Here is a 48775-nt window from a genome sequence, read left to right as displayed (position 1 = left end):
CTCGCCCTCGATCCGATAGCGCGAAAGCAACTTGTGGCCACAGGTCCGGCCGATACCGAAGCGCCGGCACAAAAGGCTCACATTCGCCCCAGGCGCTAGCGCCAGGCGCACGAACTCTTCCTTCTGTCTCATAGCGCTTCTGTCCTCGAATGGCATCCCGAACCCCCTCGCGCAAAAAGCGCAAAACTGTTCGCGATGTCCTCGCACACCTGTTCGCGATGTCACCGGTCCAAACAAGGGGGAGAAGGGAAGAGAGCGCTACACCGGCCTGTAAACCCGCTCGGCCGTATTCCAGAAAATATCGGCCTCGGTGGCCGCGCCGTGCTTCGCCGCCGCCGCGCGGTGCGCCTTGATCAGCTCGGCGTGGCTGGTCCAGAGCTTCTCGATCGGGAAGTTCGAGCCGAACATCAGATGGTCCGGGCCCAGAATATCGATCGCGTTGTCGACGATGTAGGCGATCAGCGCCGGATCGTTGCGGTGGACGAAGGTGCCGAGGCCCGACAGCTTGGCGTAGAAGTTTGGCGCCGCCGACAGCGTGCGCAGGCCGGCCTTCCAGGCTTCGGTGGTTTCCGGTTCCATGCCGGTCAGCATGCCGGCATGGGTGAGGATGAAGTTGGTTTGCGGATTTTCACCGACCAGCGTCAGCCCGTCCTTCATCTGGGCGGGGAAGAGCTGCAGGTCGAAGGACAGGCCATAATCCTTCAGCCGCGCCACATTGGCGCGCACCTTGGGATCGATGGCCTGGTCGGCAGAGGCGGCAAAGCGGAAGGCCGGCGTCTCGTGCCAGTGCAGTTGCATGCGCACGCCGCGCAGCAGTCTGTATTTCATCAGCCGGTCGATCTGTGGCCTGACATCGTCGACCGTCATGTCGGCATAGCCAACGATGGCATGCGGCCAGCCGGTCTCGTCAGCCGTCTTCTGCAGGAAGGCGACTTCCTTCTCGAAATCCTCCTTCGCCCAGTTGGTCTGGACATAGACGGCCTTCTCGACGCCTGATCCGTTCTGGTCTTCGAGGAATTCTCCGATCGGGTAGTCGCGGCGGATCGGCTCGTAAGGGCCGAAGATGCGCGGTACCATCGGCCCGACCAACCAGGGCTGATCCTGCTGGCGCCAGATGTGGAAATGTGCGTCGATGGCTTTCTGCATCACGAAGCTCTTTTCCAGATTGTCGATGCCGCCGGGGCGGGGCGGGCGAGCGACAGGATGAAATCGGTGAGGCCGGCGAGCGAGGAGCCGTCGACCAGATCGTCCAGGTCAGGCAGGATGGCGCGAAGCGCTGCGGTGGCCGGGCGGAAACGCTGGTCGCCGGCCAAGGGTGTCGCCAGCGACAGCCGGAAGGCGCGGGCACTCAGCCTTCGCATCGCCGTCTCCAGCTCGCCATGGTCGCCGCGCTCCAGCGCATCGGACAGGATGACGACCGCGGCACCGCGCGCGAAGGACGAAAAGCGCGGCACGGAGAGGAAAGCGAGCAGTGTCGGTCCCATGCGGGTGCCACCGTCCCAGTCGTCGACCTGGGCGGCGGCGCGTGCCAGCGCCTGATCGCGGTCGCGAATGCGCAGGGCCGCGGTGATGCGGGTCAGCCGGGTGCCGAAGGTGAAGATCTCGGCGCGGTCCGCGCCTTGCACGGCGGCATGCGCCAGCTTGAGATAGTCCGCCGTGTGCAGCTTCATCGAGCCGGAGACATCGATCAGCAGCAGCAGCTTGCGCGGTACCGTTTGGCGGCGGCGCAGCAGCGGCGAGGGCACGTCGCCGTCGGCGCTGACGATTTCGCGCAGCGAGCGGCGCAGGTCGAGCTTGCCGCGCGAATGGGTGCGCACGGTGCGGAAGGAGCGGCGGGCGGGCAGGGCGGTAGACAGCTTGCGGCGGAAGGCGGTCAGCCTGTCGTCGTCGCGCTGGAAATCGCGGCTGCTCAACTGCTCCAGGGCCGAGGACAGTTCGCCGCCTTCCTGGCTGTGCTCGGCTTCAATCCGCTCGTCGTCGGCGCCGCCATCATCCTTGATGCGGGTTTCCTCGTCGGCGTCGCCTTCGACCACGGCTGAAGTGTTGCCGTAGAAATGGCTCTGGAAGTGCGCTTCGAATTCATCGCGGCGGTCGGGCGGCGGCGCCAAGGTGGCGAGCGCGGCCTCGCGGATGTCGGCCATCGAGCGCGGTCCGAGCAGCGTCACCGCCTGCATGAAGCCGGAGACTTGTTCGGGGGCGATGGCGAAGCCGTAGCGGCGCAGCAATCGGCCGAAGTCGAGGAAGGGTGCGGCAGCACGAGGCAGCGCGCTCACGCCAGCGCCTCCCCGACGATGCGGCCAAGCTCAGGCGCGATATAGGATAAATCCTCCTCATCCTTGATCAACACGCCGATGGCACGGCGGAAGGCTTCGGGCCAGGGACTGCCGCCTTTTTCGAGGATGGTGGCGGCATTGGCCCATTCGACCGCTTCGGCGATACCGGGCGGCTTGGCCAGCGGCCGGGCGCGGATGGTCTGCACGGCTGACGCCACGGCGCGCGCGGTGGCCTCGGCGACATCGCCGGCGCGCAGCATGATGATGGCGGCTTCGCGCTCGGCATCGGGATAGCCGATCCAGTGGTAAACGCAGCGCCGCCGCAGAGCTTCGGCGAGCTCGCGGGTGCGGTTCGAGGTCAGGATGACGATTGGCTGGGCGGTGGCGCGGATGGTGCCGCGCTCGGGAATGCTGATCTGGAAATCGGAGAGGAATTCCAGAAGCAGCGCTTCGAACTCATGGTCCGAACGGTCGATCTCGTCGACCAGCAGCACGCGCTGCTCCGGTGCGCGTAGCACCTGCAGCAGCGGCCGGGCGATGAGAAAACGGTCGTCATAGATGTCGATTTCGTGTTCGCCGGCATGGCGGATGGCGAGCAGCTGGCGCTGGTAGTTCCATTCGTAGAGCGCGTGTGCGGCATCGATGCCTTCATAGCATTGCAGCCGCACCAGATCGCGGCCGAGCAGTTCGGCGATCGCCTTGGCCGCTTCCGTCTTGCCGACGCCCGGCGCGCCTTCGAGCAGCAGCGGCTTGCCGAGCCGGATGGCCAGGAAGATGGCGGTGGCCAGGCTGTTATCAGCCAGATAGCGCGAGGCGGCGAGATGCTGCGCCACCGCCTCCGGCGAGGTCGCGACAGTCTCTGCATTCACTCCGGACATCTCGTCTCTCAATTCGCCGCTTGTGCCTTGAGCGCGCGCAGGATGCGCTCGGGCGTGATCGGCAGCGTGTCGATGCGCACGCCGACGGCGTCGAAGACGGCGTTGGCGACGGCCGGGATTTGCGGATTGGCGCACATTTCGCCTGGCCCCTTGGCGCCGTAAGGCCCATCCGCCGAGGGCCGCTCCAGCACGATGATCTCCGTCTCGGCGAGATCGCCCGGACCCGGCATCAGATATTGGTTGAAGTCGGTGCCGCCATGGTCGCGGTTGGGGTAGTAGGGCTCGGTCGTCTCGTAGAGCGCGTGGCTGATGCCCATCCAGGAACCGCCGACCAGCTGCTGCTCGACCATTTTAGGGTTCAGCGCACGGCCGATCTCGAAGACGTTCTTCACCGTCAGCACGGTGACCTCGCCGGTCTCATCGTCGACCTCGACCTCGGCCACCGTGCAGGCATGCGCGTAGCAGGTCGACGGCTTCATCGCGCCGGTCTCTTTTTCCGGGTAGGAGCGCGGGATCAGGAACATGCCGCGACCCGAAATCGAGCGGCCGCGCTTGAAATGCGCCGACAAAGCAACGTCGAAGATCGAGATCGACTTTTGCGGCGCGCCCTTGACCAGTATGTTGCCCTGGCCGTCGGTCTCGAGGTCGGATGCGTTGACCTCCAGCTCTTCCGCCGCCACTTCCAGCATCACCTGGCGGGCTTCCTTCGCCGCCTGGATGACAGCATTGCCGGCACGGTGCGTGCCGCGCGAAGCAAATGTGCCCATGCAGTGCGGACCTGTGTCGGTGTCGGCGGTGTCGACGACGACGCGTTCGGTCGGCACGCCGATCGTCTCGGCGCAGATCTGCGCCATGATCTGCTTCATGCCCTGGCCGAGATCGACCGAGGACAAAGTCACCATGAAATTGCCGGTTGGTGTCGAATGGACCAGCGCCTGGGTCGGGTCGCCGCCGAGGTTCATGCCCGTGGGGTAGTTGATGGCGGCAACGCCGCGTCCGCGCCTGATCGCCATCTCACGCTCCGTTCTTGTAGGAGGACATCGCCATGTACTTCTCCGCCACCGGCCAATTGGCGGCGCGCGAGGCTTCCTGCATGCATTCGATCAGCGCTGCCCCCTCGGTCGGTTGGCGATGCGCCTTCATGTCGCCGTCGCGATAGGCGTTGATGAAGCGGAATTCGAGCGGGTCCATGCCGATCAGCCGCGCCAGCTTGTCCATCTGCACCTCCAGCGCGAAGTCGCCGATGGTGACGCCGAAGCCACGCATGGCCGACGACGGTGTGCGGTTGGTGTAGACGCAGTAGGTGTCGATCCAGACATTGGGGATGGTATAGGGGCCGGGATAGTGCCCGGCACCCTTCTGCGCGCCATAGGGCGAATGGCGGGAGTAGGCGCCAGCATCGGTGTAGCCGGTGACCTTGCGCGCGATGATGCGGCCGTCCTTCATCACCCCGTCCTTGATGACGACCTTTTCGGCGGCGCGGGGCGACGAGATCTGCATCTCCTCCTCGCGGCTGTAGATGAAGGACACCGGGCGGCCGGTGAGCTTGGCGCCGAGGATGGCGATCGGCTCGACGATGACGTCGACCTTGCCGCCAAAGCCGCCGCCAACGGTGCCGCCGACGAAATGCAACTTGCTGCCCGGAATCTGCAAGATGATCGAGGCGTTGTCGAGGGTGAAGAACATCGCCTGCGTGTTGGTGTAGCAGGTGAAGCGGTCATTGCCCTCGGGCGCCACCACACAGCCCGTGGTCTCGGTCGGCGCATGCTCGATCGGCGAGGACTGATAGCTCTGCTCAAGGATGTGGTCAGCGCCGGCGAAGCCTGACTCGACATCACCAAAACGCACTTTGCGGCACTCGCCGCTGTCATAGAGATAATAGTTCTGGCCGTGATACTCGTTGACCAGCGGCGCGCCGGGTTTCAGCGCTTCCTCCATGTCGAAGACGGCCGGCAGCACCTCGTAGTCGACCTTGACCTTGGCGCCGGCTTCCTGCGCGGCGCGCTCGGTTTCGGCCAGCACCGCCACCACGGCCTCGCCCATCCAGCGCACCTTGCCGTCGGCCAGCACTGTCTCGTCCTCCGGCCCGATCTGGATCAGGATCAGGATGGTGTAGACGTTGTGCGGCACATCCTTGGCGGTCAGCACCTTGACGACGCCCGGATGCTTTTCGGCTTCGGACGTGTCGATCGAGCGGATGCGGGCGTGGTGGTGCGGGCTGCGCACCATCTTCAGGTGCAGCATGCCGGGAAAGTTGCGGTCGGCGAAAAAGGCGGTCTTGCCGGTGACATGGCCGGGTGAATCCGAGCGGGGCCGGGGCTGGCCGATCTCGTGCAGATCGTCCTTGCGGACATCGGCGAAGTAGTTTTTCCGCAGTTCCATGTTGCTTCCCCTCAGGCCGCGTTCTGCGAATTGGCACGGGCGGCAATGAGCACCGCCTGGATGATCGGCTCGTAGCCGGTGCAGCGGCAGATGTTGCCCGACAGCGCTTCCACCACCTCGTCGCGGCTGGGGTTGGGCGTGTGGTCGAGCAGCACCTTGGCAGCCATGATCATGCCCGGCGTGCAGAAGCCGCATTGCGTGGCGAAGGCATCAAGAAAGGCGCGCTGCAGCGGATGCAGGACGCCACTTTCCGACAGTCCCGACGTGGTGGTGATTGTTGTTCCGTTGCAGGTCTCGGCCAGCGTCAGGCAGGACAGCCGGAGCTCACCGTCGATGATGACGGAGCAGGCGCCGCAAGTGCCCTGATGGCAGCCGCCCTTCGGCGAGGTGTCGCCGACCTTGTCGCGCAAGGCGTTGAGCAGTGTCGTGCCGCTGTCGATGAATTCGGCTTTCTCGGAGCCGTTGAGCGTGAATTGAACCGGGACCTTCGCCATGTTTCCTCCTTGCGCGCCTGCCCGACGGATCGGACAGACGCGCGCCCCCCAACGGGTGAATTCAGGTCAGCAGCAGCCGGCCGAGATGGACCGGCAGGACTTCAGCGCGATACCAGGCGCTGGCGATCGGATCGGTAATGGGCGCGATGCCTTCGGTGGCGGCGGCCAGCGCTGCCGCGATGCCGTTCTGGTCCAGCGACTTTCCCTTGAGCGCCTTTTCCGCCGCCCTGGCACGCATCGGCCGATCGGCCAAGCAGCCGAGCGCGATCCGCGCCGAAGAGACGGTGCCGTCGGCAGCCTGTTCCAGAACCGCGGCGATGCTGAGCACCGAGACGCCCTTGGGCTTGACCCGCGACACTTTCAGGAAGCGGAAGCTGTCCGCCCTGGGCAGCGTGAAGCTGACTGAGGTGACGATGGCACGGCTGCCGTCCCGCCCGGCCAGGAAGGTACCGATCGGTGTCTCTCCGTCCTCGGTGCCGATCGTGGCATCGAGCGCCAGCAAGGCAACGGCGAAGTCGCCATAGGGTGCCGGCGCGAACAGGTTGCCGCCGACAGTCGCCATGTTGCGGATCGCCGGACCGCCGACGGCGCGCGCGGCCTTGGCGAGCGCGCCAAGATCCGGATGACGGGCGATCGCCGCCATCGTCACCGAGGCGCCGATGCGGACCTTGCCGCCGGCAACCGAGATGGCCGACAAAGCCGGATCGGTCGACCTGACAAGGCCGGAGACCGAAACATCGCCTTCATTGGCCGCGCGGACGACCAGCGTGCCGCCGCCGAGATAGCGCGTGCCCTGGGCTTTCAACGCCGCGTTGGCGTCCTTCACCGTTGCGAAAGTCTGCAGTGCCAGCGCCATGGCCCGCTCCCTCAGCTCTGGCCGGCAAAATGGCTCTTCAGGGCATTGAAGCCGCCCTGGAAGACGTTGGCGCCCATGCCCGCGGCGATCTTGTCGGCTTCTCCGGGCGCGGCATCGAAGCTCGCGGTCCATTCGGCATAGGTGCGGTCGCCATCGGTGACGCGGCGCAATTGCAGCGTTGCCTTGTGGTTGGTGAGCGGCTGCGGCGTCTCCAGGATGGAATAGCTGACGAGAAAGTTCTCATCGGAGAAGTCGAGCAGCTTTTCACGGATGCGTGCGCCGCTGGCGAGCTTGAAATTGCGCACGCAGCCGATGGTGCCGGCGTCCTTGCCGTCTTCGATATGGCTTTCGACCATGCGCGGATGCCAGCCCGGCAGGCCGTTGAAGTCGCGTATGCGCGCCCAGACCTTTTCGACCGGTGCGTCGATGACGCTGGAGATGGTGACTTTTGCCATAGGACGTTCCCTTGCGAATGCGACAGCTCGGCAAGGGTAGGGCGCCGGTCAGGGCGACGCTTATCAAAGCGTCTTGTGCACGTATCAAGGAGTCTGAAAAAGCGGGCTCGGCAGGCCGGCTCAGGCGTTCGCCCGCGCGGCCTCGCGGTAGAGCGTCGGCGGCACGCCGACATGGTCGCGGAAGAAGCGCGAGAAATTGCCTTGCGTGGTGAAGCCGAGATTGCAGGCGACCGAAATCAGCGGCTCCTGCGACCACTGCAACTGCCGCACCGCTTCCTCCATGCGCAGCGTGTTCCAGTAGACATTTGGCGTCAGATTGGTCTGTTCCTTGAACAGCGCGAAGAAATGCGGCCGCGACAGGCCGACGCTGCGCGCCACGTCGTCGAAGGAGATGCGCTCGCAGACATTGGCCTTCATCAGCTGGATTGCCTTGCGGACGCGGAAATCCTGCATGGTGTTGATGCGGATGCGCGCCTCGTGCGGTGCTGAGGCATCGGCTGCGTCGAGCACCGAATCGATGAAGCGCTCGATCTCGTAATTGGCGACATCGTCGACGCTTTCATTGTCGGTCAGATGGTCGAGCAGGCTGGCGGCGGCCTGGTGCAGCCAGGGCTCCAGCGTGATCGCCGCCTGCGTAAACAGCGGCGCGGAGGAGGGCAGGTCGCGGCGGCGGCGCGCCCAGTCAGGATCGATGTAGAAGGCGAGGAACAGGCCTGACCTGCCGTTCTGCGACAGGACGTGGCTGTGCGGCTGGAAGGAATTGATGCCGGCGGCGGTGCAGGGTCCGAGCCGGACCGTCTCGCGGCCGATGGTCATCTCGCCGGCGGTGCCTTCGAGCCAGATGATCAGATGTGCCTCGACATGGGCATGGGTGACGAAGTCGCTTGCGACATTCAGGACAGAAACATGTCCGAACCGGCCCCAGTAGAGCCTGATCGCGTCCGTCATGGGTATAACCTCCCGCAGGCGACTGGCCTCCCTTCGCCTGCATCGAGGATTGTGCGGCCGGTTTCCGGTCTCCGTCAAGGCATAGGCTGTTGGCGGGTAGCCAGGGTGGGCCACTTCAGCTGATTTTCAGACTGAGCGATAGGAACCGGAACGAATAGCGCTTGGCGTCCTTTTCTGCTCCCCTGGGGGAGAAGGAAAGCGCGTCAATCGCTGCGGCGGAAGTTGCGGATGCGGTCGAACAGCACGGCAAGCAGGATGGCGCCGCCGATGAAGACGCCTTGCCAGAAGGCGTTGATGCCAAGCAGGCCAAGGCTGTTGCGGATCACCTCGATGAGGGCAGCACCGACAATGGCGCCGAAGGCGGTGCCGACGCCGCCGGCCAGATTGGCGCCGCCGATGACGGTGGCGGCGATGACCTGCAGCTCCATGCCGGTGCCGAGATTGGTGGTGACCGCACCCAGCCAGCCGGTCTGGATGATGCCGGCAATGCCGGCCGCCAGCGCCGAGATCATGTAGACCGCGACCTTGATCTGCTTCACCGGGACGCCGGTCAGCGTTGCCGCGTGCTCATTGCCGCCAATGGCAAAGATGTGGCGGCCGAACTTGGTCCAGCGCAGGGTAAAGCCGGTGATAAGCGCCAGAACGATGGTGTAGAGCACCGGATTGGCAATGCCGAACACCCAGGCCCCACCGCCGAGTGCCAGAAGCTTGTTGTGGTCCGGGCCGAACTGGAAGACGACGGTGTTGTTGGACGCGACCATGGCCAGGCTGCGGGCGATCGACAGCATGCCAAGCGTGACGACGAAGGGCGGAAAGCCGATATAGGCGATCAAAATGCCGTTGAAGGCGCCAATGGCGAGCGCGGTGCCGATCGAGGCCAGGATGCCGATTTCGATCGAATAGCCGGCATGCATGGTGACGGCCAGCACCATCGACGACAGGCACAGCACCGAACCAACCGACAGGTCGATGCCGCCGGTGATGATGACGAAGGTCATGCCAAGCGCGATGATAGCGACGAAGGTGACATTGCGGGTGATGTTGTAGAGGTTCTTCGAGGTGGCGAAGGCGTCGGTGGCAAACGACAGGAACAGGCAGGCGAGGATGACGGCGATCACCACCCAGAAGGTCTGGCTGGCGAACATCCTTGTCAGCAAGGATTGCTGCTTCTGCACGATCGGCTGGTCAATTGTCAGTGCCATCGTCGACCTTTACCCCATAGAGAAAACGCTTGAAAATCAAACCTGTTCGATGGCGCCGGTGATCAGCCCGGTGACTTCAACGGGCGAGCTCGACGCAATCGTCTTGTCGGCCACCTTGCGACCGCGCCGCATGACGATGACGCGGTCGGCGACGTCGAACACGTCGGGCATGCGGTGGCTGATCAGAACAACCGCGATGCCCTGGTCGCGCAGATGGCGGATCAGGTTGAGCACTTCGGCGACCTGCCTGACCGAGATCGCCGCCGTCGGTTCGTCCATCAGCACGATCTTGGCCTGCGACAGCATGGTGCGGGCGATCGCCACCGCCTGGCGCTGGCCGCCCGACATCTGCTTGACGAGATCGCGCGGACGGGTCTCGGACTTCAATTCGGCAAAGAGCTGGCCGGCCCGCTTGTACATGGCGGCATAGTCCAGGATGCGGAATGGGCCGACGCCGCGCCGCAGCTCGCGGCCGAGATAGACGTTGGCGGCGGCCGTCAGATTGTTGCAGAGCGCAAGATCCTGGTGGACGATCTCGATGCCGTGCTGGCGAGCTTCCGCCGGCTTGTTCAGGATCAATTCCTTGCCGTCCATGCGCATGGTGCCATGGCTCGCGTGGAAATTGCCGGCGATCATCTTGACCAGCGTCGACTTGCCCGCGCCATTGTCGCCCATCAGGCCGACGACCTGGCCGGGCTCGATCGACAACGATACGTCGTTGACCGCCTGGATCGCGCCGAAATGCTTAGAGATATTGGTGAGTTCGAGAACCGCCACCGGCCTATAGCCTCCCCATGCCTTGCTGCCAGCCTGTTCCAGGTCGCAGCGCTTACATCGTGCTCCCCATTCCTCCCGGAAGCAACGTTGACCGGCATTTACGCGAATGCCCGAGCAGGCGTCAATTGTCGGATCGACAAGAAACAGGTATTTGTCAGACGAATAGCGATCTACGGTTCTGAAAAATCCGTTTTGTAGGACAAATAGCGATTGACGTTGGCGCCGCGCCGTTATTAGCTGATGGTCGGAGAAAGATACTTGGTCCCAGGCCGCTGTCGCGGCGGGATCGCGGGAGGTTATCGGCCACTCCGGCTCGTTTGCCGGTCCGGTCGCATCTGAAAATGCTCATCGGCCATGCCTCGCGGCACGAGCGTTGGCTCTGCCATTTCGCATCAGGTCGATTTGTGTGGCGGGCACGCCGTGCCCGTCTGTTTCCAAGGGAGGACTGACATGAGGAAAACAGTATTGCTCGCCGCCGTCGCCGCCATGGCGCTGGGCGCCGGGCCGGCTTTGGCCAAGAAGCAGCTCGTCATCGTGGTGAAAGGTCTCGACAATCCATTCTTCGAAGCCATCCACCAGGGCTGCGAGAAATGGAACAAGGAAAACGCCAGCTCGGAATATGAATGCTTCTACACCGGTCCGGCGTCGACTTCGGATGAGGCCGGCGAGGCACAGATCGTCCAGGATATGCTGAGCAAGGCCGACACGGTGGCGATGGCGATTTCACCGTCCAACGCGCCGCTGATCGCGCAGACGATCAAGACCGCCAATCCGACGATCCCGATCATGACCGTCGACGCCGACCTCAGCAAGGAAGATGCGGCACTTCGCAAAACCTATCTCGGCACCGACAACTATCTGATGGGTCACAAGATCGGCGAGTATATCAAGAAGGGCAAGCCGAATGGCGGCACGATCTGTACCATTGAGGGCAATCCCGCCGCCGACAACATCCTGCGCCGTGCCCAGGGCATGCGCGACGCACTGTCGGGCAAGGAAGGCCTCGCTGCACTTGCCGGCGAAGGTGGCTGGACGGAAGTTGCCGGCTGTCCGGTGTTCACAAATGATGACGGCGCCAAGGGCGTGCAGGCGATGACCGACATCCTCGCCGCCAACCCCAAGCTCGACGCCTTCGGCATCATGGGCGGCTGGCCGCTGTTCGGCGCGCCGCAGCCCTATCGCGATCTGTTCGGGCCGCTCAAGGACCGGATAGCCAAGAACGACTTCGTCATCGGCGCCGCCGACACGATCGGCGACGAAGTGGCGATCGCTAGAGATGGCCTGGTCACCGCGCTGGTCGGCCAGCGGCCCTTCGAAATGGGCTACAAGGCGCCGTCGGTGATGATCGACCTGGTCACGGGCAAGAAAGTCGACGATCCGGTCTTCACCGGCCTCGACGAATGCACCAAGGATACGGTCGACACCTGCATCCAGAAATAAGCTGATGATTTCGGGGCGCCCGACAGTGGGCGCCCCGTCCCACTGAATTCCTAGACAAGACGCCGTGGCGAGGGGCAGCAGGCTCCGGCCTCGACGCGTCCATGGTTTGGATTTTCGGCAACGGGATCGGCACCGTGCAACTCCGGATCAATCCGGGCGACAGGCGGCCGACCTATTGGAACGTGGATGCCGGACGAGAAGGCAAAGAGACAAGCCAGCCGGGCCAAGACGCAAGCCAACCGCAATCCGGCGGTCGTGCGCAGGGCGGATGCGGCGCACTTTGTCGGGTCCAGCGTCCATGCCTCGCTCGCCAGCGAGATTGGTCTGCGGATCGTGCGCGGCGACTATCCGCCCGGCAGCATCCTGCCCAACGAGGCCAAATGGGCCGAAACCTTCAATGTCAGCCGCTCGGCGGTGCGCGAAGCGATCAAGATGCTGATGGCCAAGAGTCTTCTGGCATCGCGCCCCAAGATCGGCAGCTGGGTCGAGCCGAAGGAGCGCTGGAACCTGCTCGACCGCGACGTGCTCGCCTGGTACGCGACCGCTCCCGACCGCGAGGCGTTCCTGCGCACCGTGCAGGAGTTCCGCCACATCATCGAACCGGAAGCCTCCGCCTTCGCCGCCATGCGGCGCAGTGACGAGCAGATGGCTGAGATCAGCCTGGCCTGCCGCGAGATGGGCGAAGCGGCGAACCTGCCGGAACGCATCCGTGCCGACACGCGCTTTCATCTGGCCATCCTGCGGGCCTCGGGCAACGACCTTCTGGTGCCGCTCGGCGTGCTGATCGAGTCCGCACTCGACCATCTCTTCGTCTTCACCACGCGCCAGGTCGGAGACCAGCGGCGGGCGCAGAAACTGCATGAGGCGATCGAGAAGAGCATCCGCCTGCAACGGCCCGCGGCGGCGCGCAATGCCGTGCACAAGCTGCTCGCCGACACCGATGAGGGGATCGGAAGCCGGCGGCGCTGAGATCGGCCGGCCGTTCGCGCTTCAGATCGTCTGCTTCTTGCCGTCCTTCGTCGGCATCAGGTCGACGCCATTCACCTTGCCGATATGCGTGGCCAGCATCGGTACGAACTGCTCGGCCGGACCGGTGGCATGGGCGCCGGCGAAGGAATTCTTGGTGGCGTTGCCGAGCGGGTTGGCAATGCCGGCGGCACCGGCCATGGACTCGAGATAAGTCAGGTCCTTGAAGGCGTTGGCGATGGTGAATTTGTGGGCGTCGCGGTCGCCTTCCAGCGTCCAGCGCATGAAGGTCTGGTAGAAGCCGCAATCCATGCGGCCGTTACGGATGACGCTGTCGAAACGCGGCGGTGAGATGCCGACCTTTTCGGCCAAGGCCAATGCTTCGGAATAGATGGCGGCGTAGCCCAGCGAGATGAAATTGTTGAGCAGCTTCATGCGGTGGCCGTCGCCGGTGTCGCCGATATGGACGATGCGGCCGGCCCAGGTTTCGATCACCGGCTTGACCCGGGCAAAGAGAGCGTCGGGGGCGCCGACCATGGCGTCGAGCGTGCCTTCCCAGGCCTCCTTCGGTGTGCGGCTGAGCGGCGCATCGACAAAGTCGACGCCGATCTCCTTGAGTTCGGCCGCCAGGGCCACGGTCGAGACCGGATCCGAGGTCGAGCAATCGACGACGACGGAGCCTTTTTTCAAACCCTCCTTGAGGCCGCCGGGGCCGCGGATGATGGCTTCGACTTCGCGCGAACCGGTGACGCAGATGAAGACGATATCAGATGCCGCCGCGACCTCTCGCGAGGTCGATGCTTCCTTGGCGCCCCGGCCCAGCAGATCTTCCGCCGGCTTGCGGTTCTTGCGGCCGAGGAATGTCAGGGGATAGCCCTTGTCGACGATGTTCTTGGCGATGCCGTGTCCCATCAGGCCAAGGCCGATGAAGCCGATCTTTTCGCGCGCGGCGGTGGTGTTCATGTCGTCGGTCCTATCCCGGATTATCGATAATTGCACTGCCGTTTTAGCCATATACGGTTGCAGAAAGCAATATTGTCTGACAATAGACGGGAATTCCAGAGCCTGTCATGGAGACCAGAATGACGAAGCGGATCATGTTCACCGGCGGCAGCGGCAAGGCTGGGCGTCATGTCGTGCAATATCTTGTCGAGCAGGGCTGCCAGGTGCTCAACATCGACACCAAGCCGCTCGACAATCCCAAGGTGCGCACGCTGATCACCGACATCACCGACAGCGGGCAGGTGTTCAACGCGCTTTCGAGCTATATGGGCCTGCACGAATTCGACCCTTCGTTGCGCCCGCAGCCGGTGGATGCGGTGGTGCATTTCGCCGCCATCCCGCGCATCATGATCACGCCGGACAATGAAGTGTTCCGCATCAATGCGATGGGCTCCTACAATGTCATCGAGGCAGCGGTGAAACTCGGCATCCGCAAGGTGATCATCGCCTCGAGCGAGACGACCTATGGCCTGGTGTTCGCCAACGAGCCGCGCGATCCCCAATATTTCCCGCTCGATGAAGAGTATGACGTCGACCCGATGGACAGCTATGCGCTGTCCAAGATCGTCAACGAGAAGACCGCGCGCGCCTTCGCGCAGCGCAATGGCACCGACATCTATGCCTTGCGCATCGGCAATGTCATCGAGCCGCATGAGTATTCGCTGTTCCCGAAATGGTTCGCCGATCCCGGTTTTCGCAAACGCATCGCCTGGAGCTATGTCGACGCGCGCGATCTCGGCCAGATCACACTGCGCGCTGTCGAGAAGGACGGCCTCGGCTTCCAGGTGTTCAACGCCGCCAATGACGACACCTCGTCCGATCTGCCGACGGCCGAACTCCTGAAGCGGTTTTATCCCAACGTGCCGGTCAAGGCCGAACTCGGTGAATACGAGACGCTGCTGTCGAACCGCAAGGCACGCGACATGCTGGGTTTCCGCCCAGAGCATAGCTGGCGCAAATATGTCAAAACCGCCTGAGCGAGCGGGCAAATGCGGCTGGGCTGTGCATAGCGGCGGGCTTTGCGGCTCAACCGTTCGGTGGTGCTTGACAGCTTCCGTAAACCGGCCTTTCTGAAGCGTATGCGGGACGCGAAGCCGAACAAGGAAAAATCGCCGAAAAAGCCGGCTGCCGCCGAGCGCCCGGCGGGTGTTCGCCGGGCCGATGCGGCGCGCATTCCCGGCGCCAGCGTGCACACGTCGCTGGCCAGCGAGATTGGCCTGCGGATCGTGCGCGGCGACTATCCGCCCGGCACCATCTTGCCCAATGAGGCAAAGTGGTCGGAGACCTTCAGCGTCAGCCGCTCGGCGGTGCGCGAAGCGATCAAGATGCTGATGGCCAAGAGCCTTCTGGCCTCACGCCCCAAGATCGGCAGTTGGGTCGAGCCGAAGGAGCGTTGGAACCTGCTCGATCGCGACGTGCTCGCCTGGTACGCGACGTCGCCGGATCGTGAGGTGTTCCTGAAGACGGTGCAGGAGTTCCGCCACATCATCGAGCCGGAGGCGACCGCCTTCGCCGCCATGCGGCGGACCGACGAGCAGATGGCCGAGATCAGCCAAGCGTGCCGCGAGATGGGCGAGGCGACCAGCCTGCAGGAGCGCACCCGTGCCGACACACGCTTCCACCTCGCCATCCTGCGGGCCTCGGGCAACGATCTGCTGGTGCCGCTCGGCGTGCTGATCGAATCCGCCTTCGATCACCTGTTCGCCTATACGACGCGGGCGGTCGACGATCTGAATCATGCGCAGAAGCTGCATGAGGCGATCGAGAAGAACATCCGCCTGCAGCGACCGGACGCTGCACGTGCTGCAGTGCGGAAATTGCTGGCCAACACCGACCACGTGATCAAGTCGCGTTAGGCCGCTAATCTTCCTTCTCGCGGCCGAAGACCAGGCGCAGTTCATCCTTGGCGTGCTCGAGCACTTGCCTGCGCGCGGCGGGCAGGTTCTTGCCAGCGCGGTTGATGTAGAAGTTCAGCATCGACATGGCTGACTGGAAGGGTTCGGCCTTGCGGCGGTGGCTGTGTTCGGCCGACCGCTTGAGCGAGGCGGCGATCTTTTTGGCATCGTCGGATTCGAAGATGTGATCCTCAAGATCCATCGCGTCGCTGTGCTCGGTCACCTCGGCTGACCACTTTTTGGCGGCTGTCATGGCTGGGACTCCTTTGCAGGTTTTCAGATCGGAAAACTCCACACATTGGCGTCGGTTCCCGCCACCTTGTCCGCTCTGGAGCCACAGATTTGCCCGCTCTGGCGCTGCTGCGTGCCGAGAATGTGCCGATAGTGGCGCAAGCGGCAGCCGGTTTTCGCGACCGCCGACAGGAAAACGCCTTTGACCCGAATCGACTTGAGCCGGCCGAGCCCCGGCATCGACAGCTCCTACGCCTGGATGCGGCTGGCCATCTCGATGGTGCTGGCGACGATCGGTGCGGTTGGCATGTGGGCCGTCGTCGTGGTGCTGCCCGCCGTGCAGGCGGAGTTTGGTGTTGACCGCGCCGCGGCGTCCATGCCCTACACCGCGACCATGGTGGGCTTCGCCGCCGGCAATGTGCTGGTCGGTCGCGCCATCGATCGCATTGGCTATTGGATTCCAGCGCTGATCTCTTCCGTGGCGCTCTCGGCCGGCCTGCTGCTTGCCGCGCTGTCGACCTCGATCCTGCAATTCACCCTTGCGCAAGGCGTGCTGATCGGTGTCGGCACGTCGGTGATCTTCGGACCGCTGATCGCCGATATCTCGCACTGGTTCAACCGCCGGCGCGGCGTCGCGGTTACGGCGGCGGCCGCCGGCAACTATCTCGCTGGCGCGCTCTGGCCGACCATCATGCCGACGCTGATCAAGGCGGAAGGCTGGCGCTTCACGTATGCGGCGATCGGTATCTTCTGCCTTGTCACCATGGTGCCGCTGGTGCTGTTGCTGCGGCGCGGCGCCCCGGAGGCGGCGGCCGCCGGCTCGCCGGGAAGCCGGCCTGTGCAGCCGATGCCAATGTCGCCGGCGGCGTTGCAGGTGCTGCTGGTCGTTGCCGGCCTCGGCTGCTGCGTGGCGATGTCGATGCCGCAAGTGCACATCGTCGCCTATTGCATGGATCTCGGCTACGGCATGGCACATGGCGCCGACATGCTGTCGATCATGATGGCGGCGGGTGTCGCCAGCCGGCTGGCCTCCGGCTTTATCGCCGATCGCATCGGCGGCGCGAAAACCTTGATCATCGGTTCGGTGCTGCAATGCCTGTCGCTGCTGTTCTACATCCCGTTCGACGGGCTCGCCTCGCTCTATGTCGTGTCGCTGGTGTTCGGCCTGTCGCAGGGCGGCATCGTGCCTTGCTATGCGATCATCGTGCGCGAATATCTGCCCGCCAAGGAGGCCGGCCAGCGTATCGGCATCGTCATGATGGCAACGATTTTCGGCATGGCGATCGGCGGCTGGATGTCGGGCTGGATCTACGACCTGACCGGTTCCTATGCCGCTGCCTTCCTCAACGGTATCGCCTGGAATCTGCTGAACATACTGGCCGTCGGGCTGTTCATGTGGAAGGCAAGGGACAGGGCTGTTGTAGCGGCCTGAGACACCTCGGCTTGACAATAGGCAGGCACTGCGCGACCCCAGAGGCCCAGGGTGCGGCAACGGGCCGGTGAGATGGCGACAGCTGAGATGATCGTATTGCGGGTGCGCTTCGGCGGCTGCGGGCGGTGGCCTTGATCAAGCCGCGCTCGCGCCGGGGCGGTGGTCGCCCGACCATATCGGATGTCGCGCGCAAGGCCGGCGTCGGCGCCATCACCGTGTCGCGCGCGCTGCGCGAGCCGGAGCGTGTCAGCCAGGATTTGCGCCGCCAGATCCAGGCCGCCGTCGACGAGCTCGGCTATGTGCCGGACCCCAATGCGCGGGCGCTGGCCTCGGCGCGCGCCGAGGTGTTTGGCGTGCTGGTGCCTTCGCTCACCAACAACGTCTTCGCCGAAGTGGTGCGCGGCATCTACGACAGCCTGTCGGATAGCCCGTTCCGTATCCAGCTCGGCAACACGCATTATTCCGGCCTCGAGGAAGAGCGGCTCTTACAGCTGTTCGGCTCGCAGCGACCGGCGGCACTCATCGTCGCCGGCATCGACCAGACGCCAACCTCGCGAAAACTGCTGGAAAATGCCGGTTGCCCGGTGGTTCAGGTGATGGAGACCGGGCCCGATCCCGTCGACATGCTGGTCGGCTTCTCGCATTTCGATGGCGGCAGGACGGCGACCGAGCACCTGATCGAGGCGGGTTATCGCCGCATCGGCTTCATCGGCGCGCGCATGGACCCGCGCTCGCAGCGGCGCCTTGCCGGCTACCGCGCGGCGATGGAGAAAGCCGGCCTGTTCGACCCGCGCCTGATCACCACCACGCCGCTGCTGTCCAGCGTGCCACTCGGCCGCGAATTGTTCCGCGACGCACTGGCCAAGATGCCGACGCTCGACGGTGTGTTCTGCAACAATGACGACATCGCGCTCGGCGTGCTGTTTGAATGCCATCGAGCCTCGATCGACGTGCCGAAGACGATCGGCATCGTCGGCTTCAACGATCTCGACATGATGCAGGTGGCCTTTCCCTCGATCACCAGCATTCGTACCTACCGATACGAAATCGGCAGTCGCGCCGTCGCCATGGCACTGGCGGCGATCGCCGGCGACAGGCCGCAGGAGCGGGTTGTCGACCTCGGATTCGAACTCATGCGCCGCGAGAGCACGGCCCGCTGAACACGCCTTCGAGAAGGCTTGCAAATGGCGCTTTACACAACGTCATGGTAGCGCTACCATTTTCTGGGTGCGGGTATCGCCATTTACGCGCTAGGTCTGTTTATTATACATAAGCAACAGCTCAAGCTTGTTTATTATGGATAATATGATAGATTTCACCCGACTGAAGGGGGCGGCGAGGGGAGGGATCGCGGAGGTCTTCGGCACCTGGCAGACGCAACTGGGCAAGGCGGAGGAGCCGCCCAGAAACGCGAAAATTCAACAAAACTGAACCGACAAATCAGAACTGCAATCGGGAGGATTATCGATGATCAAGTCACTTGTTGGTGGCATCGTTGCCGCCACTGCATTCGTCATGTTGAGCTCGTCGGCGATTGCCGCAGGCCCTGAAATCGTCAAGGGCCCGGCTGCCGAGCCGGATTGCTTCGCACCCTGGGCCGCGGACACGCTGTTCTTCAAATTCCCCAAGAAGGCCGGCCCATACCGCATTGCGCTCGCCAACGGCTATATCGCCAACACCTGGCGTATCCAGATGGTGCAGACGGCGAAGGCCTATGCGGCGCAGAAGGATGTCGCGGCGAAGCTGAAGGAATTCAAGGTCGTCTCGACCGGCGAAGACGTGCCGGCGCAGATTTCGGCGATCAACAACTTCATCGATTCCGGTTATGACGCCATCGTCGTCAACGCGCAGAACCCGACCGCCTTCGGGCCGGTAATCAAGCGCGCCAAGGAAGCCGGCGTTGTGCTGGTTGCCTTCGACAACATTCTCGACACCAAGGACGCCATCAACGTCAACGTCGACCAGAAGGGTCTTGGCGAGCTGTGGGGCAAATGGCTGGTCTCACATGTGCCGAACGGCGGCAAGGTGCTCGAAGTGCGCGGCGTTGCCGGAACGTCTGTCGACACGGACCGCCACAATGGCATCCACGAAGTTCTCGACGCCTCCGGCAAGAAATGGGCGGTCACCGAGGTCGTCGGCAAGTGGGATGACGGCGTTGCGCAAAAGGCTTCGGCCGACGCAATCGCCACCAATGGCCCCTTCGACGGCGTCACGGGACAGGGCGGTGACACCGGCATCGTTCAGGCGATGATCGATGCCAAGCATCCGTTCGTGCCATTCGGCGGCGAGACCGAGAACGGCTTCCGCAAGTTCTGCGCGGCCCACGCGGCCGACGGGTTGAAATGCTCGTCAGCCGGTACCGGCCCGGCGCAGGTGGCGGTTGCCATCAAGACGGCGATCGCAGCGCTTGAAGGCAATGTCGTCCCGCAGTCGGTCAAGCTGCCGCTGGCGATCGTCGAGGATCCCAATTTCAAGGCCGGTCAGGATTTCTTCCCCGACCAGTCCGACAATTTCTTCGTCGGCAACTCCTTCCCGACCTGCGGCATCAATTTCACCGCGCAGGAAATCATGGGGCAGACCAAGGCGGACCAGTAGGCTGCACTCCCGGCGCCGTGGGATCTCTCATGGCGCCGGCAATTCGATATCTCTGGCCGTCAAAGTGCCTCGGGAGGGCCTATGGACGCTGCGGTTCCGCTCTTCCAGATGGAAGGCATATCCAAGCGCTATGGTGGCGTGCGGGCGTTGGAAAAGGCGGAGCTTGTCGTCACGTCCGGCAGCATCCACGCCATCCTTGGCGAAAACGGCGCCGGCAAATCGACGCTGATCAAGGTGATGGCGGGCGTCGTCGCGGCCGACGAAGGCCGCATGATGCTGGATGGCCGCGAGGTGACCTTTGCTTCGCCGGCTGCCGCCAACAAGGCCGGCATCGTCTGTATCTTCCAGGAGCTATCACTGGTTCCCGAACTCAGCGTCGCCGACAACATCGTCATATCAGACCCGCCCAAACGCTTCGGCATGATCGACCGCAAGGCGCAGCGCCGCATCGCGGAGGAGGCATTGGCGCGCGCGGGAGCTGCCGATATCCATCCGCTGGCGCTGGTCAAGGACTTGCCCTTGTCGCGCCGGCAGATGGTCGAGATCGCCAAGGCGCTGGCCAGGAAGCCGCGCATCCTGATCCTCGACGAGGCGACATCCGCGCTCACCGCGGCGGATGTCTCGAACATTTTTGGCGTGCTGAAGCGGCTGCGCAGGGAAGGGCTGGCGCTGCTCTACATCTCGCACCGCATGAATGAGATCGCGGAACTCGCCGATCAGTGCACGGTGTTCCGCAACGGCCGCAACGTTGCCAGCTACAAGGCCGGCTCGAAGAGCGACAATGAGGTGGTCGAACTGATGATCGGCCGCGAATACAGTCACATCTTCCCGCCCAAGCCGGCGACCGTACCAGCTACTGCCGCACCCAGGCTTGAAGCCCGCAAGCTGTCGTGGACCGATCGGCTGGACAATATCTCGCTCACCGTCAGGGCAGGCGAGGTGGTCGGTCTCGGCGGCCTCGACGGCCAGGGCCAGCGCGAATTGCTGCTTGCCTTCTTCGGCGTGCTGCGCGGCCTTTCCGGCGAGGTGCTGATCGACGGCAAGCCGGTGACGATCGGCAGTCCCGCCAAGGCGCGGCAGGATGGCATCGGCATGGCGCTGATCCCGGAGGACCGCAAGACCGAAGGGTTGATGCTGCCGATGACGGTGCGCGAGAACCTGTCCTTCGCCGCGCTCGACCGGCTGTCCAAAGGCGGCATCATCGACCGCGCCGCCGAACAGCGGCTGATCGACGACATGGTCGGCCTTCTGGCGATCAAGACGGCGGGGCTCGACATTCCGGTCGGCGCGCTGTCGGGCGGCAACCAGCAGAAGGTGGTCATCGCCAAATGGCTGATGCGCCAGCCGCGCATCATCCTGCTCAACGATCCGACGCGCGGCATCGATGTCGGCACCAAGCAGGAGCTTTACCAGCTGATGCGCAAGCTGGCGGATGCGGGAGCGGCGATCCTGTTCTATTCGACCGACTATGACGAGCTGATTGGCTGCTGCGACCGCGTGCTGGTGCTCTATGACGGGGCGGTCAAGCGTGAACTGGTCGGCGCCGAGATCACCGAGCGGGCGCTGATAGCGAGCGCGCTCAACATCCATGGCGAGGAGAGCCCGGTGGGCCTGGGAGCAGACGCGTGAAGGATTGGCGCTATTGGCTGGCCGAGCAGCGCGGAACGCTGCTGGCGCTCGGCATCTTCATCGTCATGTTCGTCATCTACACCTCGAACCATCCAGCCGGCTTCACCGCCAATGTGGTGCAGACGGCGGCGAACAAGGGTGTGCTGCTCGCCTTCGTCGCCATGGCGCAGACGCTGGTGGTCATCACCGCCGGCATCGATCTGTCCGTCGGCATGATTTTCCTGCTCACCAACTGCCTGGCCTCCTGGCTGGTGGTGGGCACGCCGATGCAGACGGCGCTTGGCGTCATCGCCGTGCTGGCGGTCGGCCTTCTCTGTGGCGCCATCAACGGCGCCATCGTCATCTACGGACGGCTGCAGCCGATCGTCGCCACCATCGCCACCGGGGCCGTCTATTACGGCATCGGCCTTTTGCTGCGGCCCTTCCCGGGCGGTTCGGTCAATGAGGATCTGGCCGATGCGATGACCGGCCGCGTCTTCGATGTGGTGCCGGCGAGCCTTGTCGTGTTGCTCGCCATCGTGCTGGTGATCTGGGTACCGTTCAGCCGCTCGGTGCTTGGCCGCGCTGCCTATGCGGCGGGGTCTTCGGAGACGGCGGCCTACATGTCCGGCGTGCCGATAAGACGCGGCAAGTTCGCCGCCTACACGCTGGCCGGGCTGCTGGCCGCGATCGGCGGGCTGTTCCTCACCTTCTTCACCTATACGGGCGACGCGGCCTATGCCAGCGGCAACGCCTACACACTGTTCTCGATCGCCGCCGTGGTGCTTGGCGGTGTCTCGCTGTTCGGCGGCAAGGGCAGCGCCATCGGCGCCATCTTCGGCGCGCTGGCCTTCCGCACCATCGGTGATTTGTTGTTCGTGTTCGATTTCGATCCGCTCTGGCAGCCTTTGTTCCAGGGCGTTATCCTGCTGATCGCGGTCAGCCTTGGCGCCTTCGCCCTGTTTCGGGTACGCAACCGGCTGGAGTGGTTCCTATGAGCGAAACGACGCCGATGGTTGGGAAGAGCGACGGCGGCATTGCCGGCCGCATGCCGAAATTCATCCGCCACGCCGACCCGGCGGTGGTGACGGCCTTTGCCTGCATCGTGCTGCTGCTGTTCCTGGGCAGCCTCTACTCCAGAAGTTTCCTGTCGCCTGAATATCTGCTGCAGCAGCTTAAGGTCGCCTCGTTCCTCGGCGTCATTGCCACCGGCATGATGCTGGTCGTGCTGCTCGGCCAGATCGACCTGTCGGTGCCGTGGTCGGTGGCGGCCGGCGCGATGATGGCCTGCGCCGCGGCCGCCTACGGTCCCGCCGGGGTGGTATTGGCTATCCCGTTCGGCATCCTCTGCGGCGTCCTGATCGGCGTCGTCAACGGCATCGGCGTCGCCTACCTGCGCATTCCCTCGATGATCATCACGCTCGCCACCAACGCCGTCGCTCAAGGGCTGATGGTGGTCTACACCGGCGGCTTCTCGCCCCAGGATTCGGCGACCCGCGCCATGCGCTATCTCGCGACGGGTTTTACCATTCCGGGCGTGCCCAACGCGGTCATCATCTGGGCTGTCATCGGCGCGGCAATGGTCTTCGTGCTGACCCGCACCGGCTTTGGCCGCACCGTCTACGGAATCGGCAACCGCGAGCGCGCCGCCTACCTCTCGGGTATCGATACAAGGCGTGTGGTGATGATCGCCTTCGCCGTCTCAGGCGGGCTCTCCGCCTTCGGCGGCGTGCTGCTGGCCGGCTATGCCTCCAAGGCGGCGCAGTCGATGGGTGATGCCTATCTCTTGCCGTCGATCGCCGCGGTGGTGCTCGGTGGCACTTCGATCCTCGGCGGGCGCGGCTCCTATCTCGGCACCGTCGCCGGCGTCATCCTGATCACGCTCTTGCAATCCATCCTGTCGGTCATGCAGATGCCGGAGGCGGGACGGCAGATCATCTATGGCGTCGTCATCGTCGCCATGCTGCTGCTCTACGGCCGCGCGCCGGCAAGCCGCTGACAGTGGACGAAATGGCAGTGCAGGCGCTGATAGGCGTTCCTGGCTCGGCATCTCCGGCCATCGTGGTGATGGGCGTCGCCGGCTGCGGCAAGTCGGCTGTCGGCATCGCGCTGGCGGCCACGCTGAACGCCGTCTTCATCGAGGGCGACCGGCTCCATCCGCCGGAGAATGTGGCGCGCATGGCAAGCGGCGAGCCACTCACTGACCAGTTGCGCGAAGGCTGGCTCGACGCGATCGGCGAGCGCATCGCGGCGTCGGTCGGCAAAGGGCAGGGCGTGGTCGCGGCCTGCTCGGCGCTGAAGCGCAGCTATCGCGACCGGCTGCGCGCTTTTTACCCCGATATCGTCTTCCTCTATCTGGAGATCGATCCCGCCACCGCGAGGCGGCGCGTTGCCAGCCGCAAGGGCCATTTCATGCCGGCAAGCCTGGTCGACAGCCAGTTCGCCATCCTGGAGCCACCGGGGAGGGATGAGCGGGCCCTGACAATCGACGCGACGCGTCCCGTTGCCGATGTCGTTGCCGACGTGACGCGGCTATTGGCCAGGTCATGAGTCCATATCGTCGCCGGTCGGGGCATCGGCCGAGGCTTCCGTCATCCGCCGGCTGCCGGACCAGATCAGCATCTGTTCGGGAAACAGTTTCAGCGCTTCGAGCAGCCGGTCACGCTTGAGCAGGATATAGCGAGCCTGCAGCACCATGTCCTTGGCCCCGCCCCGTCCCGTCGCCGCTTCAACCGGCAACAGCTCCGGGCTGATGACGGCCCGGTATTCGCGGAAGGGAACGGTCTCGAAAGTCGACATGGCAAACAGCGCCGCCTTGCCCCTTGCGGCGAAATTCGCCGGTGCCGAGGCAAGATGCGTCCAGCCGCCTTCGCCGAGCGCGAGTTCGGTGAAGATCGAGCCTGCATGGATGGTGTTGGTCATCAGCACCACGCCATTGCGCTTCAGGATCTTCTGGATACGGATGGTGACCTGATAGGCGTCGTCGCGTTCGAAGACGATGCGGCTTTTGAGGTAACGGTTCTCGACATTGACCAGTTGCGGGTTCAGGAAACGCAGTCCGAACATCGATTCCGAGACACCGTGGGAATTGACGCTCACCTGGTGCGCCTCGATGCCGGCCTCGTGCAGGGCGCGCTTGCCGAGGATGGTCTGGGAGGTGAACTGATCGCACCAGACGATGGCGCCATGGCCGCGCCGTAACGCTGCCTGCAGTCCTTCCTGTCCCTCCAGCCGGATTGTCGGCGCCCACCGGAAGCCGGCGAGGTGCGCGGCAAGCTGCAGCCGGCGGCGGTGGCGTGCCGCGAGCAATGCCTCGAACAGGGAACGCGGATCGATATCCTTACCAAGCACTGCGCGCGTCGCGTCGGCATAGGCTGGAAATTGCTTGCGCAGATGGCGCTTCAGCCGAAACCTGGACATCCGATCGCAGATCGACGCCCACCAGCGCACCGGCACTGAAGCCGCGACCACGAGATAGAAGAGAGCCATCGCGCTTTCGCGCAAATCCTGGTTCGAGAACCGGCGCACCTTGCCGGGGTGGACGATCTTGCGGCTGAAGAAGCGCACGTCCTCAGCCCGTTCCGGCACGGGGACGTCGGCGATGATCTCAGTCTGGAATCTGGCCGTGGCGGTCGGCTTGCGGGCAGTGTTTCGGGATCTCGCGAACTTCGACAGCCTCATCCAGCGGGCGTCCATCTGTTCCTGTTGCAGCAATGCGCCTGCGCGCATCGCCCAATCTTACAGTGATGAACGCCGATCGCCAGCCGCCGATCTAGATTTGCGACGACAGCTCGACCGGGAAATCGTCGTTGTCGGCATCGCGCATGGCGGCGAGGCTGCGATTGTCCAGCACCTCGGCGATCGCCTGGCGCACTTCCAGCATCATGTGCCGGACCTGACAGGTCGCCTCGTCACAATCCTCGCAGCGCTGGTATTGCGTGCGGCTGGCACAGGGAATCGGCGCCAGCGGCCCGTCAAGCACGCGCACGACATGGCCGATCTTGATCTCGGAGGCCGGGCGGGCCAGGCGATAGCCGCCTTCCTTGCCCTTGCGGCTCTGGACGAAGCCGGCATTGCGCAATTCGCCGAGGATGGCGTCGAGGAATTTCTTCGGGATGTTGTTGGCGACCGCAATGTCGTTGACGAAGGCCAATTGGCCAACCGGAAGGCTGGAAAGATGCACGAGGGCCTTGAGGCCGTATTTGCCTTTTTTTGTCAGCATGCCCGAGTCAACCCGTTAAAGCCCCAACCACCCCGCATCTGGCGGCTGTTTGTGTGCAAATAATGACAATTTCGCCGCGCGAAGGCATTTCGCGAAAACAAGACGCCAAATGGCACGTTAGGCACAAACGCGTTGATTCTTTGTAACGTTTTGCAGGGATGGCGCCGTATCGCCATGACTGATGGCAAAAACGAAGAAAGCCGGCTTGTTGCCGGCTTCCCCTCATCTGTTCTTTGTATACTGTAGCCGTCAGCGGCTGCCATAGGCCTGGTCGAGCAGGCCGCCGGCGGCGAAATGCTCTTTCTGGATCTTGTCCCAGCCGCCGAAGACGTCTTCCACCGTCAGCAGGCGTACCTCGGGGAAATCGGCCGTGTATTTGGCGGCGACGGCTGCGTCGCGCACACGGTTGCCGTTCTGGGCGAGGATGTCCTGGCCCTCGGGCGTGTAGAGGAAATCGAGATAGGTCTTGGCCAGATCGCGAGTGCCGTGCTCGTCGGCGACCTTGTCGACGATCGCCACCGGGAATTCCGCCAGCAGGCTGACCGAGGGCGTGACCTGCTCGAACTTGTCGTTGCCATACTCCTTGCGGATGCCGCGCGTCTCGGACTCGAAGGTGATCAGCACGTCGCCGATCTCGCGCTGCACGAAGGTGGTGGTCGCGGCGCGGCCGCCCGTGTCGAAGATCGGCACGTTGTTGAACAGCTTGGTGATGAACTCCTTCACCTTGGCGTCGTTGCCCTTGAAGGCTTCCTTGGCGTAGGCGGTGGCCGCCAGATACGTGTAACGCGCATTGCCCGACGTTTTCGGGTTGGGGAAGATCACCTGCACGTCGTCGCGTACCAGATCGTTCCAGTCCTTGATGTGCTTGGGGTTGCCGGCGCGAACAAGGAACGAAGGCAGCGAATAGAAGGGCGAGGCGTTGTTGGCGAAATCTTTTTGCCAATCGGCCGAGACAAAGCCCTTCTTGACCAGGAAGTCGATGTCGGTGACCTGGTTGAAGGTGACGACATCGGCGCCGAGGCCTTCGGTGATGGCGCGCGCCTGCGCCGAGGTGCCGGCATGCGACTGGTCGACGGTCACGCCCGGATGCGCTGCGATGAAGGCCTTGTTGACCTGAACGAACAGTTCGCGGCCGACGTCATAGGAGGCGTTGAGCAGCTTGTCGGCCGACCAGGCTTGGGAGGATGCGAGGAACAGGCCAGCGACGGTGGCAATGCCGAGGAAAAATCGCTTCATGAAAAAGGCTCCGGATGCAATGCGTTAATGGCTCGACCATAGCCGTGGCGCAGGGGCAGGGCGAGGCATGGTTCCAGAGCTTGGCGCTCCTTGCTAGAAAAACCATTGCCCGAACAGGCGGATCGTAGGATTTTCTTTCAAGTGGAGTCTATCGGCCGATCGCCTTCAGCCCCTCTGACGAAGGTGACAAATAGATACACATTGTGTATGCAGAGTGCTACCGTGATGGAAAGGAGTCTTCCATGACAAAGGCCGCGCCTGATACCCACGCCAAGCCTGTCAATCTGCGCATTCGAGAGGATATGCGGATGCTGATTGACCGTGCCGCGAAACTACGCGGGAAAACTCGTTCCGACTTCATGATCGATGCAGCTTACCGTGCAGCCGAGGACACGCTGCTCGACCAAACCCTGATCAAGGTGGATCCCGAGAGTTACCGGCATTATCTCGACATCCTTGATGAACCGCCAGGCGGGGAAGGTTTTGCGCGTCTTATGAACGCGCCCAGGCCATGGCAGGAGTGATGCTATCGGCGCCCACGCCCCTGGCCGAAAACCACGATCTCGAACTTTTCCAAAGTGGTACCGAAAGTCTCGACCAATGGCTTCGCCGCAGGGCACGGGCCAACCAGGTCGGTGGCGCGTCGCGCACTTATGTGGTGGCGGAAGGCGCACGCGTTGTCGGCTATTACTGCCTGTCTTCGGGCGGGCTTGATCTTGCGGAGGCACCTAGCCCCATCCGTCGCAACATGCCGGATCCCATCCCAATGGTTGTGCTCGGGCGCCTCGCCGTGGACGCAGGCTGGCAGGGAAAGGGGCTGGGCGCAGCGTTGCTGCAAGACGCCGTTCTGCGCGCTGGCCATGCCGCAACGATCCTCGGGATTCGCGGCATTTTTGTTCATGCCATATCGGATCAGGCGAAAGCCTTTTATGAGCGCTACGGTTTTGCGGCTTCTCCGAAGAATCCGATGACCTTGGTGCTGTCGTTGAAGGGCTTGGTGAAAGACTAGGATGATCGCCGTATCAGGTTCCCACTCGCCTTACCGCTAGGTGGCCGGAAACAGCTTCCAACGCCCCGGCCGGAAGGCCACCCGGCTCTTTTGTGCTGCCGGATGCCCGACGGGCAGTTCGATCTCGACCCGCTGGCGCTCGCCGCCGATCTCGAGCTCAACCCGCCTGGTGCCGGCGACGCGGCGGCTGGCGGCAACCGTGCCGGCGATGCAGCCGCTGCAGCCGTCGAGCAGCTCGACATCGTGCGGGCGGAAATACAGCGTCGCGTCGCCCTCGGGCGCGTGCGGCGCCGACAGGCCGATCGGACGGTCGGCGAGCCAGATCTCGCCATTCTCGACCTTGACGGGAAGCGAACTCGATTCACCGATGAAGCCATAGACGAAGGGCGAGTTCGGCGTGTCGTAGATGTCGTCGGCGGTGCCGACCTGCTCGATGCGGCCCTGACTCATCACCACGACGCGGTCGGCAAGTTCCAGCGCCTCTTCCTGGTCGTGGGTGACGAAGACGGTGGTGTGGCCGGTGCGGTCATGGATCTCGCGCAACCAGCGACGCAATTCGCGGCGCACCTGCGCATCGAGCGCGCCGAACGGCTCGTCGAGCAACAACACCTTGGGTTCGATCGCCATGGCGCGGGCGAGCGCCACACGCTGGCGCTGGCCGCCCGAGAGCTGCGCGGGATAGCGCTTCTCCAGCCCTGAAAGCTGGACGAGGTCGAGAAGTTCGGAGGCGCGGCGGCGGATTTCCTGCGCCGGCGGCCTCGAGGACCCGTGCCGGACCTTCAGGCCGAAGCCGATATTGTCGGCCACCGTCATATGCCGGAACAGCGCGTAATGCTGAAAGACGAAGCCGACATTGCGCTCCTGGATCGACTTCTGCGAAGCGTCCTCGTCGCCGAAGAAGATTTTTCCACGGGTCGGCCGCTCCAGCCCGGCGATCAGCCTGAGCAAGGTCGTCTTGCCGGAGCCGGACGGCCCCAGCAACGCGATCAGTTCGCCCGACTTGATGTCGAGCGACACGTCGTGGAGTGCGGGAAACCGCTCGAACTCCTTGCGCACGTTGGCAACGCGAACTTCCATACAAATCCCTCTGCTAATGTCCGCGCGTCGCGGCAAGCTCGGCGCCGTAGCGCATCTCGAGCAGTGTTTTCAAGACCAGTGTGACGAGCGCCAGCCCGGCAAGCAATGAAGCGACGGCGAACGCGCCAACGGCATTGTACTCGTTATAGAGGATTTCGACATGCAGCGGCATGGTGTTGGTCAGGCCGCGTATATGGCCCGAAACCACGGACACCGCGCCGAATTCGCCCATGGCGCGGGCGTTGCATAGGAGCACGCCGTAGAGCAGGCCCCACTTGATGTTGGGCAAGGTCACGTACCAGAAGGTCTGCCAGCCATTGGCGCCGAGCGAAAGGGCGGCTTCCTCGTCGCCATTGCCCTGTTCCTGCATCAGCGGGATCAGCTCGCGGGCGACGAAGGGGAAGGTGACGAAGACGGTGGCGAGCACGATGCCAGGCACGGCGAACAAAATCTGAATGCCATGTCCCTTCAGCCACGCTCCGAGCAGCCCCTGAGCGCCGAACAGAAGCACGTAGACCAGACCTGAAATGACCGGCGAGACCGAGAAAGGCAGGTCGATCAGCGTGGTCAGGAAGGCCTTGCCCTTGAACTCGAACTTGGCGATCGCCCAGGCGGCGGAGATGCCGAAGACGACATTGAGCGGCACCGAGATCGCCGCGACAAGCAGTGTCAGGTGGATGGCCGAGCGTGCGTCCGCTTCACCCAGTGCTTGCGTATAGGCACCGATGCCTTTCGCCAGCGCCTCATGGAAGACGATGATCAGCGGCAAAAGCAGGAAGATGCCGAGGAAGGCGAAAGCGATAGCCATCAGCACGGCCTGCGCCGGACGGCTTTCGGTCACCGCCGCCGAGCGGCTCTCATGATACGGTTCGTAGGATTTGATCTCGGGATCAGCCATAGCGCTTGCGGCTCCATGTCTGCACGAGATTGACGATCAGAAGCATGACGAACGACAGAGCCAGCATGATCGCCGCGATCGCGGTCGCCGCCGGATAGTTGTATTCCTCCAGCCGGATGACGATCAGAAGCGGCGCGATCTCGGATTTGTAGGGCAGGTTGCCGGCAATGAAGATGACCGAGCCGTATTCACCGACGCCGCGGGCAAAGGCCAGCGAAAAGCCGGTGATGATGGCCGGCGCCAGGCCCGGGAACAGCACGCGGGTGATGATCTGGAAGCGGCTGGCGCCAAGCGTCGCGGCGGCTTCCTCCACCTCCTTGTCGATTTCCTCCATGATCGGCTGCACGGTGCGCACGACGAAGGGCAGGCCGATGAAGACCAGCGCCACGACAATGCCGAGTGGCGTGTAGGCGACCTTGATGCCGAGCGGCATCAGCAATTTGCCGATCCAGCCGTTCGGCGCATAGAGCGTGGTGAGCGCAATGCCGGCCACCGCCGTCGGCAGCGCGAAGGGCAGGTCGACCATGGCGTCGACGATGCGACGGCCAGGAAAGCGGTAGCGCACCAGCACCCAGGCGACGAGCGTGCCGAAGACGACATTGACGATCGCCGCGAGGAAGGCGGTGCCGAAGCTGATTTCCAGCGCGTTGAGGGTGCGGCGGTCGCTGGCGATCGCCCAGAATTCAACCCAGCCGAGAGACGCCGAGCGCCAGACCAGCCCGGAGAGCGGAATGAGGATGATGAGGGTGAGGTAGGCAAGCGAGAAGCCGAGCGTCAATCCGAAACCCGGAATGACACTCGGCTGCCTGAATCGCCACCCCGCCTGCGCGGGTGCTGTGGTCATGGAGTTCTGGATTGTCCCTTCTTACTCAACCAGATTTTCGCTGAAGAAACCCATTTGCGAGCTTCTTCGGCACTGCCGAACCTCACTGGGCCGGCTTGTAGATCTGGTCGAATATACCACCGTCGCCGAAATGATAAGGCTGCGCCTTCTTCCAGCCGCCGAAAAGCGGGTCGTCGATGGAGATCAGCTTGATTTCCGGCGTCTTCGGAATATCCGCCGGCGCCACGAGTTCGGGCTTGGCCGGACGATAGTGGTTCTTGGCGATGATCGTCTGCGCTTCCTTGGAATAAAGCCAGCCGAGATAGGCTTCGGCCACCTTGCGCGTCCCCTTGGCATCGACATTGGCATCGACAATCGCCACCGGCGGCTCGGCCAGGATCGAGGTCGGCGGATAGACGATCTCGAAATTGTCGGCGCCGAATTCGTCGAGCGCCAGATAGGCATCATTTTCCCAGCCGATCAGCACGTCGCCGATACCCTTTTGCGCGAAGGTCACAGTCGAGCCGCGCGCGCCGGTGTCGAGCACCGGGGCATTGGCGTAGAGCTTGCCGACGAATTCCTTGTTCTTGGCTTCGTCGCCGCCATCATGGGCGTTGGCATAGGCCCAGGCGGCGAGGTAGTTCCAGCGCGCGCCACCCGAAGTCTTGGGGTTCGGCGTGATCACCTGGATGCCATCCTTGACGAGGTCGCTCCAGTCGTGAATGCCCTTGGGGTTGCCCTTGCGGACCAGGAAGATGATGGTCGAGGTGTAAGGCGCTGAATTGTTTTCGAATTTCTTGCGCCAGTCGGGGTTGATCTTCTTCGACTTGGAGACGATGGCGTTGATGTCGCCCTCGAGCGCCAGCGTCACCACGTCGGCGTCGAGGCCGTCGATTACGGCGCGCGCCTGGGCGCCCGATCCGCCATGCGACTGCTGGATGGTCACCGTCTCGCCGGTCTCGGCCTTCCAGTGGGCGGCAAAGGCCTCGTCATAAGCTTTGTAGAGCTCACGTGTCGGATCGTAGGACACGTTGAGGATAGTGGTGTCAGCAAACGCGAAACCGAGCGTGCCGAACTGGACAGATGTGGCGACCAGTGCGCCGAGCAGTTTCCTGAAATGAGGTTTGGTCATTTCTGCCTCCGTTGAACCCGCGCCAAATCTACCGAATTGATAGAAATTAGATGCATCGAATGTTGCCTTTTTTGCCCTCCTGAAGAAAATCTTCGACGAAATTTTGTATCCTGGAGAAATATCTTCCCCTGCGCGCGACCGACGCGAATCCACGCAGCCACCAGACCTATCTAGAAATGTGAGGTGTCGGGGCAAGGCCGTAGGGAATCGATGAGGCGAATTACTCGGCGGTAACGGGAAAGTCGAAACGCTCCTTGGCGAATGGTTCGTCTGCCAGCGTGAAGTGCCACCATTCGCGGGCATAGTTCTTGAAGCCGGCGGCACGCATGGCGTCGACAAGCAGCTTGCGGTTTGCCGCCGCTTCGTCGCCGAGCGGGCGGTGCGCCGTCTCGCTCATCGGGTCGAAACAGTCGAAACCGGTGCCGAAGTCGAGCGTATCGGCATCGATGGCGCCACAGGCCGGCTTGGAGACGGATGGACCGCCAACCCGCGCAATCGCGACATCGACGGTCGAGCCGCGCGAATGGGTTGACAGCTCACCGACATAGCCCTTGGCGATGAGGTCGCCACGCCGGACCTTCGGATACCATTGCGGATCGGGCGGCCCGCCCTCTCGTGTCCATTCGCCCATGTCGGCAACGGCGCGGGCAGGGCGGTAGCAGTCGAACACGACCAGTGTCAGCCCTTTTGCGGCGATTGCCTGCTGGACGCCGGCAAGAGCTTGCGCCGCCTGCAAGGTGAGGATGCAGACTGGCGCCCCGTAGCCATTCACCTTGCGGTGCAGGAAATTGTCTGCGCCAGCGTAGCGGATGTCCTGGCGGATCGACGGGGCGATATCGGCGAGACCAACGAAGCCGGCGGGCAGGGCGTCGGCGGACGCGGGGAAAACGTGAGCGGCAATCGCCAGCACACAAAAGCCAACGCGCAGAATCGCCTGGCGCATTCTATTCAACGAACACTTTCACGCTCGCCGCCCGTCCCGCCGCGTCGATCACGGTCAGCGTCGAATAGCCGGCGCCGTCGGGCAGCCAGGTCGCGGTGCGGCGGCGGTCGATGCCGGAGAGCGGCTTGCCATTGGCCAGCCAGCGGAATGGCGCACGGCCGCCTTGCAGTTTGAGCACCAGCGGCGTGGCGTCGGCGGAATTGGTGGCAAGGTCGACGCGGGCGCCGTCCGGCGGGAAGATGATGGTTGGGGCGGGCTCGGTCACTGTCGCCTGCACCAGTCCGTCGGCGCCCGCGCCGAAGCGGGCGAGCGTCACCGGTAGCTCCTCGCGCTTGGGGGTGAAGGCGCCGGGCGGCTTGCCCGGCAACGGCACGGTGGCTAGGCCCGAGCGGACAAAGCCCTCGAACAGGATCGGAGCGGCCGAGACATAGCCGGAGAGGCCGGGCACGGCGCCCGCATCGGGGCGGCCGACCCAGACGCCCAGCACATAGCGGCCGTCGAAGCCGACCGACCAGGCATCGCGGTAGCCGTAGGAGGTGCCGGTCTTGTAGGCGATGCCGCGCTGCAACGCGCCTTCCGGCGGCTTGACGCCCGACAATATGTCGATGATCTGCCAGTTGGCCTGGTCGTTGAGGATAGTGGCGGTGGTGCGTTCGGCATTGGCGGGCTCGGTGCCGTCATGCAGCGTGTGCGTCTTGCCGCCATTGGCGAGCCCCGTATAGAGTTGGACGAGGTCGCGCAGCGTGACGCCGACGCCGCCGAGGCCGATGGCGAGGCCCGGCGCCTCATTGATTGGCAGGATCGGGTTGACGCCGGCCTGGCGGAAGCGCGCCGTCAGCCGCGCCGGGCCGACGGCGTCGAGCACGCGGATCGCCGGCACGTTGAGTGACAATTGCAGCGCCTGGCGGACGCTGACATCGCCCTGGTAGCCCATGTCGAAATTCTTCGGCCTGTAGCCGCCGAAATCGACCGGGCTGTCCTCGATCAGCGTTTCCTGCGCCACCAGTCCCTGCTCGAAAGCGAGGCCATAGATGAACGGCTTCAGCGTCGAGCCGGGCGAGCGCACGATCTTGGTCATGTCGATCCAGCCGGAGCGGCTGGCATCGAAGAAATTGGCCGAGCCGACTTCGCCCAGAATGTCGCCGGTGCGGGAGTCGGCCAGCACCATGGCGACGGAGAGACGCGGTCCAAGTTTGATGGCGGCATCGCGCGCCACCTGTTCAAGCCCTTGCTGGACGCTTTTGCGGATCGTCAGCTTGAGTGGCTGACCGGGAACGGCCCTGGGCAGCATCGCATAGGCGGCGTGCGCGGCGAGCGCCGGCAAGGTGCGACGCAGGCCCGACACATCGTCGAGCGCGGCGCGGGCCGCCTCGCGTTCGCCGATCAGGCCTGACGAGACCATGCGGGTCAGCACACGGTCGCGGGCGGCATGGGCGATTTCGAGGTTGCGGTCGGGCCGGCGCTTTTCCGGCAATTGGGGGAGGGCGACGAGCAGGGCGGCTTCGGAGACGGTGAGCCGCTTCGGCTCCTTGCCGAAATAGGCAAGCGAAGCGGCGCGCACGCCTTCGAGGTTGCCGCCATAGGGCGCCAGCGTCAGATAGCGTTCGAGGATCTCGCGCTTGGACAGCCGCCGCTCGATCTGGATGGCGCGCAGCATCTGCTTGATCTTGGAGCCGAGGCTGCGGCTTTCGCGCGGCTCGATCAGGCGCGCAAGCTGCATCGACAGGGTCGAGCCGCCGGAGACGATGTGGCCGCTGGTGATGAGCTGCCCCGCCGCGCGGCCAAGCGCCAGCACGTCGACGCCCTGATGGTCCCAGAAGCGCTTGTCTTCATAGGTGACCAGCATGTCGACGAACTGCTTGTCGACCTGGTCGAGCCGGGTTTCCAGCCGCCAGTAGCCGTCCGGCGTGGCGAAGGCGCGCAGCAACTGGCCGTCGCGGTCCTGGACTTCGGTTGAGACGGTGAGTTCCGCCGGAAGGGGAGGCGGAAAGGCGCGGTCGAGTTCCCAGAGCGAGGCTGCGGCGATTGCCGCGAAGCCAGCCAGGGAGGCCCCCGTAATGGCTGCTCGGCGCAGGAATTTCTTGGAGAGCATGGCGCTGCCCCTCATCCGCCTGCCCGTCCTCCGCAGCAGCTGCGCTGCAGCTGCGGAGGGTGGACCGGCACCTTCTCCCCGTCCTTGGACGGGGAGAAGGAAGCTGTGGTGAGCGCAATCGCCATTTGCATGATCGTCGTCATCGGCGCCTTACGGCGCCTTGATCTCCATCATGCCGGTGGCGGTGCGGGCCGAATATTGCGGCCGGTACATGTCTTCCACCGTTGCCGCTGGGTGGGCGTAGGTGCCCGGCGTCACGGCGCGCACGACGTAGGCGAGCGTCAGATTGTGGTCGTGATCGCCGTCGGCCGGGTTGAACGCCGCGACGAAACGGTCGTCGCGGAATTCGAGATGGGCGGCGTCGGTCTGTGCCAGCCAGGAGAAGTTCGTCAATTGGGCGCTGGAGACCAGGCCGGGATTGTCGATCTCGAAGCCGGCGGGCAACAGGTCGGTGACCAGCAGGCGCGACGGCCAGCTGTTCTGTTCGGTGACCTTGAGCACGACGACATAGCGTTCGTTCTGGGTGGCCTCCGTGACATTGGCTTCGGTGCCATCGAGCTTGTAGTAGGTGCGGTCGATGGTGAAGCCGTCACCGCCGGCCGGCAGCGGCTGGATCGGCGACGCCACGGTGGTGACGACGGCCTGCAGCGGGGTCTTGCCGGTGTTGGCGATTTCGAGCGGGCTGTCGACCAGCTCGGAGCCGTTGACCTGGTTGGAATAGCCGCCCGAATGCGGCGCGCCATTGACGGTCAGCGTGATCGAGTCATTGCCTTCCTTCAGCGCGCGGGCCGCCAGCAGCATCCAGGAATCGTCCTGGGTGCTGGTCCAGCGGACTTCGGCGCGTTCCCTGGTCACCAGCTTGATCAGTTCCGGCACGATCGTCGACACCGGCTTCGATTCCGCCGCCAGCGACAGCATCGCCGCGCCGTCGCGCAGCGCCGAGCCGTAGTCGGAGCGATGCCAGTCGTAGTCGGTCTGCGACTTGGCGAGTTGCAGCGCGGTCTTGAACGTCGCCTCCGAGCGCTGGGTATCGCCGTAGAGCGCAAGGCTCGCCGCCAGCTGGGCAACGGCCATCGGGCTCGAGAAGGCTTCGAGCTGGGTGTCTGCGTAGTAGCGCAGATCACCGATCGAGGCCTTCTTGTTGCGGGCCAGAACGTAGAGGGCGTAGGCGATCTCGCTGCCGCGGTCCTGTACGCTCTGGTCGTAGCCGAGCGAGTTCTGCAGATTGCTCAGCGCCTGGTTCATGGCGAGCGCCGGCACATCGTATTTCTGCTCGCGCGCCCTGGTCAGGAACTCGCTGACATAGGCATCGAGCCACAGATCGCCGGAGCCCGGACCCCACAGGCCGAAGCTGCCGCTCGAGGACTGGTAGCTCAGCACCTTGTAGATCGCGTCCTGGATGCGGCCATGCAGGTCGGGATCGCTTTCCATGCCGATGCCGGAGGCCATCTCATTGACGTAGAGAAGCGGCATGGCGCGGCTTGTGGTTTGCTCGGCGCAACCATAGGGGTAGCGGTCGAGCGTCATCAGCAGAGAAGGCACGTCGAAGGCTGCGGCCTGCGAAACGCCGACGCTGACGGAAGCGCCCTCAAGCAGGCTTGCCGCCAGCAGCTCCTTGTCGACGCGCAGCGCGCCGCCATTGCCCTTGAGGTCGACCACAAGGCGCGTGGTGACCGGCAATTGCGCCGGCCGCACCGGCACGTAGAGCGTCTGCTCGACCTTGGTGCCGTCGGCGTGCGCCAGCTTGATGGTGAGCGACGCATTGCCCGCCGTCTTTGCGATCAGCGGCACGGTCAGCGTCTGGCGCTTGCCCTGGGCGAGCGTCAGCTTTTGGGGCAGCGGCTTGTCGCCGGTCGACAGGTCGCCCGTCGTGTCGATCGAGAAGGCATAGTCGCCGGCAGGACCGTCGGTGTCGGCGACGTCGAGCCGCATGACGGCGGCGTCGCCAGGCGCCAGGAAGCGCGGCAGGCCGGCGGTGATGACCACGGGATCACGCACGATCACGTCGGACTGGGCATGGCCGACCGCTTCCTTGGTCCAGGCGACGGCCATGACGCGCACGGTGCCGTTGAACTGCGGGATGTCGAAGTCGATCCGTGCCTTGCCGTCGGCATCGAGCTGGACGGGGCCCGAGAAGAAGGCGACCAGCTTTTCGGTGGGCGGGCTGCCTTGCGCCTGCATGTTGGCGCCGTCACCGCCGGTCCGGAGCTTGCCGGTGGTGCCGAGCGAGCCATCGATCAGGCGGCCATAGATGTCGCGGATCTCCATGCCCAGCATGCGCTGGCCGAAGAACCAGTTCTCCGGGTCCGGCGCCTTGTAGTTGGTCAAATTGAGGATGCCGACATCGACGGCGGCAACCATGACAAAGGCGTTGGTGCCCGGCTGTACGCCGGCCACGGAAACCGGGATCGACAGCTGCTGGCGCGGGACTGTCTTGTCCGGCGGCGTCAAGGTGATGGCGAGCTTCTTCGAGCCTGGATCGACCGTCAGCCATTTCACGCCGATGGCGCGGGCCGGCATGCGCGTCTCCTGCGCATCGCCCGGCCGGAACAGGGTTGCCGTGACATAGGCGCCGGCGCCCCAGTCGTCGCCGACCGGAATGTCGACGGTGCTGCCGCCGGCCGGCACGGTCGCCGTGATGGTCTTCAGCAGCTTGTCGGAGCCGATATTGATCAGAAGTTCGCCGGCAAAGTGCGGCGAGACTTTCAGCTTGGCCACTTCGCCCGCGGCATAATTGTCCTTGTCGAGGGCGATTTCCAGGCCGTCAGGCGTCTCGGTGGTGGTCGAGGCGACATACCAGCCGGCGTCGAACTCGTAGCTGGTGGCAGGACCCTCGGGGGCCGAGGTTTCAACCTCGAGCCTGTACTGGCCCCAATCGACCGGTACGGAGACCGTGGCGTCGCCATCGGCGTTGAGGTCAATCTGGCCGTTGGCGATCGACTTGGTGAAGGTGACCGGCTCGTAGCTCCACGAATTGTTGGAGCGGTACCATTGGTAATTGCGCTCGACCTTGACCAGCGTCCACTGCGCGCCTTTCAGCGCCTCGCGCTTGCCGGAGGGATCGACGGCGATCAGGCTGAACTTGGCCGTGCCGCCCTGCGGCACTTCATCGTCGGCGAAATCCGGACGGATGCCGATCATATGGCCTTGCGGGCGGATGCCGATGTTGAGCGAGCGCTCGATGGCGCGGCCACCGGTTTCGCGCATGCGCACCGTCACCTTGCCGTCGACCAGCTTGGTGGTCGAGGGCAACTGGTCGACGGTAACAGGGAAGGTCGCCTTGCCGTCATCGCCAACCACCGGCAGGTTGGTCAGCGGCGTGACGGTGGGCTCCGCCGACTGCTCGTCGGCGAGGCCGAAGGAAAAGTTGGGGAAGCGGTCCCAGTCGCGCGCCGTCGACAGCGTCAACTCGCCTTCCAGGGCCAGGCCCGCCGCCGGCGCGCCATAGAGGAAGCGGCCGTCAATGTTGATGTTGGCGGTCTCGCCGCGCTCGATTTCCTGCTTGTCGGCCTTCATGTCGAATTCGATGCGATCCGGCACGAAATCCTCGACCAGGAACATCTGGCTGGCGACCGCCGGCTGCTTGGGATCGGTGTAGATCGACACTGACCACGTGCCGCGCATAGCGTTGGGTTCGAGCGGCAGGTCGACGGCGTGGCCGCCGGCCGAGGCGCCGTCGCTGACGATGCGGCGGTCCTCGACGCCATCGGGGCGCGAGAAGATGAAGGTCAGCGGCAGGTTCTCGACCGCCTTGGCGGCGCCATCGCGGGCAAGGGCCGCGACATGGACATCCTCGCCGGCGCGGTAAATGCCGCGCTCGGTCCAGGCATAGACGTCGAGCGCCCCGGGCGCTGCGCGTCCAGTGACGCCACGGTCGGACAGGTCGAAGCCGGCCTTGGACATGTCGAGGAAGACGAAGTCATTGTCGCCTTGCTTGGCCATCAGCACGGCCGGCACCATGCCGCCGTCGCCGCGTGTCAGGCCGGGGTTGAAGACGGCGTGGCCTTCGGCATCCGATGTCGCGGTGCCGAGAACCTCGTTGTTGCGGGCAACCAGCGTTAGTTCGGCGCCGGCGATCGGCTTGGCCGAGCCCAGCGAACGGGCAAAGACGTTGAGCCCGTCCTGGCCGGTATAGGTGGACAGGCCGATGTCGGAGACGACGAACCACTGCGTCGCCATCGACCCATAGTCGTCGCTCTTGTCGTTGACCGGCTGGGCGGTCAGCACATAGACGCCCGGCTTGCGCTGCGGCACCGCCTCGTCGACCGGGAAGGAGGTGGTGACCTCCTTGTTGAGGTCGTTGGCGATGTCGAGCTGGCCTTGCCAGACCGGCGCGCCCATCTGCTCGGAAATGTTGGAGATGTCATAGCTGTCGAGCTGGTGCAGGAACTGATAGCCCGACAGAAGCTGCGCCAGCGAACGGTCGCCGATGCGGTAGAGCTTCATCTGGGCGGCGTTCATGTTGACGGTGACGACCGGAATGCCTCGGCGCGCGCCGGCCGGCAGCACGAAGCTGTCGCCGGTGAAGCGGGCGGACGGGGCGCGGTCCTGCACATAGATCGACAGCACCACGGGAGCGGCGGTCACTTCGCCGATGGCCGCCGGCAGGCCGGCGCGGAAGGTGACGTCATAATGCTGGCCGTGTTCGAGCCCTTCGACGCAGATCTGCTTGTCCTTGGCCTCGACGCCCTTGGGCGGCGCGTTGTCGACAGTGACGAACTGCGCATAGTCGACGCCGGTCTTGACCAGTTCCTCGGAGAATTGCGCGCAGATGCGCGGCGCGCTGGTGTCGGCATCGACGCTGTGGTCGACGACACGGAAACCCTTGCGCGCCTTGAGGTCGGCGTAATCGGCCTGGACGGCCGGGGACGTTACGAGCGCGAGGCTCGCCTCATAGGCCTGCAGGGCAGGCCGGTATAGATCGCGCTTGTCGAGGCCGTTGCCGAGCAGCGCCAGCACGTCGGCGCGCGTCTTGGTGGTGCGCAGCAGCTTGTAGGCATTGAAGGCAGCCGACGTGCCGTTCATCGGAAAAGTGGATACTTCCGCGGTGCCGGCCGTGGGCTGCACGGCAAGGGTTTCGCGCGCCAGATTGAGCCAGAGCTGGCCATCGTCGGGCATCACCGAGACCGCGGCTTCGTATTTCTGCATGGCCGAGCGATGGTCGCCGGTCAGCACGGCCTGTTCGGCCGCGTTGGTCAGGGCCGCCATGCCCTCGGTCGGCTTGTCAAAGGCGGGGCCGAGCAGCCTGTTGCGGTATTGCTGGGCCTGATCGGCCATCCAGTTGGGGAAGAAGGCGAGTTCCGGCGGGGCGCCGATATCGGGATCGCCGTCAATGTTGACGATCTTGCCGGCAACCGCGCCGCTGAAGGGCTTCAGCTGGTTGTAGTCGGATTTGAGAAAGCACCACTTGGCCTTGGTGTTGTAGGTGAAGGCGCGGCAGGCCGAATCGCCAAGGCATGTCGTCTTGCACTGGTCGAGGGTGACATTCTGGTCGGATCTGAGGTCAAAGCCGAAATAGTCGGAATTGTCTGATGTTGCGATTCGCCGGGCCTCGGCCGCTTGCGCGACGCTGTTCCAGGCTAAGACATTGGCCCAGGCAAAGAAAAGAAGGATAAGGATAGATAGACCACGAGCCGCGCGCATTGCCATAACACCCTCCAGACAAGTGCAGACGTCCGGGCATGTTCAAGCTTCAGTCAAGCTTGTCAACGCGCGGACGCGGCAGGTTCCGCCTGCCAACGGTTTATTTCCCGGCCAAGGACCGGTATGCGAACAGTAACCTCCACGGGACAGGGGATCACGCTTTCTTGCGGAAACGCAGAAGGTGTGAATTCCAAGCCCGTCCTATTTCAGACAATTGGATTGTGGCCCCTTTACGAGCGCTTCAGAACTTCATTCCAATTTTAGTTTTGTAACCTAGGTTGTCTTAATGCCGGCGCATGAAAAGCAGATGTCAGGAAGGACCGCGCCAGGGCGCATTCTTCCGCGCGCCCTGCTTTTGGCCATGATGTGCGCGACCGCGCTGGCCGCCGAATCGAGGCCAGCGGCCGCGTTCGAGCTTTTCGGCATCAAACTGTGGGGCTCGTCCAACGACGAGGACGCCGATATCGTCGATCCGCTGCGCTATGCCGTGACCATCACGGCGCCCGATGCTGACAAGGATCTGGTCAAGAAGCTCGAAAACGCCTCGGCGCTGAAAGGCGACGAGGATCGGCCGGTCTCGGGCTCGCTCGGGCTGATGGCCAAGGCGCGCAGCGACCGTGAACAACTGGTCGCCGCCCTCTACGCCGATGCCCGCTACGAAGGCGTGGTCACCATCACCATCGACGGCAAGCCGCTCGACGACTTGCCGCCGGACGCCGAATTCAAGGGTCCGCAGCGGATACCAGTGGCGATTGTCATCGCCGCAGGACCCAAATTCACCCTCGGCAATATCAGGCTGGAAGGCGACGCGGCGGGGCTGATGAGCGCCGATTACGGCCTGATATCGGGTGGCGACGCCGGGTCCGGCGCGGTGCTCAAGGCCGAGGCGCTGATCGTGCGGACGCTGAAGGAGCAGGGCAGGCCGCTGGCCAAGGTTACCGACCGGCAGATCGTCGCCGACCATGCCACCTCGACGCTCGACGTGACGCTGACGGTCGCCGCCGGGCCGGTCGCCGGCTATGGCGCGACCACGGTGGAGGGCACCGAGAAGGTCGACCGCGACTTCACCGAATACATGACGGGGCTGAAACGCGGCAAGCAGTACTCGCCGCAGGAGATCAGCGACGCGCGCGACCGGCTGCTGGCGCTCGAAGTCTTCAACAGCGTCACGTTCAAGGAAGCCGACAAGCTCGACGCCGACGGCAACATCCCGATCGGCGTCCAGGTCAGCGAGCGCAAGCCGCGCTATTTTGGGTTGGGCGGCACCTTCTCGAACACCGAGGGCCTTGGCCTGGAAGGCTATTGGGGGCACCGCAACCTGTTTGGTCACGCCGAAAAGCTGCGCATCGACGGTGCCATCAGCGGCATCGGCAGCAACAATCTGTCCGATCTGAACTACAATGCCGGCATCATGTTCGAGAAACCCGGCGTGATCGGGCCTGCGTCAAAATTCTTTGCCAGTGTGAAGACCGTGCTGGAACATCCGGACGCGTACGACCATTTCTCGGTCAAGGGCAGCACCGGCCTGTCCTATGAGCTCGACAAGAAACAGACCGTCTCGGCCGAGGTCGCGCTCGACTACTCGCGCATCCACGACGCCTTCGGCAAGCACAAATACCTGATCGCCAGCATTCCGCTGCAATATGTCTACGATAACCGGGACAACCGGCTGAACCCGACCAGCGGCTTCAGGGTGCTGGCCTATGCTGAACCGAGCTACGACATCATGAGTGGTGCGGCCTTCCTCAAGCTGAAGGGCGAGGGATCGGCCTATCAGTCGCTGGATACGGCCTCGAAGTTCGTGTTGGCCGAGCGCGTGGCCGTCGGCTCGATCGTCGGCACCGGGCTGCAGAATGTTCCGGCCGACCGGCGCTTCTATTCCGGCGGCGGCGGTTCGGTGCGCGGCTACGCCTATCAGGGCATCGGCCCGAAAGACTTCAACGGCCAGCCGATCGGCGGCCTGTCCTTCTTCGAAACCTCGGTCGAGATGCGCATCGCCGTCACCGATACGATCGGCATCGTGCCATTCGTCGATGCCGGCACGGTGTCGACCAAGTCGGTCCCCAACTTCTCCGACGTCAAGGTCGGCGCCGGCGTCGGCTTGCGCTATGTGACGCCGTTCGGGCCGTTGCGCATCGATGCGGCCGTGCCGCTCAACCGCGAGCCCAGCGATCCGCATTTCGGCATCTATGCCGGCATCGGACAGGCATTCTGACGATGAAAACGGTCCGGCGCATCCTTCGCATTGTCCTCTACACGCTGCTGATCGTGGTCGCGGGCGCCATCGGCGCGCTCGTCGTGCTGACCAAGACCGAGCGCGGACGCGACAATCTCGCCGGCATCATTTCGCGGCTCGCCTCGAGCGACGATCGCAAGGTCACCGTCAGCGGCATTGACGGCATCTGGTCCGGCGCGCTCAGCGTCGACCATGTCGTGCTGGAAGACCGCCAAGGCGCCTGGCTGGTGGCGCGCAAGGTCGCCATCGACTGGTCGCCGCTTTCGCTGTTGTCGAAAAGCTTCAGTGCGGACCGCATCGCGGCCGAGCGCATCGAACTGGCACGGCTGCCGGTGGCAGGTCAGCAGCCGCCGGCGCAGAGCGGCACGACGACGTTGCCGGTTTCCATCGATATCAGGCAGATCGACCTGCCCGAAATCGCGCTTGGTCAGCAACTGGCCGGCAGCGGCATCGCCGAACTCGCCGCCAAGGGAATGCTCAAGGCCGATGCCGCGCCGCTGGCGGTCGAGACCATGCTCAACATCACCCGCCATGACGGCAAGCAGGGCAATGTCGACGCCAAGATCCACTTTGCGCCTGATGACAACAGGCTCGACCTCGACCTCAAGGCTTCTGAGCCGTCAGGCGGCATCATCGCCAATCTGCTCAAGCTGCCCGACACGCCGCCGGTCGACATAGCCGTCTCGGGCACGGGACCGCTTGCCAACTGGAACGGCATCGCCACGTTCACGGTCGACGGCAAGATCGTCACCCAGCTGACGGGCCGTCATCAGCTCACCGACAAGGGCAATCACGTCGAGGCCAAGGGTGACGGCGCGTTCGCGCCCTTCCTGCCGGAAAATTTGCGGCCGCTGTTTGCCGGCAAGACCAGCTTCGACGTCGCCGGCACCGCCACATCGGCCGGTGGCATCAGCGTCGACCGCGCCAACATCGAAAGCGATGCCATACATGGCACCGCGACCGGCATCGCCGACCCCGCCGGCGCCAGCGACCTGTCGGTTGAACTCGCCGCCAAGGGCGCACCCGTGCCGATCACCGTGGGCAATGCGGCACAGCCGATCACGGTGGTCATCAGAGACATCACCGCTCGCGCCTTTGGCGACGGCAGGGCGCCGATCATCGACATTGGTGCCTCGCTGGTTTCGGTGGTGGCGGGCGGCACGCAACTGAACGATCTGGCGGCGCAGATCCACTCCGACGGCTTCGACATCCAGAACCGCGCCGGGCCGTTTGCCGTCAAGCTGACCGCGGGCGGGCTGAAGACCGACGTAGCGACGCTGGCGCCGCTGATCACCGGCAAGGTCGATGTCGACCTGGGGGGATCACTCAGCAAGGACGCCATCACGATCGACCAGGGCACGTTGCGCTCCGATGCGCTGAACGCCTCGCTGACCATGACGGTGGCGCTTGCGGATCTGTCGATGCAGCTGAAGATGAATGCCGACGCGGTGTCGACCGCCTTGCCGCCGCAGATCAGCTCGGTGCTTGGCGAGCGGGTGAAATTCTCGGCTGCCGCAACGCGTGACCCGCAGGGCTCCTTTGCCGCCAATTCGATCTCGTTCACCTCTGGGTCGCTGAGTGCCAGCGGCACCGCCAGCGCGCAGGGAACCGATATCCAGGCCGACATCAAGGGCACGCTGGGCGACGTTTCGGTGCTGTCGCCGATGGTCGGCGTGCCGGTTGCCGGCGGCGTCGATTTTGCCCTGTCGGCAAGCGGTCCGCGCTCGGCTCCGGATTTCACCGTGTCCGCCGGCAGCGACAGCCTGACGGCCTCGGGCCGCACGGTGAAGGCGATCAAGCTGACGGCGAGCGGCAAGGCCGACATAGCAAGCCCCTCCGCCGATGTTTCGCTGACCGGTACCGTCAACGACCAGCCGCTGGACATCAAGGCGGCGCTGGTCACGAGCGAAGGCAAGCGTTCGATCAACGGTTTCCTTGTCTCGCTGGGCGACAACAAGGTTTCGGGCGACCTGGCGCTCGATGACAAGTTCATGCCTTTGGGCACGCTGACGCTCGCCGCACCGGCCATCGACCAGTTGGCGGCGCTCGCCGGCCAGGCGGTGACCGGCGACATCAACGGCACCATCGGCTTTGCCAAGGACGGCGAGACGCCGTCAGTCACCATCGATGCCAAGAGCACCTCGATTGCGCGCGGCGAGGTGACGGCCAAGGCGATCGCCGTCAACGCGCTGATTGCCAACTATCTCAAGGCGCCGGCGATCTCGGGCGCCATCAAGGCTGACTCGGTCACATCCGGCGCCACCGAAATCAGTGGCATCGGCGTCGACCTGAAGCGCGACGGCGACTGGACCAATTTCACCGGTGGCGCGACGATCGCGGGCATTCCGGCGACCGCGGCCGGACGGGTCAAGATCGCCCAGGGCACCACCAGCGTCGAGATCGCTTCGGGCGAAGCGACGGTCCGCGGCATCAAGGCGGCAATCGCCGGGCCTTCGGCACTGACCATCGCCAATGGCACCACCAGCATTGAGAGACTGGCGCTCGACATTGGCGGCGGCGCGGTGACGCTGTCGGGCAGCGCCGGCCAGACGCTCGATCTCGCCGCGCAATTCTCGGCGCTGCCGGCGGCGCTTGCCAATGATTTCGTGCCCGGCCTCGATGCCGTGGGTACGCTCGGCGGCACGGCGCAAGTGAAGGGAACGCCGGCGGCTCCGGACGTTCAGTTCAATGCGCAGCTTGCCGGCGTCGAAACCAGCCAGACCCGCCAGGCCGGGCTCGGGCCGCTCGCGGTCGATGCGGCTGGCACCTATACCTTGGTAGGCGGCGTCGCCCTCGACCATGCGACGCTGTCCGGCGACAAGATTTCCGGCACGGCCACCGGCACGATCAATCCGAACGGCGCCAGCGATTTTGCGCTCGATCTCACCTCATCCGGCCCCAGCCTGCCGCTGACTTTCGGAAGTGCCGCGAGCCCGGTGAAGATCGAGATCCAGTCCTTGTCGGCCAAGGTGGCGGGCGATAGCAAGCAGGCTCGCCTCGATGTCTCCGCGATCCTGCCTTCGGTCACCACCAGCCCGGCCAAGGTGGACGGACTTGTCCTGGCCTTGCATTCGGACGCGTTCGATCTCAGGAATCGCGCCGGACCGGTTTCCGGCACGGTGTCGGTGGACAAGGTGGGGCTCGACAATGCCGCGATCGCGCCGCTGATCGCCGGCAAGGTTACGGCCGCGCTCAACGCCCGGCTGACATCGGACGCTGTCGCCATCGACAGCGGCTCGCTCAAAAGCGATGCGCTGAACAGCCAGGTCACTGGCCAGGTGTCGCTGCGCGACGGCGCCATCGATCTCAAGCTGAGTGCGGATGCCCCATCATCGGCCTTGCCGGCGGCGGCGCGCGGCATGCTTGGCGAGCGCGCGCAGATCAGCGCCACGCTGAAGCGCGACCCCAACGGCAGTATCAATATAGACGGGTTGAAGCTGACCTCTGGTGCGCTGACCGCCGGCGGGCAAGCGAGCCTTGCCGACAACAAGCTGGCCGCCGACATCAAAGGTGTGCTGAGCGACATCTCGCTCTTGTCCAAGGACGCCAAGGGCGCCATTGCCTTCGCGCTGAATGCGCAGGGGCCGGCCATCGCACCTGATCTGTCGCTGACCATCAACAGCGATCGGCTGCTGGTGGCGGAGCGCGAGATCACCGGACTGAGGCTCACCGCCACCGGCAAGGCCGATGCCGCCAACCCAGCGGCGAATGTGCAACTGACCGGCAATGTCGCGGGACAGGCCTTGCAAGGCAGCGCCGTGCTGGCGACGGCGGACGGCAAGAGCGCCATCAACGGCCTGCTGCTGTCGCTGGGCAAGAACAAGATCTCCGGCGATCTGGCGCTGGACGACAAGTTCGTGCCTGAAGGCACCATCTCTCTCGACCTGCCCGATATCGGGCCACTTGCCGCGCTGGCGCTGGAAAAGGCCGAGGGCGACGTGCGCGGCACGATCGCCTTCTCGAAGAACGGCGCGGCACCCCAGGTCGCCATCAAGGCGGCCACCGGTTCGATCAAGCGCGGCGACTTGCAGGCGAAGGCCGTTTCCATCGACGCGCTGATCGCCAACTATCTCGCCGCGCCGGTGATCTCGGGCAAGATCCGCGCCGACACCGTCACATCGGGCGGCACCGTGATCAGCGGCATCAATGTCGATTTGAAGCGTGACGGCGACTGGACCGGCTTTTCCGGTGGCGCCACGGTCAAGGGCATTCCAGCCAAGGCCGCCGGCCGCGTGAAAGTGGCCAATGGCACCACCACCATCGAGCTGGCTTCCGGCCAGGCGACAGTCCAGGGCATCAAGGCGGCGATCGCCCAGGCCTCGACCGTCAGCATCGCCAATGGCACGACGACGCTGGACCGGCTGGTGCTCAATCTTGGCGGCGGCACGGCGACGGTGACCGGCAAGGTCGGGCAGGCGCTCGACATCAATGCGACGCTGGCGAAGGTGCCGATGTCGCTTGCCAACAGTTTCTCGCGGGGCCTCGATGCCGCCGGCTCGATTTCCGGCACGGTCAAGGTGACCGGCGCGCCTGCCAATCCGGCCGTTGCCTTCAACATCGACGCGGCCGGCGTGCAGACATCGCAGACCCGAGGCGCCGGTGTCGGCGCGGTGAGCGTTTCCTCGTCCGGCACTTTTGCCGGCAACAAGCTGACCTTCAACGCCAATCTCAGCGACGGGGCCGGGCTTGGCCTCAAGGGCGGCGGCACGGTGACGACGGCGGGCACGCCGGCGCTGGTGCTCGACTTCAATGGCGCCGTGCCGTTCGGCATGCTCAGCCAGAAGTTGGCTGCGCAAGGCCTGGCGCTGACGGGAACCGCCAACGTCAATGTCCAGGTGCGCGGCCCGGCGACATCGCCCGTCATCGGCGGCAGCGTCAGCACCTCGGGTGCGCGGCTGGTCGATGCGCGCTCGGGGCTGGCCGTCAACGATCTCACCGCCGATGTCTCGATCGGCGGTGGCGTCGCCAGGATCAACCGGCTGACCGGAACCTTGTCGACGCGCGGCAGCCTGTCGGCCAGCGGCACGGTCGGCATCAACCCGGCGCAAGGGTTTCCGGCCGACCTGTCGATCAAGCTCACCGACGGCCGCTATACGGACGGGCGCGTGGTGACCGCCAATCTTGGCGGCGACCTGACGATCAAGGGGCCGCTGACATCAGCACCGGCGATTGCCGGCACCGTCAACCTCGCCAAGACCGTCATCACGGTTCCGGACAAATTGCCGGGCTCGCTCTCGGCGCTCGACGTCAAGCACAAGAACGCACCGGGCGCGGTCAAGGCGCAGGACAAGGCGCTACGCCCGCCGACAACCTCAGGCAAGAGTGGCGGCAGCGGGCTTGCGCTCGATGTCACCGTCAACGCGCCGAACCAGATCTTCATCCAGGGCAGGGGCGTCGACGCCGAGCTCGGCGGCTCGCTCAGGCTGACCGGCCCGGCGTCGTCGCCGCAGGCGGTCGGCACCTTCACCCTGCAGCGCGGCCGGCTGTCGATCCTCGGCAAGCGGCTGACCTTCACCGAGGGTACCGTCGGTTTCTCCGGCTCGCTGGTGCCCTACCTCAACCTGACCGCGACGACGACGACGACCAGCGCCACCGTCACCATCGTCGTGTCGGGCGAGGCGACCAATCCGAAATTCACCTTCTCCTCGGTGCCGGCGCTGCCCGAGGACGAGGTGCTGGCGCAATTGATCTTCGGCCGCTCGATGTCGAACCTGTCGCCGCTGCAGATCGCGCAACTGGCCGAGGCGGCCGGGCAACTGGCCGGCGTCGGCGGCTCGACGTCGCTGCTGGAGAACCTGCGCAGCGCCATCGGCGTCGACGATCTCGACGTCACCACGGACAGCCAGGGCGGAACGGCGGTCTCGGCCGGCAAGTACCTGAACGACCGCACCTATGTGACCATCCAGAAGGGCGACAAGCCAGGGTCGGGCAAGGCGACCATCGACCTCAATGTCGGGCGCGGCGTCAAGTTGCGCGGCGAGGCGACGGACGCCGGCGAGGCCAAGGGCGGCATCTTCTACGAGAAGGAAT

At 64.4% G+C, this 48775-nt stretch carries 39 protein-coding genes (1 of these 39 only partly in view); 15 read left to right on the top strand and 24 right to left on the bottom strand.

Translation table 11 applies throughout. The annotated features are described in order from the left end of the window. Nucleotides 1-258 precede the first annotated feature (258 nt). From AC1D05_RS08385 to AC1D05_RS08335, 11 genes are all read right to left on the bottom strand, one after another. A complete protein-coding gene (locus AC1D05_RS08385; RefSeq protein ID WP_477439922.1) occupies nt 259-1146 on the bottom strand; it encodes an amidohydrolase family protein in 888 nt (295 codons plus the stop codon). Further along, entirely contained in the window at nt 1146-2264 is a 1119-nt protein-coding gene (locus tag AC1D05_RS08380; protein WP_477439965.1) for a vWA domain-containing protein, read from the bottom strand. Before AC1D05_RS08380 ends, AC1D05_RS08385 begins: the two co-directional genes overlap by 1 nt. A 5-nt stretch (nt 2265-2269) precedes the next feature. After that, a complete protein-coding gene (locus AC1D05_RS08375; protein ID WP_477439920.1) occupies nt 2270-3151 on the bottom strand; it encodes an AAA family ATPase in 882 nt (293 codons plus the stop codon). Nucleotides 3152-3159: 8 nt separating this feature from the next. Then, complete coding sequence (locus AC1D05_RS08370; RefSeq protein WP_477439918.1) at nt 3160-4164, bottom strand: xanthine dehydrogenase family protein molybdopterin-binding subunit; 1005 nt, start codon at nt 4162-4164, stop codon at nt 3160-3162. A gap of 1 nt (nt 4165) precedes the next feature. After that, a complete protein-coding gene (locus tag AC1D05_RS08365) occupies nt 4166-5533 on the bottom strand; it encodes a xanthine dehydrogenase family protein molybdopterin-binding subunit (protein ID WP_477439916.1) in 1368 nt (455 codons plus the stop codon). A gap of 11 nt (nt 5534-5544) precedes the next feature. Beyond that, a complete protein-coding gene (locus AC1D05_RS08360; protein WP_477439915.1) occupies nt 5545-6027 on the bottom strand; it encodes a (2Fe-2S)-binding protein in 483 nt (160 codons plus the stop codon). Nucleotides 6028-6088: 61 nt separating this feature from the next. Next, nucleotides 6089-6883, bottom strand: coding sequence for an FAD binding domain-containing protein (locus tag AC1D05_RS08355; protein ID WP_477439913.1), 795 nt, complete (start codon nt 6881-6883; stop codon nt 6089-6091). Between the two features lie 11 nt (nt 6884-6894). Next, the gene (locus tag AC1D05_RS08350; protein WP_477439911.1) at nt 6895-7338 is read right to left on the bottom strand and encodes an SRPBCC family protein; all 444 of its coding nucleotides are present in this window, start codon (nt 7336-7338) and stop codon (nt 6895-6897) included. A gap of 120 nt (nt 7339-7458) precedes the next feature. Next, nucleotides 7459-8286: a helix-turn-helix domain-containing protein gene (locus tag AC1D05_RS08345; RefSeq protein ID WP_477439909.1), complete on the bottom strand. Its 828-nt coding sequence runs from the start codon at nt 8284-8286 to the stop codon at nt 7459-7461. A 203-nt stretch (nt 8287-8489) separates the two neighbouring features. Next, a complete protein-coding gene (locus tag AC1D05_RS08340; protein ID WP_477439907.1) occupies nt 8490-9488 on the bottom strand; it encodes an ABC transporter permease in 999 nt (332 codons plus the stop codon). 36 nt (nt 9489-9524) lie between these two features. Continuing rightward, a complete protein-coding gene (locus AC1D05_RS08335; protein ID WP_477439905.1) occupies nt 9525-10265 on the bottom strand; it encodes an ATP-binding cassette domain-containing protein in 741 nt (246 codons plus the stop codon). Nucleotides 10266-10715: 450 nt separating this feature from the next. On the opposite strand from AC1D05_RS08335, the gene AC1D05_RS08330 reads away from it, so the two are divergent. Further along, the gene (locus AC1D05_RS08330) at nt 10716-11705 is read left to right on the top strand and encodes a sugar-binding protein (protein ID WP_477439903.1); all 990 of its coding nucleotides are present in this window, start codon (nt 10716-10718) and stop codon (nt 11703-11705) included. A gap of 186 nt (nt 11706-11891) precedes the next feature. Then, nucleotides 11892-12674 carry a FadR/GntR family transcriptional regulator gene (locus AC1D05_RS08325; RefSeq protein WP_477439902.1) on the top strand — a complete coding sequence of 261 codons (783 nt, stop codon included), beginning with the start codon at nt 11892-11894 and terminating at the stop codon, nt 12672-12674. A gap of 21 nt (nt 12675-12695) precedes the next feature. Here AC1D05_RS08325 and AC1D05_RS08320 read toward each other — a convergent pair whose 3' ends face one another. After that, nucleotides 12696-13685 carry an NAD(P)-dependent oxidoreductase gene (locus tag AC1D05_RS08320; RefSeq protein WP_477439900.1) on the bottom strand — a complete coding sequence of 330 codons (990 nt, stop codon included), beginning with the start codon at nt 13683-13685 and terminating at the stop codon, nt 12696-12698. Nucleotides 13686-13753: 68 nt separating this feature from the next. Here AC1D05_RS08320 and AC1D05_RS08315 point away from each other — a divergent pair, with 68 nt between their 5' ends. Both AC1D05_RS08315 and AC1D05_RS08310 read left to right on the top strand, forming a co-directional pair. Continuing rightward, complete coding sequence (locus tag AC1D05_RS08315; protein WP_477439898.1) at nt 13754-14650, top strand: NAD-dependent epimerase/dehydratase family protein; 897 nt, start codon at nt 13754-13756, stop codon at nt 14648-14650. A gap of 102 nt (nt 14651-14752) precedes the next feature. Further along, entirely contained in the window at nt 14753-15529 is a 777-nt protein-coding gene (locus AC1D05_RS08310) for a FadR/GntR family transcriptional regulator (RefSeq protein ID WP_477439896.1), read from the top strand. A 4-nt stretch (nt 15530-15533) separates the two neighbouring features. Here AC1D05_RS08310 and AC1D05_RS08305 read toward each other — a convergent pair whose 3' ends face one another. Together AC1D05_RS08305 and AC1D05_RS08300 are read right to left on the bottom strand one after the other, a co-directional pair. After that, entirely contained in the window at nt 15534-15821 is a 288-nt protein-coding gene (locus AC1D05_RS08305) for a DUF3175 domain-containing protein (RefSeq protein WP_477439894.1), read from the bottom strand. Between the two features lie 23 nt (nt 15822-15844). Continuing rightward, nucleotides 15845-16039 carry a hypothetical protein gene (locus AC1D05_RS08300; protein WP_477439892.1) on the bottom strand — a complete coding sequence of 65 codons (195 nt, stop codon included), beginning with the start codon at nt 16037-16039 and terminating at the stop codon, nt 15845-15847. Between AC1D05_RS08300 and AC1D05_RS08295 the strand changes: the two genes are divergently transcribed. The 7 genes from AC1D05_RS08295 to AC1D05_RS08265 all read left to right on the top strand — a co-directional run bounded on the left by AC1D05_RS08295 (nt 16002) and on the right by AC1D05_RS08265 (nt 23984). After that, nucleotides 16002-17231, top strand: coding sequence for an MFS transporter (locus tag AC1D05_RS08295; RefSeq protein ID WP_477439890.1), 1230 nt, complete (start codon nt 16002-16004; stop codon nt 17229-17231). The genes AC1D05_RS08300 and AC1D05_RS08295 overlap by 38 nt on opposite strands. Before the next feature lie 131 nt (nt 17232-17362). Further along, nucleotides 17363-18391 (top strand): HTH-type transcriptional regulator GntR, encoded by a 1029-nt coding sequence (gene gntR, locus AC1D05_RS08290; protein ID WP_477439889.1) that lies wholly within the window; start codon nt 17363-17365, stop codon nt 18389-18391. A gap of 307 nt (nt 18392-18698) precedes the next feature. Next, nucleotides 18699-19826, top strand: coding sequence for a sugar ABC transporter substrate-binding protein (locus AC1D05_RS08285; RefSeq protein WP_095202062.1), 1128 nt, complete (start codon nt 18699-18701; stop codon nt 19824-19826). A gap of 81 nt (nt 19827-19907) precedes the next feature. After that, entirely contained in the window at nt 19908-21455 is a 1548-nt protein-coding gene (locus AC1D05_RS08280; RefSeq protein WP_477439887.1) for a sugar ABC transporter ATP-binding protein, read from the top strand. Beyond that, nucleotides 21452-22432: an ABC transporter permease gene (locus tag AC1D05_RS08275; protein WP_477439885.1), complete on the top strand. Its 981-nt coding sequence runs from the start codon at nt 21452-21454 to the stop codon at nt 22430-22432. The genes AC1D05_RS08280 and AC1D05_RS08275 overlap by 4 nt, the downstream gene beginning before the upstream one ends. After that, nucleotides 22429-23433, top strand: a complete 1005-nt coding sequence (locus AC1D05_RS08270) for an ABC transporter permease (protein WP_477439883.1) — start codon at nt 22429-22431, stop codon at nt 23431-23433. Before AC1D05_RS08275 ends, AC1D05_RS08270 begins: the two co-directional genes overlap by 4 nt. Nucleotides 23434-23444: 11 nt before the next feature. After that, nucleotides 23445-23984 (top strand): gluconokinase, encoded by a 540-nt coding sequence (locus AC1D05_RS08265; protein WP_477439963.1) that lies wholly within the window; start codon nt 23445-23447, stop codon nt 23982-23984. Here the strand turns inward: AC1D05_RS08265 and AC1D05_RS08260 are convergent. The 3 genes from AC1D05_RS08260 to AC1D05_RS08250 form a co-directional block, all read right to left on the bottom strand. Continuing rightward, nucleotides 23979-25163: a hypothetical protein gene (locus AC1D05_RS08260; protein WP_477439881.1), complete on the bottom strand. Its 1185-nt coding sequence runs from the start codon at nt 25161-25163 to the stop codon at nt 23979-23981. The two genes, AC1D05_RS08265 and AC1D05_RS08260, sit on opposite strands and share 6 nt — an antisense overlap. Before the next feature lie 43 nt (nt 25164-25206). Then, the gene (locus AC1D05_RS08255; RefSeq protein WP_010910348.1) at nt 25207-25656 is read right to left on the bottom strand and encodes an RrF2 family transcriptional regulator; all 450 of its coding nucleotides are present in this window, start codon (nt 25654-25656) and stop codon (nt 25207-25209) included. Between the two features lie 249 nt (nt 25657-25905). Continuing rightward, nucleotides 25906-26892, bottom strand: a complete 987-nt coding sequence (locus AC1D05_RS08250) for a sulfate ABC transporter substrate-binding protein (RefSeq protein WP_477439879.1) — start codon at nt 26890-26892, stop codon at nt 25906-25908. A gap of 242 nt (nt 26893-27134) precedes the next feature. On the opposite strand from AC1D05_RS08250, the gene AC1D05_RS08245 reads away from it, so the two are divergent. Then, nucleotides 27135-27416, top strand: a complete 282-nt coding sequence (locus AC1D05_RS08245; protein ID WP_477439877.1) for a type II toxin-antitoxin system TacA family antitoxin — start codon at nt 27135-27137, stop codon at nt 27414-27416. Continuing rightward, nucleotides 27416-27901: a GNAT family N-acetyltransferase gene (locus tag AC1D05_RS08240; protein ID WP_477439961.1), complete on the top strand. Its 486-nt coding sequence runs from the start codon at nt 27416-27418 to the stop codon at nt 27899-27901. Before AC1D05_RS08245 ends, AC1D05_RS08240 begins: the two co-directional genes overlap by 1 nt. Nucleotides 27902-27937: 36 nt before the next feature. Here AC1D05_RS08240 and AC1D05_RS08235 read toward each other — a convergent pair whose 3' ends face one another. From AC1D05_RS08235 to AC1D05_RS08205, 7 genes are all read right to left on the bottom strand, one after another. Further along, nucleotides 27938-28978, bottom strand: a complete 1041-nt coding sequence (locus AC1D05_RS08235; protein WP_477439875.1) for a sulfate/molybdate ABC transporter ATP-binding protein — start codon at nt 28976-28978, stop codon at nt 27938-27940. Between the two features lie 13 nt (nt 28979-28991). Further along, a complete protein-coding gene (gene cysW / locus AC1D05_RS08230) occupies nt 28992-29876 on the bottom strand; it encodes a sulfate ABC transporter permease subunit CysW (protein ID WP_258582831.1) in 885 nt (294 codons plus the stop codon). Continuing rightward, a complete protein-coding gene (gene cysT / locus AC1D05_RS08225) occupies nt 29869-30720 on the bottom strand; it encodes a sulfate ABC transporter permease subunit CysT (RefSeq protein ID WP_477439873.1) in 852 nt (283 codons plus the stop codon). The genes cysW and cysT overlap by 8 nt, the downstream gene beginning before the upstream one ends. Nucleotides 30721-30802: 82 nt before the next feature. Further along, the gene (locus tag AC1D05_RS08220; RefSeq protein ID WP_477439871.1) at nt 30803-31831 is read right to left on the bottom strand and encodes a sulfate ABC transporter substrate-binding protein; all 1029 of its coding nucleotides are present in this window, start codon (nt 31829-31831) and stop codon (nt 30803-30805) included. 220 nt (nt 31832-32051) lie between these two features. Continuing rightward, nucleotides 32052-32774, bottom strand: coding sequence for a M15 family metallopeptidase (locus AC1D05_RS08215; RefSeq protein WP_477439869.1), 723 nt, complete (start codon nt 32772-32774; stop codon nt 32052-32054). Nucleotide 32775: 1 nt separating this feature from the next. Next, nucleotides 32776-34866: a penicillin-binding protein 1C gene (gene pbpC / locus AC1D05_RS08210; protein ID WP_477439867.1), complete on the bottom strand. Its 2091-nt coding sequence runs from the start codon at nt 34864-34866 to the stop codon at nt 32776-32778. 150 nt (nt 34867-35016) lie between these two features. Then, nucleotides 35017-40515, bottom strand: a complete 5499-nt coding sequence (locus tag AC1D05_RS08205) for an alpha-2-macroglobulin family protein (RefSeq protein ID WP_477439865.1) — start codon at nt 40513-40515, stop codon at nt 35017-35019. Nucleotides 40516-40795: 280 nt separating this feature from the next. Between AC1D05_RS08205 and AC1D05_RS08200 the strand changes: the two genes are divergently transcribed. Both AC1D05_RS08200 and AC1D05_RS08195 read left to right on the top strand, forming a co-directional pair. Continuing rightward, on the top strand, nt 40796-42724 hold the full coding sequence (locus AC1D05_RS08200; protein WP_477439863.1) for an autotransporter assembly complex protein TamA: 1929 nt from the start codon (nt 40796-40798) through the stop codon (nt 42722-42724). 2 nt (nt 42725-42726) lie between these two features. Continuing rightward, nucleotides 42727-48775, top strand: the 5' portion of a protein-coding gene (locus AC1D05_RS08195) for a translocation/assembly module TamB domain-containing protein (RefSeq protein WP_477439861.1). It continues 5 nt past the right edge of the window; the window shows 6049 of its 6054 coding nt (coding positions 1-6049); the start codon lies at nt 42727-42729; its stop codon lies beyond the right edge, outside the window.

It is taken from the genome of Mesorhizobium sp. P2_E9, assembly GCF_056403815.1.
This window is presented reverse-complemented; position numbering and strand designations above follow the sequence as displayed.

What these genes read in the sequence shown, in the direction of transcription:
- AC1D05_RS08325 (WP_477439902.1), top strand. Translation starts at nt 11,892, where the DNA reads ATGCCGGACGAGAAGGCAAAGAGACAAGCCAGCCGGGCCAAGACGCAA.
- AC1D05_RS08355 (WP_477439913.1), bottom strand. Translation starts at nt 6,883, where the DNA reads ATGGCGCTGGCACTGCAGACTTTCGCAACGGTGAAGGACGCCAACGCG.
- AC1D05_RS08365 (WP_477439916.1), bottom strand. Translation starts at nt 5,533, where the DNA reads ATGGAACTGCGGAAAAACTACTTCGCCGATGTCCGCAAGGACGATCTG.
- AC1D05_RS08320 (WP_477439900.1), bottom strand. Translation starts at nt 13,685, where the DNA reads ATGGCTAAAACGGCAGTGCAATTATCGATAATCCGGGATAGGACCGAC.
- AC1D05_RS08240 (WP_477439961.1), top strand. Translation starts at nt 27,416, where the DNA reads ATGCTATCGGCGCCCACGCCCCTGGCCGAAAACCACGATCTCGAACTT.
- AC1D05_RS08205 (WP_477439865.1), bottom strand. Translation starts at nt 40,515, where the DNA reads ATGGCAATGCGCGCGGCTCGTGGTCTATCTATCCTTATCCTTCTTTTC.
- AC1D05_RS08340 (WP_477439907.1), bottom strand. Translation starts at nt 9,488, where the DNA reads ATGGCACTGACAATTGACCAGCCGATCGTGCAGAAGCAGCAATCCTTG.
- AC1D05_RS08200 (WP_477439863.1), top strand. Translation starts at nt 40,796, where the DNA reads ATGCCGGCGCATGAAAAGCAGATGTCAGGAAGGACCGCGCCAGGGCGC.
- AC1D05_RS08360 (WP_477439915.1), bottom strand. Translation starts at nt 6,027, where the DNA reads ATGGCGAAGGTCCCGGTTCAATTCACGCTCAACGGCTCCGAGAAAGCC.
- AC1D05_RS08330 (WP_477439903.1), top strand. Translation starts at nt 10,716, where the DNA reads ATGAGGAAAACAGTATTGCTCGCCGCCGTCGCCGCCATGGCGCTGGGC.
- AC1D05_RS08255 (WP_010910348.1), bottom strand. Translation starts at nt 25,656, where the DNA reads ATGCTGACAAAAAAAGGCAAATACGGCCTCAAGGCCCTCGTGCATCTT.
- AC1D05_RS08300 (WP_477439892.1), bottom strand. Translation starts at nt 16,039, where the DNA reads ATGCCGGGGCTCGGCCGGCTCAAGTCGATTCGGGTCAAAGGCGTTTTC.
- cysW (WP_258582831.1), bottom strand. Translation starts at nt 29,876, where the DNA reads ATGGCTGATCCCGAGATCAAATCCTACGAACCGTATCATGAGAGCCGC.
- cysT (WP_477439873.1), bottom strand. Translation starts at nt 30,720, where the DNA reads ATGACCACAGCACCCGCGCAGGCGGGGTGGCGATTCAGGCAGCCGAGT.
- AC1D05_RS08305 (WP_477439894.1), bottom strand. Translation starts at nt 15,821, where the DNA reads ATGACAGCCGCCAAAAAGTGGTCAGCCGAGGTGACCGAGCACAGCGAC.
- AC1D05_RS08265 (WP_477439963.1), top strand. Translation starts at nt 23,445, where the DNA reads ATGGCAGTGCAGGCGCTGATAGGCGTTCCTGGCTCGGCATCTCCGGCC.
- AC1D05_RS08250 (WP_477439879.1), bottom strand. Translation starts at nt 26,892, where the DNA reads ATGAAGCGATTTTTCCTCGGCATTGCCACCGTCGCTGGCCTGTTCCTC.
- pbpC (WP_477439867.1), bottom strand. Translation starts at nt 34,866, where the DNA reads ATGCTCTCCAAGAAATTCCTGCGCCGAGCAGCCATTACGGGGGCCTCC.
- AC1D05_RS08310 (WP_477439896.1), top strand. Translation starts at nt 14,753, where the DNA reads ATGCGGGACGCGAAGCCGAACAAGGAAAAATCGCCGAAAAAGCCGGCT.
- AC1D05_RS08235 (WP_477439875.1), bottom strand. Translation starts at nt 28,978, where the DNA reads ATGGAAGTTCGCGTTGCCAACGTGCGCAAGGAGTTCGAGCGGTTTCCC.
- AC1D05_RS08220 (WP_477439871.1), bottom strand. Translation starts at nt 31,831, where the DNA reads ATGACCAAACCTCATTTCAGGAAACTGCTCGGCGCACTGGTCGCCACA.
- AC1D05_RS08270 (WP_477439883.1), top strand. Translation starts at nt 22,429, where the DNA reads ATGAGCGAAACGACGCCGATGGTTGGGAAGAGCGACGGCGGCATTGCC.
- AC1D05_RS08245 (WP_477439877.1), top strand. Translation starts at nt 27,135, where the DNA reads ATGACAAAGGCCGCGCCTGATACCCACGCCAAGCCTGTCAATCTGCGC.
- AC1D05_RS08315 (WP_477439898.1), top strand. Translation starts at nt 13,754, where the DNA reads ATGACGAAGCGGATCATGTTCACCGGCGGCAGCGGCAAGGCTGGGCGT.
- AC1D05_RS08285 (WP_095202062.1), top strand. Translation starts at nt 18,699, where the DNA reads ATGATCAAGTCACTTGTTGGTGGCATCGTTGCCGCCACTGCATTCGTC.
- AC1D05_RS08370 (WP_477439918.1), bottom strand. Translation starts at nt 4,164, where the DNA reads ATGGCGATCAGGCGCGGACGCGGCGTTGCCGCCATCAACTACCCCACG.
- AC1D05_RS08375 (WP_477439920.1), bottom strand. Translation starts at nt 3,151, where the DNA reads ATGTCCGGAGTGAATGCAGAGACTGTCGCGACCTCGCCGGAGGCGGTG.
- AC1D05_RS08385 (WP_477439922.1), bottom strand. Translation starts at nt 1,146, where the DNA reads ATGCAGAAAGCCATCGACGCACATTTCCACATCTGGCGCCAGCAGGAT.
- AC1D05_RS08280 (WP_477439887.1), top strand. Translation starts at nt 19,908, where the DNA reads ATGGACGCTGCGGTTCCGCTCTTCCAGATGGAAGGCATATCCAAGCGC.
- AC1D05_RS08350 (WP_477439911.1), bottom strand. Translation starts at nt 7,338, where the DNA reads ATGGCAAAAGTCACCATCTCCAGCGTCATCGACGCACCGGTCGAAAAG.
- AC1D05_RS08260 (WP_477439881.1), bottom strand. Translation starts at nt 25,163, where the DNA reads ATGCGCGCAGGCGCATTGCTGCAACAGGAACAGATGGACGCCCGCTGG.
- AC1D05_RS08215 (WP_477439869.1), bottom strand. Translation starts at nt 32,774, where the DNA reads ATGCGCCAGGCGATTCTGCGCGTTGGCTTTTGTGTGCTGGCGATTGCC.
- AC1D05_RS08345 (WP_477439909.1), bottom strand. Translation starts at nt 8,286, where the DNA reads ATGACGGACGCGATCAGGCTCTACTGGGGCCGGTTCGGACATGTTTCT.